The organism is Alcanivorax sp. UBA3183, from assembly GCF_002364155.1.
GTDB lineage: Bacteria > Pseudomonadota > Gammaproteobacteria > Pseudomonadales > Alcanivoracaceae > Alcanivorax > Alcanivorax jadensis.
Window position 1 is genome coordinate 98,900 of record NZ_DEXN01000009.1, and the last position, 40,572, is coordinate 139,471.

Below are 40,572 nucleotides of genomic sequence, written 5' to 3' on the forward strand. Positions count from 1 at the left end.
CGCACCAGCCGCATCCATACCGCCGTGAAAATCGACCCGGCTTACCAGGAAGCGGTAGTTCACGTAGCCGACGCCTCCCGGGCCGTGGGTGTGGCCTCCAAGTTACTCTCCAAGACCGCCAAGGCCGACTATGTCGCGGAGCTGAAGGAAACCTACGAAGGCCTGCGTGTCCGTCGTAAACAGCAACAGGTAGATCGCAGCCTGATTTCCATCGAGCAGGCCCGACAGCATCGTTTCCAGCCAGACTGGTCCGGCTACACCCCGCCCGAGCCGAAGGTAAAAGGGCTGAAGGTTTTCGACGACTACCCGCTGGAAGATCTGGTTCAACGCATCGACTGGACACCCTTCTTCCGCTCCTGGGAGCTGGCTGGCAAGTTTCCACGCATTCTGGAAGACGAGGTGGTGGGCACGGAAGCCACCAAGCTCTACCGGGATGCCCAGGCCATGCTTGAGAAAATCGTTGAAGAAAAGTGGCTAACTGCCCGTGCTGTAATAGGTTTCTGGCCAGCAAACTCGGTCATGGACGACATCGAGCTGTACCGTAACCCGGGTGACAAGGAGGCGTTTATGACTCTCCACCACCTGCGCCAGCAGCTCGACCGGAGCAAGAATGACAAACCGGATTTCTGCCTTAGCGACTTTATCGCGCCCAGGGAAACCGGCCTCACCGACTGGCTGGGCGGCTTCGCCGTTACCGCAGGCAGCGGCATTGACGAACACGTGGCCCGCTTCGAGGCAGATCACGACGACTACTCCTCGATCATGATCAAGGCCCTGGCGGATCGTCTCGCCGAAGCCCTGGCCGAGCGCATGCACGAAAAAGTCCGCAAGGAATACTGGGGCTATGCCAATAACGAGGCGCTCAGCAATCAGGACATGATCAGCGAAAAATATCAGGGCATCCGCCCTGCCCCCGGTTACCCGGCCTGCCCGGACCACACCGAGAAAGCCCTGTTGTGGGAGCTGCTGGACCCGGAACAGAATGCCGGCATGACGCTGACGGAAAGCTACGCCATGCTGCCAGCCGCGGCTGTCTCCGGCTGGTACTTCTCACACCCGGAGGCCAAATACTTCGGCACTGGCAAGCTGGCCAAGGACCAGATGGACGACTATGCCGCCCGCAAGGGAATGACCCGCAAGGAAATTGAGCGGATGGTGCCACATCTGCTGGGTTATATGGACGAAGAACAGAGATGATTTGTACGAGGAGCGCCTCGAGAGGCGCTCCTCAACTGAGCTATTTCACCCGCGCTGATGCGGAAGCTCGAAACGGGCTTCCCATTCACTGGCATCGATGGATTCCTGGTAACCATGCCAGGTGGCATAGCCGAGCACCGGAAGCAGCACAGCAAGCCCCAGATAGGCCGTCAGCAGCCCCACCAGCAAACACACCCCGATTAGAAACGCCCACAGGAACAGCGCCAGCTTGTTGCGCAATACCGCATTAATGCTGGTAATCACCCCGGTCACCATATCCGTGCGACGATCCATGATCATCGGCAGCGAGAACACGCTGGCGGTAAAGATGATGGCGCAGAAAACCGCACCAACACTGCTGCCCACGCCGAAAAACAGCAGGATGTCATTCCAGTGCCATTCATTGACCGGGTAGAAGATGTAAATCAGGTTGGCCGCCCGCGCCCAGATCAGAAAGACCACAATCATTATCACGGTGTAGGTCAGCGCATCCCCCATGCAATGGCGGGCCTGACGCAGGCTTTCCCTGAGTGTCGGGGTCTGATTCTGCTGGATTTGAATACTGATATCGTAGAGGTTCAGGGCAAGGATCGGCCCGAGAAAAACAAAACCGGAAATCAGCCCCAGGTAGAGGCCCATATTGCCGAACCACCAGGTGGCAGCCGTGATCAGGTAACTGAGTCCGACCATGATAAACCCGTAGATCAGGCTCGGCCCCGGCGCGGCACGAAAGTCCTGCCAGCCCTTGCGCAACCAGCGCAAAGGCGCCGAAGGGGCAATGTTATGACAGGGAGCCACAAAGGGGCGGGTATCTTCTTCCTGATGATTGTTATCGTTGTTCATGACATGCCCGCGTGGTGAAACGATACCAGCTCAATCTTCGGCAATCTTCGCGGACACATCAAGACTGCCATGGGTGGCATCCAGATGACCGGGCAGTTCATCCTGAACACTGTGCATCACATCGCTGGCGGACCAGATGGCAGGAATCCCATAGCTGACCGCCAGGCTGGCAGCACCATTGCAGGGATCTTTCTCGGCGATAACCAGACCACCAGCCTGAACCAGCCAGGGCAACCAGGCAGGCTCCACCTGGTCGACGACCACAATATCCCCGGGGCAGATCCGATTCAGGCTCCAGGCACTGCACACCCGTCGTATCGGCCCCTCTACCCTGCCCGGCACCAGCGGCAAGCCCCGCAGCAGCGGACTAAGGCGTTGACCGCCGCCAAAACCGTAACCAATCTGATCCATTTTCCAGTCCGGCGCACCCTGCAAGCCGTCATCCAGGTAACGCAGTTTGCGGTCGCCAATCACCTCGCGATTGGCACTGGCAGGCAATTGCTGCGCCATCCAGAGCTGCCACAGTTCATCGAAGTACAGAAAATAAATATCATCCGGATGTTGCAGCCGTCCCTGATTCACCGCCACAGCACCCATGGCGCGCAGCAGACCACGCAGCCGGTTGCCGATGGCAAAGCGCAGGCCACGAGCCTGACGGGCCAGTGACAACCAGCGTGCATCTTCCACTGAAGGCTCGGCACAGCTGGGCAGATCCCCTGTGGCGCTGGCATACAAACCATTCAGATTGCCTGCCTGGGCCGGGCTTTCGTTCAATGGCGCGTGCACCGGGTCAGCCCCCGGGCGCAGGCTGGTTTCCCTTAATGCCTCGGACCGCCCCTTCACCAGAGCGTCAATGGCGTCCTTCTCAGAGCCGGTAACCAGCATTTTCAGGGGGAAAGGTGCCGTGTAGGAGTGACTGCGGTCCGGCAAGGCCAGGTATCCGACTTCCCCCTCAACGCTACTGAGCCGCTCACCCATGCCGTCAAGCTGCATGAAGGCTCGCCATAGCCCTTCCTGGGTAGCAGCTGGATGCTGCCAGCGTTTCAAGTCCCGGCCCACCCTGGCCAGCGTCAACTGATGCCGGTAAACAGTGAATCTGTCCACCAGGTTGCTGCCAGACACCGTATCGGCACGGCTCTCAAGCTGTTGCCATGCCGGCGGCAGGAAGCGGCTGGCCCCGGCGTGCTGACTCTGCAGCTCACGGAAAAATGCACAGTTGGTGTACAGGTGACTGTGCTGGCGACGGTAGGGTTCGACCTTGGCCAGCGATTGCCAGCCCTCACGGGCCACCAGAGGCTCCCAGAAGGCGGTCTTCAGCCAGCGCCCTGCCAGGGTGTACCACAATGGCGTTTCCACCTGAGTGAACAATCCGTTCCCTGCCCGGCGCGTCCATGCCTCCTTGGGCATGGGGAGCGACCCCACCGGCAGGGTTTGCAACAGCCACAACTGCTGCCCATCAAAGACCCATTCGCCCGCCTGGGGGCGCTGGAAATTTTGTTTAAGCTGCTCATGGAGCTCTCGCAACAGTGGCGCGCCAACCTGGTCACCAAGAGCCAGCTCCTCGTGGGAAGCATGCACCAGGCGGCCGTCATCATCGAAAATCAGCCGTTGGCGCTCGCTGCTACCATCAAGAACCCCTTCTACCACCATGTGAGGAAGGTCCTGTCTTAATGGGTGGCGGGTGAAGAGCACGCCGGCGGCCTGCTGGCGCGGCAATGCCTGGATCACCACATGATCCGGCCCCTGTTCACGCTGGAAGATGCTGCGTAACGCCGCCGCAAGAGATTCATCGGAATCCAGATTGAGCAGACTTTCACGCTGGGAATCCGGATTCATCGGGCCTTGTTGCAGGACCCAATAACGTTCTTCGCTGAACATGCGCGGCAAGGCGCGCAGTTGTTGTGCCAGGGATTCCGGGGAGCTGTCCTGCACCACCTCCCGTTTCACCCGCCAGCTCGGCGGCACAGGCAGCCCCATGGCCGCCCAGCGCTGCAGGTTTTCGCTGCCCTGCGCGTCAGCAGTCAGTACTTCAATGCCCATGACCTGATTCTTGTTTGACGATGTTTTTCGACAGCCGCAGCCCTAACCAGTACAACACCGGTATCAGCAACAGCGCCCCAATAGCGATTGCCGCGGCAATTCCCCCGAACAGTACCGGCGCCTTCATCAAGGTGCTCATCAGCGAATCCTGCCAGTAGAAGAACCACTCATTTTCGGCAGGAAATAGCCACACGTGTAACTGATAGAAAACCTGAGTCGGCCCGGCAACGGCCAACCACGCTATCACAGCCCCTACCCCGAAAACAGTTATCCCCATGCGCTGCCGCATGGGCGGTATCCCCACGCGGATACACAACAAGGCCAGCGGCAGCCACAGCAACGCCAGGGCCAGCATCAACCAGCGCCCGAAATCAATCAGGTCTGCCACATCCTGCAAATGGCGGACCTCCGCGTCATGCAGCAACGGTATCGGTGCCCTGCCCGGTAGCGTGTAGTGAATATCTGCCAGGCCTTCGCCCTGGTCGTGAACGGCATCGCGGATTTGCTCGAATGCCCGATGGTGTTGCTCGCTCGGCAATTGCTCAAAACCGTAACGGAAGCGATTCTGGGGACCGTATTCTTCTATGTGCGCACCGATATCGAGCTGCTGATACCAGAAGCCATACCCATAATTTACCTGGCTGTACAGCGCCCAACTGATCAGCACGGAAAGCAATACAGCCGTGACAGCGTAGAAGAACCACACTAAAGTGGCAGCGATCGGGCATTTTTGTACTGTTTTTTTCATAGCACCCCACAAGCATAAACCAGAATAATAAACAGAGGACGTAGCGCCATGCGACCGCTCTTCATGTCGATAGCCCTTTTTTTGGGCGCCATCGCCATTACCGGCTGTACCACCACACTTCCCATCACCAATGATCGTTTTGCCAGGCAGGCCCTGGAAGCCGATTATTACCAGGTTCGCATCCCGACCCGGGACGGCAAGAAACTGGCTGCCACGGTATATCAACCGGAGCTGCAGAGTGGCCAGAGTGCGCCACTGGTGATTGCCACCCATGGCTTTGGCGGCTTCCGCGCCAAGCGGCCGCTATCCGTGTACGGCAAGGCCATTCTCACTGGTGAAGCCACCATTGCCGCCTGGAAAGCCGGCTACTGGGTGGTCTTCTATGACCAGCGTGGCTGGGGCCAGTCCGATGGCCGAGTCCATATGATGGACCCGGATTATGAAGTGGCGGACCTGAGTCAGGTGATCGACTGGTCCCTGTCCCATCTGCCCGGCGTTCAACGCCTGGAAGACGGCAGCCCGGCCATCGGCATGATCGGCGAATCCTACGGTGCCGGCTTGCAAACCCTGGCGGCATTTACCGAGCCTCGTCTGAAAGCCCTGGTGCCGCTCACCGGTTGGTACGACATGAACAGTATCGCCCCCAATGGCGAATTTCGCACTGCCTGGGGCGCAGTATTACTTGGCTTTGGCGGAATCAATAGCGGTTTTGATATTGGCGAGATGTTTGCCGACCCCTGGCGCAGCGCTTTCGATGGCACTGTCAGCCGAGACATGCAGGCACTGATGTACGAACGCAGCGCTGCCAGTTTCTGCGACCAGGGCAAGACACCCTATGCCGATGCCCTCTTTATTCAGGGCTTCAGTGACAGCCTGTTCCCTTTCCAGCAGGCAGAAATGAACTACGACTGCTGGCAGGCACAGGGTCGCGATGCCCGGATCATCGGTATGGAAAGCGGCCACGTGATGCCCTGGCCAATCCAGAAATGGCGTGGCTGGTTACCCTTTTACCAAACCGACGACATGGTTCACTGTGGCGACTATAGCGAAACCACCGTGGACACCATTATCAACTGGTGGGACGAGAAACTGCGCGGCGAAGAACCCAGCGTACCGCAATACTGCATCAATGTTACCAGCGACCGGGGGCTTGCCATGGAGGGCGAAGGCATTATGGATGGCGGAAGCCGCTATGCTCTCTCCCCTACCCGTGTGACCATTCCCCTGGCCGGTGCCTTCGAGTGGTTGATGGCCGGTTTCGATATCGGCGGTGACATGTTCCGTGCCATGTGGCCCGGTGCCGACCTGCGGGAATTGAAACCCAATGGCGGCTTCGGGCGCCCCAAATTTGTTCCCCTCTATGTGGCCCGAGGCGATGATGAAGTTCTGCTGGGCAAGCCACGCATTGAGCTGAACCTGGCCGGTACCTCCGGTGGCAAAAGCATGCCCGTATTTGTGGGGGTGGGGATTCAGCACGCCAATCGCCGTCGGGTACACGTTGCCAGCGAACAACTGACACCCCTGCCGAAAAAGGGCATCCACAACATGGAATTACCGGCGGTTAGCCAGCCGCTTGAAGACGGGGATCGTGTTGGCCTGATTATTTACGGATTTACGGCCCAGTTCCCGCTGAACTCCGCCTTCCTGGCCAGAAACGCCACGGTCAAAGGGGATATATGGTTACCGTTGACCCGTGAAGAGGCTATTTCGCTGGTACCGGAGCGACCTTTCTAACCGCAAAAGTCGGTGGGAGAAAGAGGGTGCGGGAATACATGACGTAGTAAATTCCACGCCCTCTCATTGATTGACCTGTACAGGCACCACGGCGGACCGTTGGCGCGCGAACTCGTCCGCCGCAAAGCCTTCCAGGCCATCCTCGAAATACAGGCTTACCGTAAAGCGCAGCTCTTCCGGCTGCGGCCATCCATGCAGAGAATATCCCAGGTTGGGCCACTGGCCGGGGAACTGCTCGGGTTCAACGGCCAGCGAAGCATCATCCTGATAAATCAGCGCCAACGGCGTTTCCATCAGTTCATCAGGAACGGTCAGGTGAGTGAGCAAGGCAAAATCACGCTTGCTGTCAAACAGTATCCAGTTGGCATCCATGGTCATGGTCTGATCTGCAAAGTCCTGATCATCCGCTTTGCCGTCAACAATGACCGGGTTATCGACAAAATTTGCCGTATACACAGCGGCCCCTGACTGACCATTTCCATCCACCGTCACCGACACTTCCGGCTCTTTTAGTGTAGCCCGGTAAAGATCCGGAATTTTGGCGTAGGTGTGGGCTTCGTAATGAGAGGCATAACGCATGGCTTGCACCTGGATGGTCATGACGGGAATCCCGGCCAGCACCACCCGGGTACGCAGATGCATGACCGATCGGATCGGCCCCACAGAAAAACCCACGCGTTTCGGTCGCAGATTATGGTTATCCAGTGTCATGCGGGTAAACCGGGACAGCACCCCGGCGCTCATGCGCATCTTCAAGGTATCAATGATGGAACCTTCTCCCTGATACCCGCGGTAGCCCAGATAATGCCAGTTCAGTTCATTGTCTGGATCCACGTCCAGTCGATAGAGCGCTGTGCGGGTTTCCCCGCTGTCGACATCGTGGGCCACATAATAATTGCCACTACGCTCATTGTTGCCTCGCACCAGATAAAAATGGCAACTATCGGCAACGGTGAGTTCGCTGATCACTTCGCCCTGTTCAGGCTCGAGCCCCTCCGGAGCGTGCGGTCCGGCATCTGTCAGCATCATCAAAAGCTGGTCATCTGCATCCAGCTGGCCCGGTGAACCGGCAAGCGCAAAGCCGGAATCCTCAAACCAGACCATGCCCTTCCGGTCCATTTCATCAAACTGATAGGCCACCGGGACAAAACGTCCCCCCTCAACCCGCATTACCGACAGTGCCGACAGCTCCATTGCGGATGCAGCCGGGAGCTGGGCACCGGAAATTTTCACCACTCGGCCGCGGTCAAGAGGGTCGAAGCGACACTGGGCGTCGGCCGTAGCGGCGAGAATCAGCGTACTGAAAGCCAGGAGGAGGCGAAGCGTCATATTATTGCTGCAGAGTTGCCCGAACAGTTGCAGTGCCGGATTTGCCTCCCGGCGTCATTTCCAGATTCCCCAGTTGCACCCCTTTTTCTTGCAGGGACTGCAACCAGAGCAGGGTCTGGGCGGCGGGCTGATCTTCAAGCTGGATACGCACAGAACGGTTGCCATCCGGGGAGAACCCTTTCAGGGTAAGGCCGAAATCATCCGCGCTGCGGCTCACATCACTGACCCAGTTCTCGGGCAAACTGCTACTGCCGTTGCTGCCGGCACGGGCCGCCTGCACCGCGCCGCTGTTAGCGTTGATCCATTCCAGCGTCTGCATGTTAGCCACGTATTGCTGACGAGCCTGATCCCGGGCAGCCAGTGACGGTGCCCAGATCAGCCAGTACAGCACCACGAAAAGCGCCACCACGGCGAGTACTTTGAGGACGATCTGTTCGCGAGCCTCGCGGCTGGCATACCACTGCTCCAGCTGAGACCAGCGTTCGGAGGCCAGTTTCTTCAATTCATCAGATGTCATCCTGGCTGCTCCACCTTGATCCGTGCACTGACGCCCTGGGCGCCGTTGCGATAATTGGCAATGGAGGCATTGCCCCCCTGCTTTCTTATGGCGTTCTGCAAGGTTTCAAGCTGGGCATAATCCTTGGCACCCACATCCACCAGCAACACATTCTGGCGCTGATCATACTGGAGCCGCTTGGGCTCCATTTTCATGTCCTTGAGCACCTGCGCTACCGGCGCCAGCAGCGGGAAGAATGCCGCACCGCCACCATCAGATCCGCCACCAAGGCGGGCCAGGCGGCCCTGAAACTGGCGATTCAATGCAGAGGTTGCCTTGTCTCCGGGAAACAGCTGCTCGTAACGATCCTTGGCTTGCGTCAGGGCGGCATCCGCCGCCTGCTGGTAACGCCATTGCTGGACCCAAACAGCCACTACGGCAATCAGGAAGACAGCGGCGGCCAGATAGGCAACCGGACGCCAGGGCCCAAGCAGCGCACTTTCCCTGCGGGTCTGGCGCGGCATATAGGGGCCGGTAAGCAGCTCCTGGCCATGGCGATGGCGCAGGTCAGCAAACAGGGCTTGCAGGTCGACCTGACGGGCCTGATCCAGGCTGTCGCCTAACAGGGGAGCAAACGCTTCCTGCTGGTCTTCGTCGATGACCAGACCCTGCTCCCGATCAATTAACAACAATTGCTGGCCATTCCCCAGGTCTGCAGTTAAAGGCAGCATGGCCTGCAGGCAATCCGCATCGACCTGTAACGAGGCCAGGTGGGCACCGGCCTCCCCCGCCCATTGCTTGAGGTTGGTGATCAGTTCGCGACGCACCGCCGACACCTGATAGTCGTCGCCACTACCCTTGCGGGAAACGAACCAAAGGTCATCCGGATTATCGAGCAGCTGTTCTTCCAGCAAATAAGGAAGCACGCGCTGGAGGTGACGCGCCTGTTTGCGGCTGAGAGTGACATGGGTCAGCCTTGCACAGGAGACACTGACAACCACAGAGACTTTGCTGCCCTGACAGGCAGCCAGTGCCTCACCCAGCGCAAGCCATTGTACGGTTTCACCGTTGCGGGACTGGTACAGCACCGGGCTGTCCGGTTGCCATTCGGTTTCCCCGGCACCGGCAAGGTAAATCAAGGGAGCATCTGCCACGCTAATCCGTCCTTCCATCATTATTCTTCAGCATGTGCCACGCTATAGCGGGGCTACATCTGGCTTTTATCAGGTGCCGTCAGCATTGTAGAAGGGATTGCACGCCGGTTCGAGTGGCGTCAGCAGTGGACTGACCTGACGACTGAACACGGAGGTTGTTTTCCCTTGGCCATTGGCACGATGAAGGCGGCTGACCAGGCGACTGAGCTGGCCGTCCACTTCCACATCTACCATTACCTGAAAATACTCACTGCTGACACCCAATAGACTGGCAAGATCATTCTTCACATTGGCGGAAAGGCCATTGAAAGCCCCCAGCTGCATCATACTGTTTATATCGGTGATGGGCTCCTCCTTGCGCGCCTGCAGTACTGCCTGTACTGCTGCGGCGCCAGCCACGTCACCAATAACGGCATCCAGCACTTGCGGCGGCGCAGTATTCACATTCAACGTGGTGCCCAAGGGTAACGCAGTGAACAGCCCCCACACCATGGCGTCCTTGGGCTGGTCTGTTAGGCGGAAACTAAGCAACGCGCGCAACTCGGATTCGTGCGCCGCCGGCATATTAGGTGTGCGGCGGCTACGGTATTCCGGATCTTCCGCCCCTTCCACATTGTCGACAATATTGTTGCTGTCCAGCCAGTCGGCCATTTCATTGGCCAGCCGCGAAGCATTGGCCTCACCGGGAAAGGTCTGCTCGATCAGGCGGGTCAATTGAGAGATGGCCTGGGGGCTGCGAATAAACTCATCACCGGAAGCAGTGATCAGCCAGTTCAGATTAAAGCGACCCTGCAGATCCTGAACGCTGGCACTGAGCATGGCATCGTCGTAGGGCGTCGGCGGCAACTGCACTGCCCACTGCTCCTCGACACAGTCGTCCACCATGGCATTGTTATTGCGATCATCATCCAGATCATCGATCAGCCCCTGCTGGGCCACCACTTCAGCCGCCATGGCGTATTGATAGCGTTTATCCCATTGCAGCAGGTTATCTGCCCGGGTCAGGAACCGATCCTGGCGGAAGATAATTTCCAGGGTAATGGTGGTCAGAATAGCGAACAGCATCAGCACGATAATCAGTGCCACCCCCTGCTGCTTTCTTCGAGGCGTCAGGCCCATGGATTCACCACCGTACGGTAAAACCGGTGAATGGTATCGCCATCTTCCAGCTCGATTTCCACCTCGATGCTTTTCGGTAACCGTTGCTGCCAGACCGGAACGGCAGCCAAGGCCACGTCCGGCCACAGTTCCAGCCATTGCCACTCGCCCTGTGGAGTCTTGTCCAGATAACGCACCGTAAAACGGGCCACGTCGTCGATCAGCACGTCTTCCTGATATTCGGTGGCCACATTGGTATCAAGCACCGGCCAGTAACGGCGATAGAGTTTGCCATCTTCCAGGGTATAGATAACCCGCTGCATTTCGCTGCGCTGTCGCAGCCCGAAGGGGTTGGACCAACCCAGCCGGGTAAATTCCACATAATTGTCACGCCCGATGATGGCGGGCTGCGGGTCACCATAGGGGTCGCGGACCGGACGACTGATCAGCTGTTCGAAATCCAGGGTCAGGTAGGTGATGGCGCGCTGGTTGCGTTCCATGATGCTAGCGTTGGCATTGAGTTGCTCACGGCCCTGCAGCGCACTGCCGAGGAAACTGGCTACCCACACATAGATAAACGCAAAGATGGCGATAGTGACAACCATCTCCAGCAGCGTGAACCCTTTGTTCGCAGAGCGCCCTGTGATCATGACGCCGGCTTGCCGATCAAGCTAGCCAAGCGGTAGGCCATACCACCCTTGTCGTCACCCTGAAGCGGGCCCACTTCGATATCCACACGCCGGGTATCCGGGTAAGGGCCTTCTGAAATGGTGGTTTCTATCCACCAGTCACGGCCGTTACGGGTGACTTCACTGTCGGAGGTGCCCGTGGTTGGCCATTGCTGGTACACCTGCATTTCCACCAGTTTGTCAGACGCCACCAGGAACCCCAGATGGGTCTCGTTGATATTGGTGTAAGCCCTGGCAGTGGCGCCCATGCTCTGGCCGAGAGTGACCATAACCAGCGCCAGAATGGACACGGCGACCAGCACTTCGACCAACGTAAAACCCCGCTGTCCACTCCTCACTGTTCGCTCTCCTCGTCATCCCTGGCGTCGGGATCACTGAACTGGCCCAGGGCGGACACACGCAAACGTTGCTCAGCTTCCAGATCATCATAGGCACGAAGCGTCAGTGTCAGCGGCGAGACCTCACCACTGGGGAAGAAAAACACCTGGGGAAAAACCGCCTCGTCCTGATCGGAGTCGTCGCTTTGTTCGCCATCAAGCAATTCCTTGCCCGACCCGGCCATCACATCGTCCTGAACCAGGGTTTCGGCCACCTCACTCAGGCTGGCCTGATCTTCACCCAGATCATCCAGCTCCCAGACCAGTTCCAGTGAAGGCGGCAGTTTGTGAGCCTTCAGCGCCGTATCATCCACGGGCAGAAAATCACCCTCGATTCTGTCGTAGGCCAGTGGGGTCCAGCCGGTGGCTTCCAGTCGCAGGGCCAGCAATTGACCGGAGAAAAGGCTGCGCTCATTGAGTAGTGCCAAGGTGTCTTCCAGGCGGGCGGCTTCCTCCTCGAGCTGTCGGTCGTCGCTGGTCCAGTTGCCCTGGGACACCAGCACCGCCGTGAGCAGCCCCATCAGCATCACCACCACCATGATTTCCAGCAGTGTGAATCCAGCCTGACCGACGGGGCGTAGGCGCATGTTACTGAATGTCGCGCCAGTTGATGTCCGCATCAGAACCTTCACCACCCTCTACCCCATCGGCGCCAAGGGAAAGCAGATCGAAAGGCCCTTCGACACCGGGGCTGATATAGACATAGTCGTTATTCCAGGCATCCTCGGGTACGCTGGACAGATAACCGCCGTCAGGCCATTTGCGGGCAGACGCCGGGCGCTCAACCAATGCATTGAGCCCTTCTTCACTGGAGGGGTAACTGCCGTTGTTGAACTTGTAGAGATCCAGCTGCTGGACAATCTTGCCCATGTTGGCCTTGGTCAAGTCCACTTTAGCCCCTTCACCCTGGCCGATAACATTGGGCACGATAACTGCGGCCAGCAGGCCGATAATGGCCACAACCACCATAATTTCCAGCAGGGTAAACCCCGACATGGCGCCTTTCGTTTTCATTCTTCCACCTATCCGGCTAGTAAATTGTTCATCTGCATGATGGGCAACATGACCGACAGCACGATAAGCACCACCACACCCGCCATGAACAGCAGCATGATGGGGCCCAGCAGGCCCACCATAGTACTGACAGTGCTACTCAGTTCCCGTTCCTGGTAATCCGCCGCCCGGGTGAGCATATGATCCAGCTCACCGCTGGCTTCGCCACTGGCAATCATCTGTACCAGCATGGGCGGAAAATACCCACTGGCATCCAGGGCCCGACTCAGGCTACCGCCCTCGCGAACCTTGGCGGCGGCATTCTTGACCGCGTTTCTTACCTCAAGGTTACCGACCACCTGGGCGGCAATAAAGAGGGCATCCACCAGGGGGACCCCGGAACGACCGAGAATCCCAAGAGTGCTGGCGAGGCGGGCACTGTCGGCGGCCCTCAACATGGTGCCCACCATCGGCATGGTGACCAGCCTGCGGTGCACCCGCAAACGGAATGCGGGGTCGCGCATCGCCCGCATGAAAGCCACAATCGCGACTATAATCAGCAGCATCAGCAGCCAGCCCCAGTCGCGGGTAAAGTCGCTGAGAGCCATAACAATACGGGTCAATAACGGTAAAGACTGGTCCCGTCCTTCGAACACAGCCACCAGTTTGGGCACCACGAAGGTCATCATCAGCATGATGACAATGGTGGCAAACACCATGATAAAGGCTGGGTAGATCATCGCCTGAGCGACCGAGCGCCCGGTGTCATGGCGGGTCTCCAGGTAATCCGCCAATTGCTCGAGGACCTGTTCCAGGTGACCGCTCTGCTCGCCTGCCGCCACGGTGGCACGGTACATTTCCGGGAAAGCTCGAGGAAAAGATTCGAAGCTGTGGGCAAGACTGAAGCCCTCGCGCACCCTGGCGCGAACCGCCAGGATGATCCGTTCGATACGGTCATTGGCAGCCTGCTTGGCCACCGCCGAAAGGGCCTGCTCGACAGGCAGGCCGGATTTGAGAAGCGTGGCCAGTTGACGGGTCAACAATGCCTGCTCGGCGCCATTGAGCTTGCCGGAACCGGAAAAACGCCCCAGGCCGGCAGAGCTGCTGCTGTCCTGAGCCTCGTTGACCTCAATGGGAACCCAGCCCTTGTCACGGAGCTGTTGGCGTACCTGGCGAGCACTGTCGGCTTCCAGGGTGCCTTTCTTGATTTTGCCCCTGTGATCCAGGGATCGGTATTCGAATGCAGGCATGGATCAGGGGTCCGGTCAGTCTTCGCGGGTCACACGCAATACTTCTTCGACACTGGTGTGTCCACCCAGTACTTTACGCCAGCCATCCTCGCGGATGCCACTGGTGAGGGTACGGGCGTGTCGGTTCAATGCCAGCTCGCCTGCCTGGTCATGGATCAGCTGGCGCATGGTTTCATCAATCAGTACCAACTCGTATATACCAGTTCGCCCACGGTAGCCCTGCTGATTACAGGCATCACAACCGTTTGGATGATAGAGCGTACAGGATTCCCCTTCCGGCAACCCTATCATTCTCAACTCGCTGGCACTGGGCTGGTACGGCGTCTTGCAGTCATCACACAAGACCCTCACCAGCCGCTGCGCCAGCGCGCCAAGCAGGGAGCTGGAGAGCAGGAAGGGCTCGATCCCCATATCCTGCAGCCGGGTCATGGCGCCCACGGCAGTATTGGTATGTAGCGTAGAGAGCACCAGGTGACCAGTGAGTGATGCCTGCACGGCAATTTCAGCCGTTTCCAGGTCACGGATTTCACCCACCATCACCACATCCGGATCTTGGCGAAGAATCGCGCGCAGCCCGCGAGCAAAGGTCATATCCACCTTGGTGTTGACCTGAGTCTGGCCGATACCTTCGAGTTGATACTCGATGGGATCTTCCACAGTGAGAATGTTACGGGTGCTGTCGTTGAGATCCGCCAGTGAGGCGTACAGCGTGGTGGTCTTACCGGACCCGGTAGGCCCGGTGACCAGAATAATACCGTGGGGCTTGTGAATCAGCTCGCGCATGTGCTGGTCGCAGACATCGCCCATGCCCAGATGGGACAGCTGTAGTCGCCCTGCCTGCTTGTCGAGCAGACGCAATACCACACGCTCACCATTGCTGGAGGGCATGGTGGACACCCGCACATCCACGTCCCGGCCACCGATTCTCAGGGAGATACGGCCGTCCTGGGGAATCCGTTTCTCGGCAATGTCCAGCCGTGCCATTACCTTGATACGCGAAACCAGTAGTGGCGCGAGCTCCCGTTTCGGGGTGAGTATTTCACGCAATACCCCATCGACCCGCATGCGAACTACCAGGCGGCGCTCGAAGGTTTCAATATGAATATCGGAGGCATCCTCGCGGATCGCTTCCTGCAACAGGGCGTTGATCAGCCGGATAATCGGCGCATCATCTTCCTGTTCCAGCAAATCAGAGGTTTCCGGCAATGAATCCGCGAGACTGGCCAGATCCAGTCCTTCCAGATCACCGGCCGCCTCCGCGGCAGCGCCGCGCTGCTGCTCATAGGCGATGGCCATGGCAGAGGTAAAAGCAGCATCATCCATGGGTACCAGCGACGGCAGCCGACCTATATAACGCTGGACCTCACTAAGCGCGGACAGCGGCACATCCTTTCGGTAGCACAACTCGCGGTGGCCATCCTTTTCTCGCAACAGCACACCATAGCGCCGGGCAAACCCATAAGGCAGCAGCGACGGGGGAAGGTCTTTATTTTCCGGCGTCTCGATGTGCTCGCTCATTTCAGTATTTGTCCATCAGATTCTCGATCACATTCGCCGTGATCTCTGTCAGTTCCATGAACTGGAAACCCACCTGGTATTCCCCGGGAGCATCCAGAATTTCCGACCATACCACCCGGGCATCGAAGCTGATGGTGTTTACCCCGGCAATCTGATCCGGCAACACCATCCCCATATGCAATACTTCGCCATGGGGAAGCTCCCGACGGGTAAACAGCTTGAAGCCATCCAGGCTGATATTCATCAGACGGCCCACGTTACCACCGGTACTGCGATCGAACACCACCATTTCCCGAAACAGCTTCTTGCGCGGGTGGCGGCGATGATCCTTGCGGCTGTCTCTCACATCATTTTCGTCGTCAGCCCTACGCAACACAATGACGACACCGGTAAAATTGCCGGAATCATCGTTGATGGCGTTGCCACGCACCGACAAGGCTACCAGTCCGTCTTCATCCTGTGTGTACAGGCTGTGTTCGTTTTTCCAGCCCTCACCTTGCTGACAGGCCTGACGCAACGGCGAGTCCTTCCACTCCCAGCGACGCTTGCCGGTATCATCATTGAAGATCAGCGCCGCAATATCCTTACCTACCAGTTCATCGCGAGGGCGACGCAGCAGCGCACAGGCTGCCTCATTGCAGAAAGACACCTTGCCGCGGGCATCAGCCCCTATCAGAGCCTCGCCGAGGGCGTGTAGCAGGCGTTCGTTTTCGTCCTTCAGGCGTTTCATCTGTACCACAGCCTGCTGCAGTTTCTTTCGCTGGCGATCCAGCTCAAGAAACACATTGACCTTGGCTTCCAGTATTTTCTGGTCGATGGGCTTGAACAGATAGTCCACCGCGCCACATTCATAGCCCTTGAACACGTATTTCTGCTCTTTGGAGAGGGCGGTAACGAAAATGATGGGGATATGGCGGGTTTTGTTGTTCTTGCGCATCAGCTCGGCGACTTCAAAGCCGTCCATATCCGGCATTTGCACATCCAGCAACACCAGCGCGAAATCATATTTCAGAGCCAGCGAGAGAGCCTCGTTACCTGATTGTGCCATAACGAGGTTACGCCCTTCCCCATCGAGAATTGCTTCAAGGGCGATAAGATTTTCCCTGTGGTCATCCACAACCAAAATGTTTTGCTTCATAGGTCTACTACCCTGGAACCTGTTCTGCCAGAAAGGGCCCGATTGCTTCAAGATCGAGCACTCTGGAAACCGCACCTGTTTTTATTGCCGCTTCGGGCATGGCCGGTGCTTCTGCACTTACCGGTGACTGGGCAATGGTGAACCCGCCACGACGGTGAATATAGTCAATTCCTTTTGCACCATCTTCATTGGCGCCGGTAAGAATAACCCCGACAAGCTGTTTTCCGTAAACCGCCCCCGCGGAAAGAAACAGCTCGTCTACCGATGGGCGAGAAAAGAGTACAGCCCTTCCAGCAGAAAAAGCCAACGTCCCATCCTCTTCTACCAGCATGTGGTACCCCGGTGGGGCCACATAGACACAACCTGGTTGTATTTCTTCCTTGTCTTCTGGCGCGATCACCGGCAGTTGGCAATAGCGGGCCAGCAACCACGGCAAACGATTTTCCGCGCTGGCATGTTGATGCTGAACCAGCAAGATCGCAGCCGGAAAGTCGGCCGGCAACGCCGACAAGATGCGAGTATACGCATTAAGGCCTCCCCAGGAGGCCCCCATGACAATCGCCTTTACCGGCCCGATTCTGTTTATCACGATGAGTTACCGCTGCCCTCCCCGCGTTGGGTTTTTCCGGCTTCGTAGGCGGCACGATGAGCCTGGGCTTCGCGCAGTTTCTCCTGCAATTCGCGCCGCTGTTTGTCCAGACTGAGAAAGAAATCCACTTTGCTCTTTAGGATCAATGGATCCAGGGGTTTAAACAGGTAATCCACAGCCCCAGCCTGGTAGCCCTTGAATACGTATTTCTTTTCCTTGCTGATGGCAGTCACAAAAATAATGGGGATGGTCTGCGTATCCTTGCGCTGACGCATCAATTCTGCAACTTCAAAGCCATCCATGCCTGGCATCTGCACATCCAGAAGCACCAGAGAAATATCTTCCTTAAGCAGAACCTTTAAGGCTTCCTGACCGGAATGCGCCTTGATCAGGGTGCGCCCCTCACCTTCCAGGACTGCCTCCAGCGACACCAGGTTGGCGGGTTGGTCATCCACGAGTAGCAGCTTCTGCACTATCATTGGTTGTCTCTAGTCATGCGTGGTGAAGTAATTGACGCTTGCGGAAAATTCGCAGCGGTGTGTTGATCACATCAAAGGTCTCTTCCTGACCACTGAAACGCAGGCTTTCCTTGGTGCCGAGGCAGAGATAGCCGCCCATGTCCAGGCTGTCACTGAACAGTCGAATCACTCGGGCCTGCAGGGCGCGATCAAAGTAGATCAGCACATTGCGGCACAGGATAACGTGCATTTCACCAAAAACCTGATCCGTTGCCAGGTCATGGTCAGCAAAAACGATATTGCGCTTGAGGCGCTGCTCCATAATCACGCTGTCATAGCGCGCGGTGAAGTAGTCAGACAGTGAGTGTCGCCCCCCTGCCCTGCGATAATTGTCACCATACTGCTTTACCGCCTCAATGGAATAGATCCCTTTTTTGGCGGAGGCCAGCACATTCTTGTCGATATCGGTGGCATAGATCATGGCGCGGTCGTAGAGCCCTTCTTCCTCCAGAAGGATGGCCATGGAATAAATTTCCTCGCCGGTTGAGCAACCGGCATGCCATATCTTGATAAAGGGAAAGGTTTTCAATACCGGCACCACGTCCTCACGGAAGGCCCGGTAGAACTCCGGATCCCGGTACATCTCGGTCACATTGACGGTGAGATCGTTGAGCAGGGTCACGAAGAACGGCCGGTCCCGCAGTACCTTGTCGGTCATTTCCATGATCGAGGCGAAGCCGGACATGGTCATCCGATGCATGACCCGGCGACGAATGGAGGCCTTGCTGTAGGAGCGAAAATCGTACCCGTACATCTGGTAGATAGCCTCCAGCAACAGCCGGATCTCGATATCCTCCACATTGATCTCATCATCATCGATGGGGTACGGCTCAGCCATTTATTGATCCTCCAGGGCCTACTTGTGGAGCCAAACCCGCAACAGCGAGGTGAGTTTTGCCATATCAATCGGCTTGGAGCAATAATCGTTGGCGCCCGCCTGAATACATTTGGCCCGGTCGTCCTTCATGGCCTTGGCGGTGAGTGCCAGCATCGGCAGTTTCTGGAAGCGGGCCTGCTCGCGGATATGCGTCATGGCCTCATAGCCATCCATCTCCGGCATCATGATATCCATCAGCACGATATCCATATCCGGGTGCTCTTCCAGAACATCCAGTGCTTCTCGACCATTGTTGGCAATGGTGATATCAAAACCCAGCTCTTCAAGCTGGGCCGACAGCGCATAGATATTGCGCATATCATCATCCACCAGCAGTAGCTGCTTACCTTCGAAAATATCGTCACGATGCTCGATGGCATCCGTGCTGGTGCGGCGGTTGGCCGGCAACGTGGACTCCAGCCAGTGCAGGAACAGGGACGCTTCATTCAGCAGCCGCTCATGAGAGCGCTCTGTCTTGAGAATGATCCGGTCAGCGTATTTGCGCAGCTTCGCTTCTTCTTCCCGGGTCATGTCTTTGCCGGTGTAAATGACCACCGGAACGCTGTCATAGCTTTCACTGGCATGAAGGGTTTCCAGCAGTTCGAAACCGCTCATGTCTGGCAGAGTCAAATCCAGAATCATGCAGTCGAACACGGTTTCACGCAGGGCTTTCAGCGCCTCCTCACCACTGGTTGCAGCCGTGATTTCCACCCCTTTCTGGTCAAACAGCTCGCGAATACTCTCGTGCTGGATCTCGCTGTCTTCCACCACCAGCAAACGGCGCACATTGGTTTCGATGGCACCTTCAATCTTGGCAAAGGCAGAGAGGATGTCATCCTGCTTGGCCGGCTTGGTAAGGAAATCGATGGCACCCAGTTCGAGGGCTTTCTTGCGCTCATCACGTCCCGACAGAAAATGCACAGGAATATCCTTGGTGCGCGGGTCTGCCTTGAGTTTTTCCATCACTTCCCAGCCATCAATGCCCGGCAGGCCGATATCCAGAATGATGGCACTGGGGCGGTAGTGGCTGGCGTATTCAAGTGCTGCCTCCCCGTCCGAACAGATATGCCCTTCCAGCCCATAGTCGGCGGCCAATTCCAGCAAGACATTGGCGAATTCGCTGTCATCCTCGACGATCAGTACGGTCTTTTCGCGTACAACGAAATCATCCCGGGCTGTTTCCGCATGCGTCAGTGGTGCGGTATGCGCTTCCGCATTCGTGCCAATATCTGCTTCCTGGGTCGCACCGCTGGCTGACGCTTCCATGGACTCCTCGGAGCCTTCTGGCAGATACAGCATGAAGGTAGAACCCGTGCCTTCCCCGTCACTGTAAAGGCTGATTTCGCCGCCCAGCAGGCGTGCCAGCTCCCGGGAAATGGTCAGCCCCAGGCCGGTACCGCCATATTTCCGGCTGGTAGTCCCATCTGCTTGCTGGAAGGCCTCGAAGATCAGCTTCTGTTTTTCCGACGCAATGCCAGTCCCAGTATCGGTCACAGCAAACTTGATCGTCTGGTCACGCAGCAACTGGCGAGAAGGCAGTGATTCGTCTTCCTCCGGGCGGGCAATGGTCAGCGTCACCGAACCTTGCTCGGTGAATTTCAGGGCGTTGGAAAGCAGATTCTTGATGATCTGCTCCAGGCGCTGACGATCGGTGTAGAAGTAATCGGGCAGGTTGTCGCCCAGATTGACGTGAAAATCCAGATTGCGACTTTCCGCCACATGGGCAAAGTTGCGCCGGAAATGCTCACTAATTTCCTGCGGTGACAGGTCATCAATGATGACATCCATCTTGCCTTCCTCGATCTTGGAAATATCGAGGATATCGTTGATCAGGCTGAGAAGATCCGAGCCGGCAGAATGGATTACCTGGGCGTGTTCTACCTGTTTATCATCCAGATTGCCTTTCTTGTTCTGGCCCAGCGCATTGGAGAGAATCAGGATCGAGTTGAGCGGCGTCCGCAGTTCGTGGCTCATGGTGGAGAGGAACTCGGATTTGTACTTGGAGGACATTTCCAGTTCGCGGATCTTGTCTTCCAGCTCGTGGCGCAGCAGCTCAAGCTCGTCATTCTTCTGCGCCATCTCACTCTTCTGTTCAGTAAGCAAACGCGCCTGGGCTTCCAGCTCTTCGTTGGTAACGCGCAATTCTTCCTGCTGAGCCTGCAAACTCTCTTCAGACGCGCGCAAGGCCTGGGTCTGTGACTCCAGCTCCTCGTTGATCGCCTTGAGTTCTTCCTGCTGCTGCTGCAGGCGTGACTCCGAAGCAGACAGCTCCATGGCCTGCTCTTCCAGGTCTTCATTGACCTGGGCCATCTCTTCTTTCTGTCGCTCAAGAGCGACAGCCTGCTCCTGGGTCTGTTCAAGCATTTGCGCGAGACGCATGCGGCTTTGCACGCTATGCACAGACACCGCGATTACGGACACGCATTGTTCCAGGAATGTCAGGTCTTCGTCACTGAATTCACGGAAAGCGCCGATTTCGAGCACGCCCTTGATCTCATCATCATGGACAACCGGCATCACCATCACATTGCGAGCCTGCCCGGCGCCGGTTCCGGAAGCGATACTGATGTAATCCTCCGGCACCTGCTCCAGGAGGATACTTTTGCGTTCCAGTGCGCACTGGCCAACCAAAGACTCGCCCAGCTTGAAGGTGTTGGCCAGATGCTTGCGCCGCTGCATGGCATAGGAACTACTCAGGGTGAGCTGCTCGGTGGATGGGTCGAAGCTGTAAAACGCCCCCACCTGAGCTTCCAGTACCGGCACCAGGAAACTGAGCATGTTGTTGCCCAGCTGCTCAAAGCTCATCTCACCACGCATGCGGTTGTTGAGCTCAGCCAGATGATTCTTGATGGTTTCCTGGCGGCGGTCCTCGGTGTGGCGCTTTATCAGCGAGTCACGCATCTTGCGAATGGCGTGCAGCAGGTGGCCAGTCTCGTCACGGCCTCCCTTTTCAATCTTGGTATCCCACTTGCCATTGGCAATATTATCGGCCGCGTTCACTGCGCCTTCCAGTGGCAAGGTAATGGCGCGTGTGACACGCAGGGCAATCAGGGCCAATAAGGTAAAGGCAACCAGCCCAAGGAACAGGCCGATTTTCTGGGTACTGAGATTATCGGAACGACTGGAATTGAGCGTGTCGCGAAACGCTTCGTAGCGTTGCTTCTCAAACGCTTTCTGGTGGGTCTCGTAGGCATCCTGCAGGCTGCGAACATGGCTGATGCGCTGATACAGATCATCCGAAGCCGTATCGTTGTCAATCAGGCTGCGCGCCAGAGTGGTGGCTTCACCAATGTAGGCACTGAAACTACTGCGCAAGTCTTCAACGCTGCCTGACAGGCTGGGGTCGGTGCGACGGATATCCGCCAGCCGTTGCTCGAACTCGGCGGCACGACTCTGCGCTTCCTGTAAGAGATCCGGATCAGCCTGGGTGATGGCCGCAATAAAGGACTCACTGATGGCAATGAAATCCACATTGTTGGCGTTAACCAGCTCCAGAACCGGGAAGTCCTGACTCTCGATCCGTTTCAGATGATCAATATTGGTTTCGGCAATGTAGAAGCTGTAGGCCGCATAGACCACAAACAACACAATACCCAGTCCGGCCACAGACAGAATCTTCAGCCGCACAGACAGGTTCTGGAACCAGTTCATTCAGATAGCCCTCTCGCCTTTCCGGCTTTTTGTTCTCAGTGCCCCCCCGAAAGGGCTAAGCCTGAATCCGCGATCAGATTGCAGAAGCAGGCTAAGACTAAAGTGTGAGGCTACCAGAAAGCCTGGCAACACGGCAATAAAGTGCCTGAAGTTGCGTAACCAGGTGGTTGATTTGGCTGGAATTATTTTCGACTAGCGGTGATGGCAAATGATACTGGAGATGGAGGGTATAGCAGGAAGGGTAAAGCTGGTGCCCGGGGCGGGACTTGAACCCGCACGACCAAAGGTCAACGGATTTTAAGTCCGTTGCGTCTACCAATTTCGCCACCCGGGCGGTGACCGTGCAGGTCAATAATTGGAGGCGCGGGTCGGAATCGAACCGGCGTTAACGGAGTTGCAGTCCGCTGCATAACCACTCTGCCACCGCGCCTTTAAACTGTTTACCAAGAAAAAACCTCGGCGGAACCGAGGTTTTTGAAAACTTGGAGCGGGAAACGAGATTCGAACTCGCGACCCCAACCTTGGCAAGGTTGTGCTCTACCAGCTGAGCTATTCCCGCTTTTTTCTGCCCCGAATCATGCGTCGTTGCGGGGAAGAATTCTACTCATCGCCCTCCCACTGTCAAGCCGGACCTGATTGTTTTTTCTGATTTTTCAGCACTTTGACTAAAAAATCCCCGATTCGCACCGCCCTCGGCACCAGGCAGGCTGCCACGGCCGACTCAGTCCCCGCTTTTCAGTAACTCGGGGGCTGCCGCACGCAGATAGGAGCCCATGGACCAGAGGGTCAACGCCGTAGCCAGATACAGCAGGCCATAACTGAGCCACAACCAGGGGGTCATGACGATATCGCCAAACGCATCGAAACCAGGCTTCTGGGCCAGCAACAGGGTGATGGCTGTCATCTGGGTCACCGTCTTGATCTTGCCGAGCTGACTTACCGCCACTCTGCCCCGCTGCCCCAGTTCTGCCATCCACTCACGCAGGGCAGACACTGCAATTTCCCGGGAAACGATCACCATGGCGGGCACCGCCAGCCATGCCGTAGCATGAATCTGTACCAGCATCACCAGGGCCACGCCAACGATCAGCTTGTCCGCCACCGGATCCAGAAAGGCCCCCAGGGGGCTGGTCTGATTCAGGCGCCGTGCCAGGTAGCCGTCCAACCAGTCGGTCACACCCGCAGCCAGAAACAGGGCCGCCGCACACATGTCGCTCCATTTGAACGGCAAATAGAACACCAGAACCAGAACGGGAATTGCCAATACACGAATCATGGTCAGAATATTGGGCAAATTCAGGATCGGGCTCGTTTTCTGCATAGGGACTACCGCCAAAATAAGGGCCTGTTGATACGCTGCTCGGCCGTCGCACACCTGAAAAAGCATGGGGAGCGGCACGAACGCAGGGCATGGCCAGCCTCAACACCCGCGGAACTGGAACACAGCGGGCACTAACAGGCCGAAAGGACCAGTATAACGGAAAGCCGACTGTGACTCATTGCCGATTTTGCGACCAGCGCCTAGTCATGAAACCAATCGTAGAGAGTTTGCGCCATCTGGGCATTGATACCCGGCACCCGCGCCAGCTCTCCGGCGGAGGCATTGCGCAACTGTTTGAGGCCGCCAAAATGTGTCAGCAGCGCCTTGCGGCGCTTCGGGCCAATACCGGGAATCTCGTCCAGGGAGGACTGCTTGCGAGTCTTGCCGCGTCGGGCTCGATGCCCGGTTAGTGCAAACCGGTGGGCCTCATCACGGACCTGTTGCAGCAGATGCAACGCGGAATGGGATGGCCCCGGCACCAGCTCCTGCCCATCAGGCAAATACAACACTTCAAAGCCTGGCCGCCGACTGGGCCCCTTACCAATGCCCATCACCCGAACCCGGTCTTGAAGACCCAGCTCCTGCGCCACATCCCAGGCGCGCTGCATCTGCCCCTTACCACCATCGATCAGCAACAGATCCGGCAATCTGCCCTGCTCCTTGATTACCCGCTGATAGCGACGTCGCACCGCCTCTTCCAGCGCTTCATAGTCATCCCCGGCATGGGCCGGGGCCACGTTGAAGTGCCGGTAGTCGGTTTTCCTGGCTCCCTGCTGATCGAAGACAACACAGGACGCCACCGCTTTCTCACCCTGGGTATGGCTGATATCAAAACACTCGATGCGACGCACCGGCTCATCCGCCCCAAGCAACGCTTCAAGAGACAGAAAACGCTGCTCCATGTGCTCGCGGGCCGCCAGTTCCGCTGCCAGGGATTGCTGGGCATTGGTCTGGGCCATGTCGATCCAGGCAGCCCGCTCGCCTCTTACTCGCCAGGCCAGACGAACCTTCTTGCCCCAATGGCCGCTCAAAGCCTGCTGCAACGCCTCCGCGCTGGTGGGCTCCAGACCCAGCAGGATTTCCTGAGGCTGCACCGGATCTTCCCGGTCGCCCAGGTAATACTGGGCCAGGAACGCTTCCAGAATTTCGTTTTGATCCTCTTCGCCACGGGTATCCGGCCGGAAGGTGCGGTGGCCAAGAATCCGGCCACCGCGAATCATCAACACTTCAACCACTGCCAGGCCATGACGGCTATCAATGGCCACCACATCCAGATTGCCCTGACCGGTTTCCGCGTATTGCTTCTGCTGTACAGATTGAATCGCCGCTAGCTGGTCGCGCACGATCGCGGCCCGCTCGAAATCCAGAGACTGGGACGCGGCATCCATTTCCGCACTAAGCTGCTCGACCACTTCCCTACTGCGGCCATCGAGGAAGTCCATGGCCAGTTTCACCTGATGGGCATAGGCTTCCTCGCTGACCAGACCAACGCAGGGGGCGGTACAGCGATTGATCTGATGCTGCAGGCAGGGCCGTGTCCGGTTGCGGAAGTAGCTGTCGCTGCAATTGCGCACCCGAAAGACTTTTTCCACCAGGGAAAGCGCTTCCCGTACTGCACCACCACTGGGGTAAGGGCCGAAATAGTGACTGCCGCTGCGACGGCTACCTCGATGAAAGGTGATGCGCGGGAACCGGTCCGCGGAGGTGATACGAATGTAGGGATAGGATTTGTCGTCGCGCAGCAGAATGTTATAGGGCGGCCGCAGCTCCTTGATCAGCGATTGCTCCAGCAGCAAGGCTTCTGCCTCGCTGCCGGTGACCGTAGTCTGGACACTGGCAATACGGCCTACCAAAGCCCGGGTCTTCGCGCTGGTGATGTTCTTCTGGAAATAACTGCTCAGACGCGCCTGTAAATTACGCGCCTTGCCCACATAAAGGACGTCACCGCCATCATTGAGCATGCGATAGACGCCCGGCTTGCGGGCGCAATGATCCAGAAAATGTTGGGGATCGAACTCTGACAAGGGATAGGTCTCGGCCAGTTACTGCACCAAAAGTGTAACAGTTCCGGCCGGCCTATTACTCCCTTTTGCGTTCAGGAAACGGTGTTCTCTACCGCATCCAGCATGCCATGGCGCACTGCCAGCAACGCCATTTCCACATCGCTGGTCACGCCCAGCTTGTCGAAAATGCGATAACGGTAAGTATTGACGGTTTTCGGAGACAGGCAAAGTTTATCGGCCACATCCTGCACTTTGTGGCAGTTGACGATCATCATCATGATCTGCAACTCACGCTCTGAGAGCATATCCAGCAGGGATACATCATCGCCAGTGTAAGGCTTGAGGGCCATGGTCTGGGCAATTTCCGGGCTGATATAACGTTGCCCGGTGGTGACAATCTTGATGGCGCGGACCATTTCTTCCAGGTCCGCACCCTTGGTCATATAGCCTGCGGCACCGGCTTTCATCAGGCGGGAAGGAAAGGGCTCTTCCTCACACATGGTCACGGCGATGACACGAACACCCTCGTCCACGCGCAACAATTTACGGGTTGCTTCAAGACCACCGATACCCGGCATCTTGATGTCCATCAGCACCACATCCGGCACGGTATCCTTGGCCATCTGCACTGCCTGCTCGCCGGAGCTGGCTTCGCCAACCACCCGCAAGCCTTCCACTTCATCCAGCATTCTGGCAATGCCGGTTCTGACCAGATCATGGTCGTCCACTACCAATACTTTGATCATTACTGCTTCCCCCGGGTAATTCCTTTACCCACTTCTTTTTCAGTAAGGCACGAAGGGTAGCGTCTGTGCACCCGCATGCATAGGGTCTTGATATCAAACGATGACATTCCTCACGCCACCCCGGATATTTCCATTCTTGTATGCCCAGCATCCATGCAAAGCAACTATTTTCCAAATCACGACCCAGCCTCGCACAGACCCAAACCAGAACCTGTTAGCCATTGGTCGCGTTGACGCCCGGACTAAAAGCACTAACCATAGGCGTTAACCTGCGCCCCAACGGGCTACCAACAGCGACAATGACAAAGGACACCCCATGAGCGCAATCGTCCTGCTTCTGCTCGGCCTGGGTGGCATGGCCGCCGGCTATTTATTCTACTCCCGCTTTATCGCCACGCGCATCTACAAGCTCGACCCCAATTTTCGCACTCCGGCCCACGAATTCGAGGACGGCGTGGATTTCGTGCCCACCAACCGCTTTGTGCTGTGGGGCCATCACTTCACCTCTGTGGCCGGCGCCGCACCGATTGTCGGGCCTGCCATCGCGGTAATCTGGGGCTGGCTGCCCGCCTTCCTGTGGGTGGTTTTCGGCACCATCTTCTTTGCCGGCGTCCACGACAGTGGCGCCCTGTGGGCCAGCGTACGCAATAGAGCCAAATCCGTTGGCGCCCTGACTGGCGAGGTTGTCGGTCGCCGTGCCCGCACAGTGTTCATGATCGTCATCTTCCTGGTGTTGCTGATGGTCAACGCGGTTTTCGGGGTAGTCATTGCCAAACTGCTGATCAACAACCCCGGCGCCGTCGTGCCGGTGTGGGGCGCCATCGCTGTGGCACTGGTGATCGGCCAGTTGATCTACCGGCGGGTTATCGGCCTGGGTGTGGTTTCCATAGTCGGCGTCATAGCCCTCTACAGCCTTATCTATGTGGGCCCGCAGGTCCCGGTGGAATTGCCGGAACAGGTCGTGGGTCTGTCCGCCAATGCAAGCTGGATACTGCTGCTGTTCGGCTATGCCGCCATCGCCTCCCTGCTGCCGGTGTGGGTGCTGTTGCAGCCACGGGATTACATCAACGGTCTGCAATTATTTGTCGGCCTGATCCTGCTCTACGGCGCCGTGCTCATCGGCAACCCGCAAGTGGTGGCGCCGATGATCAATCATGATGTTCCCGCCGGCACGCCTTCCCTGCTACCTCTGTTGTTTGTCACCATCGCCTGCGGCGCCATCTCCGGCTTCCATGGCCTGGTGGCGTCCGGCACCAGCTCCAAACAACTGGACAAGGAGCCGGATGCCCGTTTTGTCGGCTATTTCGGTGCGGTGGGTGAAGGGGCCCTGGCCCTGGCAGCGATCATTGCGGCGACTGCCGGCTTCGCCACTCTAGCTGACTGGCAGGCCGTCTACACCGCCTTTGGTGATGGCAGCCTCACCGCCTTTGTTAATGGCGGCGCCAATATCCTGGCCGGCGGTACCGGCATGGATGTGGGGGTGGCGGCAACGTTATTGACCGTGATGGCTGCCCTGTTTGCCGGCACCACCATGGATACCGGCTTGCGGCTGCAACGCTATATCTTCCAGGAATGGGGTGAAATCTATCAGCAAAAATGGCTGACCCTCCCCCTGCCCGCCACCCTGTTGGCGGTAGCTAGCTGCCTGCTGCTGGCCTTTGGTGCCGGCGGTGCGGATGGCTCGGGGGGCCTGCTGATCTGGCCGCTTTTCGGGACCACCAACCAGTTGCTCGCCGGCCTCACACTGCTGGTGATTACCATCATGCTGGTCAAACGCGGCCGACCCGCCATTTATACCCTGGCGCCACTGGTATTCCTGCTGGTAATGACCCTGTACGCGCTGCTGATCCAGTTGAAGAGCTTCTATGACAAGTCCGACTGGTTCCTGCTGGGCCTGGACCTGGTAGTCCTGGTGGCAGCCCTGCTGGTCACACTGGAGTGCGCCGCTGCCCTGAAACGAGCCTTCAACGCCCCACCGGAGAGAATCTGATGCCAGGCAAGACGCGGCTGTTTTTCCGCCGCCTGGGAGAACTGGGCGCCCAGTACTACAACGCCCCCTACCGGGCGGCCATTGCCCGCGCCAAACGGGATGAGGAAGATCTGTTCATGTTGCTGGTATTTGCCGAAATGATGGGTGTGCCCAACCCCGCTGCCTGGAGCACGCTGGAGCTGCAACCGCTGCTCATGGACCGCTTCCACGACTGGCATACCCGTATGGGCATGGAACGTTCACCGCTTGACCATTTCCGCTGCTGCTGATGGCTGCAACGTTACTGGATCTGGATCGACTGCTGACGGAAAAATCCCTGCTGATGGTCGGCGGCAAGGGCGGCGTGGGAAAAACCACGACCGCCTCGGCCCTGGCCCTGCGCGCCGCCGACCAGGGACGCCAGGTGCTGCTGGTATCCACCGACCCGGCCCACAGTCTGGCCGACGCCTTCGACCGCCCCATCGGCAACCGCCCTACCCGCCTGGCCCCCAATCTGGTTGCCCTGGAGCTGGACCCGGATCAGGAAGTGGATGCGTATCTGGATCGGGTCAGCGCCCAGATGCGCCGCTTCGCCGGCCCGGACCAGGTGCGGGAACTGGAGAAGCAACTGCGCCTGAGTCGCCAGTCTCCTGGTGCTCAGGAAGCTGCCCTGCTGGAGCGTATCGCCCGCACCATTGACGAAGACAGCCGCGACTTCGACCTGCTGATTTTTGATACCGCGCCTACCGGCCACACCCTGCGGCTACTGAGCCTGCCGGAAGTGATGGCCGCCTGGACCGATGGTCTGCTGCGCCATACTGAAAAGGCACGGACACTGGGCAAGGTGCTCGGTCACCTGACCCCCGGCAAGGACCTGGACAGCCCGCTGCAGGACCCCACCGAGCACGCCACCGCCGATCTGGATCCCCGAAGCCGGGAAGTCGCGGAAACATTGATGGCCAGGCAGCGTTTATTCCACCGCACCCGCAGACAGCTCAGTGATCCGCTGCACACCGCCTTTCTGTTTGTGCTGACCCCGGAGCGGCTACCCATTCTGGAAACCGCCCGTGCCGTAGCGACACTTTCCGACAGCCATATCCCGGTAGCCGGGGCCATCGTCAACCGGGTGCTTGCCGATGCCGCTGACAGTGCCTTTTTCGCCGCCCGGCTGGCACGCCAGCAACGACATATGATCCAACTGGATGAGGCTTTCAAGGGGCTACCCAGAATCCACTTGCCGCTGCTGGAAGACGATATTCAAGGGCTGGATGCGCTTCAAAATTTCGCCGCCCTGCTGGGAGCGACGGTCTAGGTCGGCCTGTTTCGAGCGTTCCATTCCAGTTATGCGCTGCCCAGTTGACTGACCATAAAAAAGCCCGCACTCATTTGAGTGCGGGCTTCTTGTTTGGCGGAGGGGGTGGGATTTGAACCCACGGACGGTCTCCCGTCGCCGGTTTTCAAGACCGGTGCATTCGGCCACTCTGCCACCCCTCCGAACAGGTCAGCAATAATACATGAGCAACAAAGTCAGTCAATCGCGGTACGCAAATCAGGATGGCAAATGGTTGAAAGTTAACCAAAACCGACGTTCACCGACGTCCTTTTGGTCTACTGAAGATAAATCCGTTATTGATAACCATGACGCTACAGATGCCGGCATCACGATGATGACGATATCCACTTTCTTGGCGCGACAAATTTCCCCAAAGGGCTGCCGCGGCTCTCCCCCTCGTAAAACCACAAAAAACAAGGCTTTTCGCCTGCTTTCATTGCTTGATTTTGACGCGGCCGCCCTTATTATCACAGGTACAATTCGCAGGATGAGTGCAAACACATGAATAACCAGACAAACCCCTATTCCGTATCCTCGCACGGTGCTGCCGTCACCGGGGAACGTGCGGCCCAGGTATTGAAGAACACCTACATGCTGCTGGGGCTGTCACTGATTGTAGCTACCGGTGCATCCTGGTTTGCCATGGCCAGCAACATCGGTTTTGTCAACGTATGGCTGACCCTCGGCGTCTACTTCGGCCTGCTATTCGCCACCAATATGCTCCGCAATAGCGCCTGGGGCATCCTGGCCGTATTCGGTCTGACCGGCTGGCTGGGCTTTACCACTGGCCCGATCATCAACATGTACGCGCAAATGCCTGGCGGCATGGAAACCGTGACCATGGCTCTGGGCGGTACTGCAGGGATCTTCGTGGCCATGTCAGCCATCGCTCTGGTGACCAAGAAAGACTTCAGCTTCATGACCAATTTCATCATGGTCGGTATTCTGGTGGCTTTTGTTGCGGCAATCGCCAATATCTTCTTCGCCATCCCGGCACTTGCCCTGGCGATCTCCGCCGCTTTCGTATTGCTGTCCTCAATGCTGATCTTGTGGCAGACCAGCGCCATCATTCACGGCGGCGAGACTAACTACATCATGGCCACGGTGACCTTGTTCGTGTCCCTGTATAACCTCTTCATGTCTCTGCTGCACCTGCTCACCGCCCTCGGCGGCGACGATTGATGCGGTTTGCCCTTCTGGTCAATGCGGCGGCGGATTCCGCCGCCGCACTGACCGCTCTCCACACCGCCCAAGCCCTGCTGGGCCACTCAGATCACCAACTTTATCGCCTCTTTTTCTACCGGGATGCCGTGCACCTGGCACATCGTCATGCTTGGAGTGCTGACGGAGCCCAAGCCAATGCGGCCCAGCAATGGCAACAATGGCTGGCTGACAACCCGCTGGACGCGGTGGTTTGTGTGGGGGCGGCACAGCGCCGGGGAGTGGTAGCGGATACCCTGGCGGACGGTTTCTCCCTGGCCGGACTGGGACAGTGGGCAGATGCCCTGATTCACAGCGATCGGGTAATACAGTTTGGCTAATCAGATTCTCTATATCGCCAGTGGCAGCACACCGCTTTCCAGCCAGTTTCAGGAAACCCTGGATATGTTGTTGACGGGTGCAGCCTTCGGCCAGCCCACGATCCTGTGGCTCACCGAAGACTGCCTACAGCAACTGCAATTGGCACCCAGCGACAGCCTGGCACAGCTGCCGGACTTCGGCGTACGCTGTGTCACCGAGGGTCTGGCGCCGGTCGCTACAATCCCGGTGGAGACTCTCGACTCGCAATCTTTGCAGACGCTGCGCGACGAGTGCGGTCAGGTTCTGGTGTTCTAAGGCGATGATTCACCTGATAGGTTTCACCCCGGACAGCCCCCAGCGCCAGGTATTTGAAAGCCTGTATCGGGAAGGCGATATCTGTGTCTTCAGCGATGCTGGCCTGTTGTTTGCTTCACGGTTGTCTCTGCAAGGCGACGGTTACCTGCTTCAGCATCCCGCACTGGCCCTGCCAGACAGCCCTTTGCCGGTTATCGACCATGCCCGGCTGCTGGAGCTGGTCGCCGAACATGGCCCTTGTACCAGTTGGTATTGATATAACGCTCACACGCAGTACGCTGCTCGCAACTTGCACTCCTGCCGGGCATCTACGAGGTTGACCATGACTGAACATGCTTTTGCCCCCTTTGTACGGACGCTTGGCCGCGGCAAACGGGCCCGGCGCAGCCTCACCCGGGAGGAAGCCCGGGAGGCCATGCAAGCCATTCTGGATGGCCAGGTGGAGGATATTCAGCTTGGCGCTTTCCTGATGCTGCTACGGGTAAAGGAAGAAACCCCGGAGGAGCTGGCCGGCTTTCTGGATGCCTGCCGCCCGGTTTGTTATCAGGCACTGGAAACCCTGCCGGACGTGCAGCTGGACTGGCCCAGCTATGCGGGCAAGAAGAAACACCACCCCTGGTACCTACTGGCTGCCTTGTTGCTGGCCAACCAGGGCATCCGCACCCTGCTCCACGGTGGCCCCGCCCACACTCCCAACCGGGTTTACAGTGACCAGCTGCTGCCACAACTGGGGCTGCCGGTAGCTGGTTCGCCACAGGAGGCCGCCGCGCATCTGGATCAACATGGCCTGGCGTATCTGCCACTGGAGACCTTCTGCGCGCCTCTATCGCGTTTGCTGACCCTGCGCTACTTCCTGGGCCTGCGCTCCCCCATCAACACCCTGGCGCGTAGCCTCAACCCGTCCAGAGCCCCCCTGTCCATGCAGAGCGTCTTCCACCCGGCCTATATCGAGCTGCACCAGGGCGCAGCCGACCTGGCCGGCGATCAGGACCTGCTGCTGTTCAAGGGCGAAGGCGGCGAACTGGAAATCCGCCCGGACGCCCGCACCCAGATCACCGGCATCCGCCACGGTGAACATCTGGAAGGCGCAGCCGTTCTGGACAACGTCATGCCACGGCAAAGCCCCCCTGGCGAGCCGGATGCACAAACGGTGCGGGCGGTATGGCGTGGCGAGCAGAGCGATGACTATGGCGAAAATGCAGTGATCCAGACCGTAGCGGTAGCGCTATGGGGGCTGGACCGGGCGGCTTCCCTGGAGCAGGCGCAGGAGCAGGCACGTGAGTTGTGGCAAAACAGGGACAAGGGACTAATTGATAATGGATAGTTGAGAATTGATAACTACGAATCAACGCGGCACCACCTGAAACACAAGAGGCCGCGCTCAAGCCATGAGCGCGGCCTCTTGTGTACGAGCGACTGATTCCCTCTCACGCGCCGTTATCAATTATCCATTCTCAATTATCAATTGCCCTTCCCAAACCATTCAAACTGCGAATGCAGGCTCACCACGCTGCCGACAATAATCAACGTGGGTGCATGGATTTCGCGGCCTTCAATCTGATCCGGCAGGCTATCCAGGGTGCCGGTGATCACTTCCTGAAGATTGGTGGTGCCTCGGGAGACCAGCCCTATTGGCGTGTCCCCGGCGCGACCGTGTTCCATCAACTTGCTGCAGATCTGTCGCAGACCGACCAGCCCCATGTAAAACACCACGGTTTCGGTTTCACTGACCAGGTGCGGCCAGTCCAGATCCACCGTGCCATCTTTGCGGTGGCCAGTAACGAAACGGACGGACTGGGCATGATCCCGGTGGGTAAGCGGGATACCGGCATAAGCGGCACAACCGCTGGCCGCAGTAATGCCCGGCACCACCTGAAAGTCGATGCCTTCGGCCACGATCAGGTCGATTTCCTCACCACCACGACCGAAGATAAAAGGATCACCTCCTTTAAGGCGGCACACCTTCTTGCCCTGTTTGGCGTAGTGGACCAACAGTTCGTTGATGTTGTCCTGGGGCAAGGCATGCTTGTCGCGGGCCTTGCCCACGTAGACCAGCTCCGCATCCCGACGGGCAAGATCCACAATGCCCTTACCCACCAGGCGGTCATAGAGAACCACATCCGCTTTCTGCAACAGGCGCAGAGCCCTGAAGGTGAGCAAATCCGGGTCACCGGGACCGGCACCCACCAGATACACCTCCCCTCGACTGAGTCGTGACGCATCCGCCGCCTCAATGGCCTCGGCAAGCATGACTTCCGCCTCACTGTCCTTGCCGGCCATGACCTTCTCGACCAGCGGCCCCTCCAGGGCCTGCTCCCAGAACAGACGGCGGGCGCCCACATTGTTGAGCTTGTCCTTGAGGGGCTGGCGAAACCTGGCCATCAGGTCGGCAAGACGGCCCCAGCGAGCCGGCAACATTGACTCCAGCTGGCTGCGCAGCTTGCGCGCCAGTACCGGCGAGGCGCCAGAGGAGCTAATGCTGATCAGTACCGGCGAACGATCCACAATAGCCGGGAAAATGAAGTCACCCAGGGACGGGTTGTCCACCACATTGACCGGCAATCCCCGAGCCTGGGCCTGCTGCGCCACCGCCGCATTCACCGCCGGGTCATCGGTGGCGCAGATAACCAGTGTCTGTCCGGTCAGATCGCTACTTTCAAAGGCCCGCTCATGGATGACACCCTGGCTTTGCACCGCAATGTCGCGCAGATCCGCGCACACATCGGGAGCAACTACGCTCACCTTTGCACCGGATCGATGCAGAAGACGCCCTTTGCGCAGGGCCACTTCACCGCCCCCCACAAGCAGGGCCGATTTGCCCTGCAGTCGCCAGCTGATTGGTAGGAATTCCATCAATGCTCCCGGTTTTAATGAGCAGGAGCGTGCTACTGCAGTCGCTCCAGGCCTCTCATGTAAGGGCGCAATGCCTCCGGTACGGTCACGGAACCATCGTCATTCTGATAGTTCTCCAGGATCGCCACCAGTGTACGCCCTACTGCCAGACCAGACCCATTCAAAGTGTGTACCAGTTCGGGCTTGCCGGTTTCCGGGTTGCGCCAGCGGGCCTGCATGCGGCGCGCCTGATAGTCGCGGAAATTGGAGCAAGAGGAAATTTCCCGGTAACGCTGCTGACTAGGCAGCCATACCTCGATGTCATAGGTCTTGGATGAGGAGAAGCCCAGATCACCACCGCAAAGGATCACCACCCGGTAAGGCAAATCCAGCTTCTGCAGAATCGCTTCCGCATGACCGGTCAGGGCTTCCAGGGCCGCATCGGATTCTTCCGGGCGTACCAGTTGCACCAGCTCCACCTTTTCGAACTGGTGCTGGCGGATCATGCCGCGGGTGTCCTTGCCATGGCTGCCCGCTTCAGAGCGGAAACAGGGGGTATGGCAGGTATAACGGCGGGGCAGCGCCTCCGCATCGAGAATCTCGTCAGCGGCCAGATTGGTGACCGGCACCTCGGCGGTGGGAATCAGATACAGCTCGCGCTCACCTTCCATCTTGAACAGGTCATCCGCGAACTTAGGCAGCTGGCCGGTGCCGCGCAGGGCTTCCGGCCCCACCAGATAAGGCACATAGACTTCTTCATAGCCATGTTCGCTGCTGTGAATGTCGAGCATGAAGTCGATCAGCGCCCGATGCAGACGGGCCAGGCCACCGGTCATTACCGCAAAGCGGCTGCCGGAGAGTTTGGCGGCACGCTCGAAATCGAGACCGCCCTGCCCCAGCGCCTCGCCCACATCCACGTGGTCCTTGGGCTCGAAGGTAAAGGTCTTCGGTGTGCCCCACTGACGCACTTCCACGTTGTCGTCTTCGTCATTGCCGGCAGGCACGGCGTCCTGAGGCACATTGGGAATGCCCATCAGGAAATCACGGATTTCTTCCTGAATTGCCTTGGCGTTGGCCACTTCCTGATCCAGCTCCTGATCGATGGTCTTCAGGGATTCGGCCACCTGGGCCTTGGCCTGCTCCACATCCATGCCGGACTGGATCAGCTGGCCCACCTGCTTGGAGGCTTTCTTGCGCTCGGCTTGCAGATCCTGAGAGCGCACGTCGGCCTGTTTGCGGCAGGCATCCAGGGCGGCAAAGGCGTCCAGATCCAGATCAAAACCACGCTTGGCCAGCGCTGCCTTGATGGCGTCACCGTCCTGTCGCAGGGCACGAATATCCAGCATGTTTGTTTTACTCCAAGCAAAAAACGCCCGACGCCAGATGCCTGACGCAAGACGCTGATAAGATTCTTTCCCGTAGGAGCTACGCTTGCATGACGAACGCCAGTCAGGGCGTTATCGCAAGCAAGTTCGCCATGCAAGCATAGCTCCTACGGTGTATTTTTCCGGCAGTGGTTACTCGAAGAGCAGCCGCCCCAGGAGCAACCCCAGCCCACCCAGGCAAAAACAGACCAGCACCGACGCCAGCCCGTAGCCCGCCGCCATGCCAAAAGCTTTCATTTCCACCAATCGAACCAGTTCGAAAGAAAAGGTGGAAAAGGTTGTCAGGGCGCCGAGCATGCCGGTCATCAGGGCCAGGCGCCAGAGCTCCCCCACCGGCAGGCTGGCCAGTGCCACGGCCAGAAAGCCGAACAGAAAGCTGCCCACCAGATTCACCCCGAAGGTGGCCCAGGGCCAGGTCGGCATGGACGGCACGCCGATCCACAAGGTGGTGGCAAATCGCAGACAGGCGCCAATGGCACCACCTCCGGCAACCGCCAACCAGGGCGCCAGGGTCGCCAAACTCATGGCTCCTCTCCGTAACGCTGCCAATCGCTCTCTGCATTCAGGCCGCGAAGGCGAGCCAGCTTTTCCGACACCTTGATCTCCAACCCGCGATTAACTGGTTCATATAAGCGGGTTCCACTGAGGCTAGCTGGAAAATAGTTTTCCCCGGCCACAAAGGCATCCGGAAAATCGTGGGCATAATGATACTCGGCGCCGAAGCCTTCGTCTTTCATCAACTGGGTAGGGGCGTTGCGCAGATGCAGCGGCACCTCGTCAGTGGGATGGTCGCGCACCAGTGCACGGGCCTGATTGTAGGCCTTGTAGACCGCATTGCTCTTGGGCGCCACCGCCAGGTAGGCAATGGCCTGGGCAATGGCCAACTCCCCTTCCGGGCTGCCCAGCCGCTCCTGCACATCCCAGGCCTGCAGGCACAGAGTTAGCGCTCTGGGATCGGCATTGGCCACTTCTTCACTGGCCATCCTCACTACGCGGCGGGCAATGTACAGGGGGTCACAGCCACCGTCCAGCATGCGGGCAAACCAGTACAGAGCGGCATCCGGGTCAGAGCCGCGAACGGACTTGTGTAGCGCGCTGATCTGGTCATAAAACAGATCCCCGCCCTTGTCGAAACGTCGTACCGCATCGCGCAGTACTTCGCGCATCAGTTCTGCATCAATGACGGGCGTCTCGCCATCGGCCAGATCCGCCGCCACTTCAAGCATGTTGAGCAGGCGCCGGGCATCGCCATCAGCGTAGTTGAGCAATAACTCGCGGGCTTCATCATCAAGCTGCATGCCCTTCAGGCTTGGCTCCGCCAGAGCCCGCGCCAGCAGACCGCGCAGATCATCCGAAGTCAGCGATCGTAGCCGGTATACCCGGGCCCGGGACAGCAAGGCGTTGTTGAGCTCGAAGGAGGGGTTTTCTGTGGTGGCACCGATAAAGGTAATGGTGCCCTCTTCCACGTGGGGCAGAAAGGCATCCTGCTGGGCCTTGTTGAAACGATGCACTTCGTCCACGAACAGCACCGTGCGGCGGCCCTGTCCCAGGCGAACCTGGGCCTGCTCCACCGCGGCACGGATATCCTTGACCCCGGACAGTACTGCAGAAAGGGTAATAAACGCCGCATCCACTGCCTGGGCCAGAATCAGGGCCAGGGTGGTTTTGCCCGTGCCGGGCGGGCCCCACAGAATCATGGAATGCAGTTGTCCGCGCTCAAGCGCCTGCCGAAACGGCTTACCGTCGCCCACCAGATGCTGCTGGCCCACGTACTCGTCCAGCGAGGTGGGACGCAGGCGCGCCGCCAGGGGCTGGGCCTGCTGGGCAGCATCGGTGGCGAACAGGTCGTTCATTGCTGTTGCTGAATGACATCCGTGCCTTCCGGCGGCACGAAGTTGAAAAGGGAGTCATCAATGCCGCTGTTAACGGTCAGGTCGCGAAAATCAATCACGGTCTGCTGACCCAGGGCATCCTGGAGGCGCATGGAGCTGGGCTGGTCGCCCTGGAAGGTCACATCCAACTGGTCAAACAACGGATCCTTGCCTTTTGGCTTCAGCCGATAGGTAATCCTTTCTGCCTCCCGGCTGCGCTCGGAAATGGTGAAGGCTTCGGCCACATCCGCGGGCTTGCCACCAAACAGCAAGGCCGGCGTCTGACCCAGATCCTGGCTGAGAGGGCGCACGACTACCTGCTCCAGATCCTGGTCATAGACCCAGACGGTATTGCCATCGGACACTGCCAGTTGCTCGAAGGGCATCTCCGTGGACCAGTAAAAGCGGTTGCCCCGGGCCACCTGAAACTCCCCTTCCGCTTCCTGCATTTGGGTGCCGCCCTGATCCAGCACCATCTGTTCGAACTCACCCTTCATGGACTCCAGCTTCTGCAGCTTGGACAACAGTTCGTCAGTGGGTGCCGCCCACAGCAGGGTTGGCATGATCAATAGTCCGGTTACCAGATTACGCATCAAAACTCCTTGTTATACCGGCGGCGGTGCCAGCACTTCGCGCTGACCATTATTCCCCGCCTCAGTCACAACCCCGGCCATTTCCATGGCTTCCACCAGACGGGCGGCACGGTTGTAGCCGATTTTCAGTTTCCGCTGCACGGAAGAAATGGAGGCCCGGCGCGACTGGGTCACGTAAGCCACCGCCTCGTCGTAAAGCGGGTCGTTTTCGTCATCACTCCCACCACCGGCACTTTCCATACCGGGCATGGGCGCATTGAGGTCGCTGCCGCCATCGAGAATTTCTTCCAGATAGTTCGGCTCACCACGCTTGCGCCAATCGTCACAGACACGGTGTACCTCTTCATCTGAGACAAAGGCACCGTGAACCCGTTCCGGAACACTTTTGCCGCCGGGCAAATAAAGCATGTCCCCATGGCCGAGCAGTTGCTCCGCCCCGCCCTGATCCAGCACCGTACGGGAATCGATCTTGGAGGATACCTGGAAGCCGATCCGGGACGGGACGTTGGCCTTGATCAGGCCGGTAATCACGTCCACGGACGGGCGCTGGGTGGCCAGAATCAGGTGGATGCCGGCGGCCCGGGCCTTCTGGGCGATACGGGCGATCAGCTCTTCCACCTTCTTGCCGACGATCATCATCATGTCGGCAAATTCATCGATTACGATGACGATATACGGCAAATGCTCCGCCAGAGGGGCTTCTTCCTCCAGATTCATGGGGTCGTCGGGCTTCCAGAGCGGGTCCTTGAGTGGCTGGCCGGCCTTTTTGGCATCCGCCACCTTGCGGTTGTAGCCGGAAAGGTTACGCACGCCCATGGAGGCCATCAGGCGATAACGCCGCTCCATCTCACCAACCCCCCAGCGCAGGGCTCCGGCAGCTTCCTTCATATCGGTAACCACCGGGGTTAGCAGGTGAGGTATACCGTCGTAGACCGCCAGCTCGAGCATCTTCGGGTCAATCAGGATCAGCCGCACATCTTCCGGACTGGATTTGAACAGCATGGACAGCAACATGGCGTTCACACCCACCGACTTACCGGAGCCGGTGGTGCCCGCCACCAGCATATGGGGCATTTTCGCCAGATCCGCCATGACCGGGTTACCAGCAATATCCTTGCCCAACGCCATAGTCAGCGGTGACTGTGACTGATCGAACATTTGTGTGCCGACCACCTCAGTAAAACGAATCATTTCCCGCTGTTCGTTGGGAATTTCGATGCCAACCGTGGTTTTGCCGGGAATCACTTCCACCACTCGCACACTGATCACGGCCAGAGAGCGAGCCAGATCCTTGGCCAGGTTGGTAATCTTGGACACCTTGATACCCGGGGCCGGCTGGATCTCGAAACGGGTAATCACCGGCCCAGGCTGCACAGCCACTACTTCGGCCTCGATATTGAAGTCTTTAAGCTTGATTTCCAGCAGGCGGGACATGCCCTCAAGCGCTTCCTCAGAGAAACCGCCCTTGGCCTCTTCCATCGGGTCCAGCAGCACCAACGGCGGCAGTTCGCCGCTCACTTCGGTGGTGAACAGCTTCTGCTGCTTCTCTTTATGAACTCTGGCGCTCTTCTCCACCGGCTTGGCAGGCTTGGCAATCTTCGGCGGTGTGCGGGTTTCCGCTTTCTTCTTGGCCTCGCTGATTACCTTGGCGCGCTTTTCATGGGCCTGTTTCTTCTGCTGGGCCTCTTCACGTTTCTTGCGTCGCGCCTGCCACCAGGCGGGGATTTTCTCGAACGCAGCCAGCACCATGGCGCCAAGGCCTTCAGCCAGGGCAATCCACGACAGATCGGTAAAGATGGTGACCCCGATCAGGAACAGGGCAACCATAATCAGGCTGCCGCCAAGGGGGTTGAAGCTGGCCAGCGCCGCGGCGCCGACTTCGTGGCCGAGAATCCCGCCGGCGCCTTCAGGCAGTGCATCACCCACGGTGAAGTGCATGTAAGACAACGCGGTGCCGGCCAGCATGGTCAACACGAAGCCTACCAACCGCAGGCTGAATAGTGGCCAGCTGCCAGGCAAGCCCGCGTGACGTTCACGCAGCACCTTGGTGGCCCAGAAGCCCACCAGCACTGGAAACAGGTACGCCATATAGCCGAACAGACCCAGCAACAGATCGGCGCTGAATGCGCCGGCACGGCCGGCAGCATTGCGCACCGCGTCAACGTTGCCCACGTAGGACCAACCCGGATCACGGCTGTCGAAGCTGATCAGCGCCAGCAGCAGATACAGGCACAGGGCGATCAGAGCAATCACCATGCCCTCGATCAAGCCGCGCTTGAGATGGCGGGAAAACCCGGACTGTCCTTGCCCGGCAACCGTTTTACTCACGCCTTACCCCTTGAGTTGATAAAGTCTTAAAGAAGTGCCGATAACGAATTGAAATTATTGCGATTGTAGTCAATCCCGCTGGGAGCGGCCAGCTTTGTCGCCCCGCCACTGGCGGG

The 40,572-nt window shown here is 58.3% G+C and carries 38 protein-coding genes and 4 tRNA genes; 11 read left to right on the forward strand and 31 right to left on the reverse strand.

The genetic code is table 11. From position 1 onward, the window contains the following. Positions 1 to 1,197, forward strand: a 1,197-nt coding sequence (locus tag B3Q33_RS03565) for a vitamin B12 dependent-methionine synthase activation domain-containing protein (protein WP_286826917.1), incomplete at its 5' end; no start/stop codon positions are given. Between the two features lie 45 nt (positions 1,198 to 1,242). On the opposite strand, the gene B3Q33_RS03570 is transcribed toward B3Q33_RS03565, so the two are convergent. The 3 genes from B3Q33_RS03570 to B3Q33_RS03580 are packed head-to-tail and all read right to left on the reverse strand — an operon-like array spanning position 1,243 to position 4,840. Continuing rightward, on the reverse strand, positions 1,243 to 2,040 hold the full coding sequence (locus B3Q33_RS03570) for a DUF2189 domain-containing protein (RefSeq protein ID WP_272961784.1): 798 nt from the start codon (positions 2,038 to 2,040) through the stop codon (positions 1,243 to 1,245). 30 nt (positions 2,041 to 2,070) lie between these two features. Further along, a complete protein-coding gene (locus B3Q33_RS03575) occupies positions 2,071 to 4,080 on the reverse strand; it encodes a PEP-utilizing enzyme (protein ID WP_272961783.1) in 2,010 nt (669 codons plus the stop codon). Next, a complete protein-coding gene (locus tag B3Q33_RS03580; protein ID WP_286826920.1) occupies positions 4,070 to 4,840 on the reverse strand; it encodes a DUF1461 domain-containing protein in 771 nt (256 codons plus the stop codon). The genes B3Q33_RS03575 and B3Q33_RS03580 overlap by 11 nt, the downstream gene beginning before the upstream one ends. Positions 4,841 to 4,876: 36 nt before the next feature. On the opposite strand from B3Q33_RS03580, the gene B3Q33_RS03585 reads away from it, so the two are divergent. Next, positions 4,877 to 6,562, forward strand: a complete 1,686-nt coding sequence (locus tag B3Q33_RS03585; RefSeq protein WP_272961781.1) for an alpha/beta hydrolase — start codon at positions 4,877 to 4,879, stop codon at positions 6,560 to 6,562. Between the two features lie 63 nt (positions 6,563 to 6,625). Here B3Q33_RS03585 and B3Q33_RS03590 read toward each other — a convergent pair whose 3' ends face one another. The 21 genes from B3Q33_RS03590 to uvrY all read right to left on the reverse strand — a co-directional run bounded on the left by B3Q33_RS03590 (position 6,626) and on the right by uvrY (position 26,309). Continuing rightward, positions 6,626 to 7,891: a hypothetical protein gene (locus tag B3Q33_RS03590; RefSeq protein ID WP_272961780.1), complete on the reverse strand. Its 1,266-nt coding sequence runs from the start codon at positions 7,889 to 7,891 to the stop codon at positions 6,626 to 6,628. A gap of 1 nt (position 7,892) precedes the next feature. Next, positions 7,893 to 8,408 carry a type II secretion system protein GspM gene (gspM, locus tag B3Q33_RS03595; protein WP_272961779.1) on the reverse strand — a complete coding sequence of 172 codons (516 nt, stop codon included), beginning with the start codon at positions 8,406 to 8,408 and terminating at the stop codon, positions 7,893 to 7,895. Then, positions 8,405 to 9,541, reverse strand: a complete 1,137-nt coding sequence (gene gspL, locus B3Q33_RS03600) for a type II secretion system protein GspL (RefSeq protein WP_272961778.1) — start codon at positions 9,539 to 9,541, stop codon at positions 8,405 to 8,407. Before gspL ends, gspM begins: the two co-directional genes overlap by 4 nt. A gap of 69 nt (positions 9,542 to 9,610) precedes the next feature. Then, positions 9,611 to 10,660, reverse strand: coding sequence for a type II secretion system minor pseudopilin GspK (gspK, locus tag B3Q33_RS03605; RefSeq protein ID WP_272961777.1), 1,050 nt, complete (start codon positions 10,658 to 10,660; stop codon positions 9,611 to 9,613). After that, positions 10,651 to 11,289, reverse strand: coding sequence for a type II secretion system minor pseudopilin GspJ (gene gspJ / locus B3Q33_RS03610; protein ID WP_035244460.1), 639 nt, complete (start codon positions 11,287 to 11,289; stop codon positions 10,651 to 10,653). Before gspJ ends, gspK begins: the two co-directional genes overlap by 10 nt. Further along, entirely contained in the window at positions 11,286 to 11,666 is a 381-nt protein-coding gene (gspI, locus tag B3Q33_RS03615) for a type II secretion system minor pseudopilin GspI (RefSeq protein ID WP_035244461.1), read from the reverse strand. The genes gspJ and gspI overlap by 4 nt, the downstream gene beginning before the upstream one ends. Further along, entirely contained in the window at positions 11,663 to 12,292 is a 630-nt protein-coding gene (gene gspH / locus B3Q33_RS03620; RefSeq protein ID WP_272961776.1) for a type II secretion system minor pseudopilin GspH, read from the reverse strand. Before gspH ends, gspI begins: the two co-directional genes overlap by 4 nt. Before the next feature lies 1 nt (position 12,293). Next, positions 12,294 to 12,719 (reverse strand): type II secretion system major pseudopilin GspG, encoded by a 426-nt coding sequence (gspG, locus tag B3Q33_RS03625; protein WP_035244463.1) that lies wholly within the window; start codon positions 12,717 to 12,719, stop codon positions 12,294 to 12,296. A gap of 8 nt (positions 12,720 to 12,727) precedes the next feature. After that, complete coding sequence (gspF, locus tag B3Q33_RS03630) at positions 12,728 to 13,948, reverse strand: type II secretion system inner membrane protein GspF (RefSeq protein ID WP_035244465.1); 1,221 nt, start codon at positions 13,946 to 13,948, stop codon at positions 12,728 to 12,730. 15 nt (positions 13,949 to 13,963) lie between these two features. Beyond that, entirely contained in the window at positions 13,964 to 15,466 is a 1,503-nt protein-coding gene (gene gspE, locus B3Q33_RS03635; protein WP_052042421.1) for a type II secretion system ATPase GspE, read from the reverse strand. A 1-nt stretch (position 15,467) separates the two neighbouring features. Further along, complete coding sequence (locus B3Q33_RS03640) at positions 15,468 to 16,604, reverse strand: response regulator (RefSeq protein WP_035244467.1); 1,137 nt, start codon at positions 16,602 to 16,604, stop codon at positions 15,468 to 15,470. 7 nt (positions 16,605 to 16,611) lie between these two features. Beyond that, complete coding sequence (locus tag B3Q33_RS03645) at positions 16,612 to 17,193, reverse strand: chemotaxis protein CheB (RefSeq protein WP_232221957.1); 582 nt, start codon at positions 17,191 to 17,193, stop codon at positions 16,612 to 16,614. Then, positions 17,190 to 17,672, reverse strand: coding sequence for a response regulator (locus B3Q33_RS03650; protein ID WP_035244471.1), 483 nt, complete (start codon positions 17,670 to 17,672; stop codon positions 17,190 to 17,192). The genes B3Q33_RS03645 and B3Q33_RS03650 overlap by 4 nt, the downstream gene beginning before the upstream one ends. Before the next feature lie 13 nt (positions 17,673 to 17,685). Beyond that, on the reverse strand, positions 17,686 to 18,549 hold the full coding sequence (locus tag B3Q33_RS03655) for a CheR family methyltransferase (RefSeq protein WP_035244473.1): 864 nt from the start codon (positions 18,547 to 18,549) through the stop codon (positions 17,686 to 17,688). Between the two features lie 18 nt (positions 18,550 to 18,567). Further along, the gene (locus tag B3Q33_RS03660; protein WP_272961775.1) at positions 18,568 to 22,239 is read right to left on the reverse strand and encodes a response regulator; all 3,672 of its coding nucleotides are present in this window, start codon (positions 22,237 to 22,239) and stop codon (positions 18,568 to 18,570) included. Positions 22,240 to 22,487: 248 nt separating this feature from the next. Further along, positions 22,488 to 22,573, reverse strand: a tRNA-Leu gene (locus B3Q33_RS03665). A gap of 22 nt (positions 22,574 to 22,595) precedes the next feature. Then, positions 22,596 to 22,669, reverse strand: a tRNA-Cys gene (locus B3Q33_RS03670). Positions 22,670 to 22,722: 53 nt separating this feature from the next. Next, positions 22,723 to 22,798: transfer RNA gene (locus tag B3Q33_RS03675), tRNA-Gly, on the reverse strand. 162 nt (positions 22,799 to 22,960) lie between these two features. Further along, positions 22,961 to 23,560 (reverse strand): CDP-diacylglycerol--glycerol-3-phosphate 3-phosphatidyltransferase, encoded by a 600-nt coding sequence (gene pgsA, locus B3Q33_RS03680; RefSeq protein ID WP_084573356.1) that lies wholly within the window; start codon positions 23,558 to 23,560, stop codon positions 22,961 to 22,963. A gap of 200 nt (positions 23,561 to 23,760) precedes the next feature. Next, a complete protein-coding gene (gene uvrC / locus B3Q33_RS03685) occupies positions 23,761 to 25,584 on the reverse strand; it encodes an excinuclease ABC subunit UvrC (protein WP_272961774.1) in 1,824 nt (607 codons plus the stop codon). A 71-nt stretch (positions 25,585 to 25,655) separates the two neighbouring features. Next, positions 25,656 to 26,309 carry a UvrY/SirA/GacA family response regulator transcription factor gene (uvrY, locus tag B3Q33_RS03690; protein ID WP_272961773.1) on the reverse strand — a complete coding sequence of 218 codons (654 nt, stop codon included), beginning with the start codon at positions 26,307 to 26,309 and terminating at the stop codon, positions 25,656 to 25,658. A gap of 316 nt (positions 26,310 to 26,625) precedes the next feature. On the opposite strand from uvrY, the gene B3Q33_RS03695 reads away from it, so the two are divergent. Genes B3Q33_RS03695 through B3Q33_RS03705 form a run of 3 tightly spaced genes read left to right on the forward strand, consistent with a single transcriptional unit; the run spans position 26,626 to position 29,590 of the window. After that, the gene (locus B3Q33_RS03695; RefSeq protein WP_272975205.1) at positions 26,626 to 28,299 is read left to right on the forward strand and encodes a carbon starvation CstA family protein; all 1,674 of its coding nucleotides are present in this window, start codon (positions 26,626 to 26,628) and stop codon (positions 28,297 to 28,299) included. Next, positions 28,299 to 28,568: a cory-CC-star protein gene (locus B3Q33_RS03700; RefSeq protein WP_052042422.1), complete on the forward strand. Its 270-nt coding sequence runs from the start codon at positions 28,299 to 28,301 to the stop codon at positions 28,566 to 28,568. The genes B3Q33_RS03695 and B3Q33_RS03700 overlap by 1 nt, the downstream gene beginning before the upstream one ends. Further along, positions 28,568 to 29,590 (forward strand): ArsA family ATPase, encoded by a 1,023-nt coding sequence (locus tag B3Q33_RS03705; RefSeq protein WP_272961771.1) that lies wholly within the window; start codon positions 28,568 to 28,570, stop codon positions 29,588 to 29,590. The genes B3Q33_RS03700 and B3Q33_RS03705 overlap by 1 nt, the downstream gene beginning before the upstream one ends. Before the next feature lie 94 nt (positions 29,591 to 29,684). Here B3Q33_RS03705 and B3Q33_RS03710 read toward each other — a convergent pair. After that, a tRNA-Ser gene (locus B3Q33_RS03710) sits at positions 29,685 to 29,772 on the reverse strand. 20 nt (positions 29,773 to 29,792) lie between these two features. Between B3Q33_RS03710 and B3Q33_RS03715 the strand changes: the two genes are divergently transcribed. From B3Q33_RS03715 to B3Q33_RS03740, 6 genes are all read left to right on the forward strand, one after another. After that, complete coding sequence (locus B3Q33_RS03715; RefSeq protein WP_272961770.1) at positions 29,793 to 30,116, forward strand: hypothetical protein; 324 nt, start codon at positions 29,793 to 29,795, stop codon at positions 30,114 to 30,116. Next, positions 30,113 to 30,793, forward strand: coding sequence for a Bax inhibitor-1/YccA family protein (locus B3Q33_RS03720; RefSeq protein WP_035244483.1), 681 nt, complete (start codon positions 30,113 to 30,115; stop codon positions 30,791 to 30,793). Before B3Q33_RS03715 ends, B3Q33_RS03720 begins: the two co-directional genes overlap by 4 nt. Beyond that, positions 30,793 to 31,152 (forward strand): sulfurtransferase complex subunit TusD, encoded by a 360-nt coding sequence (gene tusD / locus B3Q33_RS03725; RefSeq protein WP_272961769.1) that lies wholly within the window; start codon positions 30,793 to 30,795, stop codon positions 31,150 to 31,152. The genes B3Q33_RS03720 and tusD overlap by 1 nt, the downstream gene beginning before the upstream one ends. Continuing rightward, a complete protein-coding gene (locus B3Q33_RS03730) occupies positions 31,145 to 31,447 on the forward strand; it encodes a hypothetical protein (RefSeq protein ID WP_272961768.1) in 303 nt (100 codons plus the stop codon). Before tusD ends, B3Q33_RS03730 begins: the two co-directional genes overlap by 8 nt. 4 nt (positions 31,448 to 31,451) lie before the next feature. After that, positions 31,452 to 31,703 (forward strand): hypothetical protein, encoded by a 252-nt coding sequence (locus tag B3Q33_RS03735; protein ID WP_272961767.1) that lies wholly within the window; start codon positions 31,452 to 31,454, stop codon positions 31,701 to 31,703. 66 nt (positions 31,704 to 31,769) lie between these two features. After that, positions 31,770 to 32,771, forward strand: coding sequence for a glycosyl transferase family protein (locus tag B3Q33_RS03740; RefSeq protein ID WP_272961766.1), 1,002 nt, complete (start codon positions 31,770 to 31,772; stop codon positions 32,769 to 32,771). Positions 32,772 to 32,908: 137 nt separating this feature from the next. Here the strand turns inward: B3Q33_RS03740 and cysG are convergent, their stop codons facing one another. The 6 genes from cysG to B3Q33_RS03770 all read right to left on the reverse strand — a co-directional run bounded on the left by cysG (position 32,909) and on the right by B3Q33_RS03770 (position 40,456). Continuing rightward, entirely contained in the window at positions 32,909 to 34,300 is a 1,392-nt protein-coding gene (cysG, locus tag B3Q33_RS03745; protein WP_035244489.1) for a siroheme synthase CysG, read from the reverse strand. A 32-nt stretch (positions 34,301 to 34,332) separates the two neighbouring features. After that, the gene (serS, locus tag B3Q33_RS03750; RefSeq protein ID WP_035244490.1) at positions 34,333 to 35,625 is read right to left on the reverse strand and encodes a serine--tRNA ligase; all 1,293 of its coding nucleotides are present in this window, start codon (positions 35,623 to 35,625) and stop codon (positions 34,333 to 34,335) included. 171 nt (positions 35,626 to 35,796) lie between these two features. Further along, positions 35,797 to 36,189, reverse strand: a complete 393-nt coding sequence (locus B3Q33_RS03755) for a fluoride efflux transporter FluC (RefSeq protein WP_035244491.1) — start codon at positions 36,187 to 36,189, stop codon at positions 35,797 to 35,799. Further along, the gene (locus tag B3Q33_RS03760) at positions 36,186 to 37,517 is read right to left on the reverse strand and encodes a replication-associated recombination protein A (protein WP_052042423.1); all 1,332 of its coding nucleotides are present in this window, start codon (positions 37,515 to 37,517) and stop codon (positions 36,186 to 36,188) included. Before B3Q33_RS03760 ends, B3Q33_RS03755 begins: the two co-directional genes overlap by 4 nt. Next, on the reverse strand, positions 37,514 to 38,128 hold the full coding sequence (gene lolA / locus B3Q33_RS03765) for an outer membrane lipoprotein chaperone LolA (RefSeq protein WP_272961765.1): 615 nt from the start codon (positions 38,126 to 38,128) through the stop codon (positions 37,514 to 37,516). Before lolA ends, B3Q33_RS03760 begins: the two co-directional genes overlap by 4 nt. A 12-nt stretch (positions 38,129 to 38,140) precedes the next feature. After that, positions 38,141 to 40,456 carry a DNA translocase FtsK gene (locus tag B3Q33_RS03770; RefSeq protein WP_272961764.1) on the reverse strand — a complete coding sequence of 772 codons (2,316 nt, stop codon included), beginning with the start codon at positions 40,454 to 40,456 and terminating at the stop codon, positions 38,141 to 38,143. Positions 40,457 to 40,572 lie beyond the last annotated feature (116 nt).

What these genes read in the sequence shown, in the direction of transcription:
- B3Q33_RS03570 (WP_272961784.1), bottom strand. Translation starts at nt 2,040, where the DNA reads ATGAACAACGATAACAATCATCAGGAAGAAGATACCCGCCCCTTTGTG.
- B3Q33_RS03575 (WP_272961783.1), bottom strand. Translation starts at nt 4,080, where the DNA reads ATGGGCATTGAAGTACTGACTGCTGACGCGCAGGGCAGCGAAAACCTG.
- B3Q33_RS03585 (WP_272961781.1), top strand. Translation starts at nt 4,877, where the DNA reads ATGCGACCGCTCTTCATGTCGATAGCCCTTTTTTTGGGCGCCATCGCC.
- B3Q33_RS03590 (WP_272961780.1), bottom strand. Translation starts at nt 7,891, where the DNA reads ATGACGCTTCGCCTCCTCCTGGCTTTCAGTACGCTGATTCTCGCCGCT.
- gspM (WP_272961779.1), bottom strand. Translation starts at nt 8,408, where the DNA reads ATGACATCTGATGAATTGAAGAAACTGGCCTCCGAACGCTGGTCTCAG.
- gspK (WP_272961777.1), bottom strand. Translation starts at nt 10,660, where the DNA reads ATGGGCCTGACGCCTCGAAGAAAGCAGCAGGGGGTGGCACTGATTATC.
- gspJ (WP_035244460.1), bottom strand. Translation starts at nt 11,289, where the DNA reads ATGATCACAGGGCGCTCTGCGAACAAAGGGTTCACGCTGCTGGAGATG.
- gspH (WP_272961776.1), bottom strand. Translation starts at nt 12,292, where the DNA reads ATGCGCCTACGCCCCGTCGGTCAGGCTGGATTCACACTGCTGGAAATC.
- gspG (WP_035244463.1), bottom strand. Translation starts at nt 12,719, where the DNA reads ATGAAAACGAAAGGCGCCATGTCGGGGTTTACCCTGCTGGAAATTATG.
- gspF (WP_035244465.1), bottom strand. Translation starts at nt 13,948, where the DNA reads ATGCCTGCATTCGAATACCGATCCCTGGATCACAGGGGCAAAATCAAG.
- gspE (WP_052042421.1), bottom strand. Translation starts at nt 15,466, where the DNA reads ATGAGCGAGCACATCGAGACGCCGGAAAATAAAGACCTTCCCCCGTCG.
- B3Q33_RS03640 (WP_035244467.1), bottom strand. Translation starts at nt 16,604, where the DNA reads ATGAAGCAAAACATTTTGGTTGTGGATGACCACAGGGAAAATCTTATC.
- B3Q33_RS03650 (WP_035244471.1), bottom strand. Translation starts at nt 17,672, where the DNA reads ATGATAGTGCAGAAGCTGCTACTCGTGGATGACCAACCCGCCAACCTG.
- B3Q33_RS03655 (WP_035244473.1), bottom strand. Translation starts at nt 18,549, where the DNA reads ATGGCTGAGCCGTACCCCATCGATGATGATGAGATCAATGTGGAGGAT.
- B3Q33_RS03660 (WP_272961775.1), bottom strand. Translation starts at nt 22,239, where the DNA reads ATGAACTGGTTCCAGAACCTGTCTGTGCGGCTGAAGATTCTGTCTGTG.
- pgsA (WP_084573356.1), bottom strand. Translation starts at nt 23,560, where the DNA reads ATGCAGAAAACGAGCCCGATCCTGAATTTGCCCAATATTCTGACCATG.
- uvrY (WP_272961773.1), bottom strand. Translation starts at nt 26,309, where the DNA reads ATGATCAAAGTATTGGTAGTGGACGACCATGATCTGGTCAGAACCGGC.
- B3Q33_RS03695 (WP_272975205.1), top strand. Translation starts at nt 26,626, where the DNA reads ATGAGCGCAATCGTCCTGCTTCTGCTCGGCCTGGGTGGCATGGCCGCC.
- B3Q33_RS03700 (WP_052042422.1), top strand. Translation starts at nt 28,299, where the DNA reads ATGCCAGGCAAGACGCGGCTGTTTTTCCGCCGCCTGGGAGAACTGGGC.
- B3Q33_RS03705 (WP_272961771.1), top strand. Translation starts at nt 28,568, where the DNA reads ATGGCTGCAACGTTACTGGATCTGGATCGACTGCTGACGGAAAAATCC.
- B3Q33_RS03715 (WP_272961770.1), top strand. Translation starts at nt 29,793, where the DNA reads ATGAGCAACAAAGTCAGTCAATCGCGGTACGCAAATCAGGATGGCAAA.
- B3Q33_RS03720 (WP_035244483.1), top strand. Translation starts at nt 30,113, where the DNA reads ATGAATAACCAGACAAACCCCTATTCCGTATCCTCGCACGGTGCTGCC.
- tusD (WP_272961769.1), top strand. Translation starts at nt 30,793, where the DNA reads ATGCGGTTTGCCCTTCTGGTCAATGCGGCGGCGGATTCCGCCGCCGCA.
- B3Q33_RS03735 (WP_272961767.1), top strand. Translation starts at nt 31,452, where the DNA reads ATGATTCACCTGATAGGTTTCACCCCGGACAGCCCCCAGCGCCAGGTA.
- B3Q33_RS03740 (WP_272961766.1), top strand. Translation starts at nt 31,770, where the DNA reads ATGACTGAACATGCTTTTGCCCCCTTTGTACGGACGCTTGGCCGCGGC.
- cysG (WP_035244489.1), bottom strand. Translation starts at nt 34,300, where the DNA reads ATGGAATTCCTACCAATCAGCTGGCGACTGCAGGGCAAATCGGCCCTG.
- serS (WP_035244490.1), bottom strand. Translation starts at nt 35,625, where the DNA reads ATGCTGGATATTCGTGCCCTGCGACAGGACGGTGACGCCATCAAGGCA.
- B3Q33_RS03755 (WP_035244491.1), bottom strand. Translation starts at nt 36,189, where the DNA reads ATGAGTTTGGCGACCCTGGCGCCCTGGTTGGCGGTTGCCGGAGGTGGT.
- B3Q33_RS03760 (WP_052042423.1), bottom strand. Translation starts at nt 37,517, where the DNA reads ATGAACGACCTGTTCGCCACCGATGCTGCCCAGCAGGCCCAGCCCCTG.
- lolA (WP_272961765.1), bottom strand. Translation starts at nt 38,128, where the DNA reads ATGCGTAATCTGGTAACCGGACTATTGATCATGCCAACCCTGCTGTGG.